The organism is Shinella sp. OV683 (assembly GCF_057787725.1).
This window is the reverse complement of the sequence record NZ_CM173543.1, coordinates 2,679,727-2,736,752: the sequence shown is the minus strand read 5'-3', so window position 1 is coordinate 2,736,752 and position 57,026 is coordinate 2,679,727. Positions and strand designations below refer to the sequence as shown.

General features: G+C 59.5%; 53 protein-coding genes and 1 riboswitch (2 of these 54 only partly in view). Of the genes, 40 read left to right on the top strand and 13 right to left on the bottom strand.

The window, feature by feature from the left end:
* The 6 genes from ACXHRN_RS13045 to ACXHRN_RS13020 all read left to right on the top strand — a co-directional run.
* Positions 1-615: the 3' portion of an ATP-dependent Clp protease proteolytic subunit gene (locus ACXHRN_RS13045; RefSeq protein ID WP_488641730.1), read on the top strand. It extends 18 nt beyond the left edge of the window; the window shows 615 of its 633 coding nt (coding positions 19-633); the start codon falls outside the window, past its left edge; its stop codon occupies positions 613-615.
* A gap of 298 nt (positions 616-913) precedes the next feature.
* The gene (gene clpX, locus ACXHRN_RS13040) at positions 914-2,191 is read left to right on the top strand and encodes an ATP-dependent Clp protease ATP-binding subunit ClpX (protein ID WP_488641729.1); all 1,278 of its coding nucleotides are present in this window, start codon (positions 914-916) and stop codon (positions 2,189-2,191) included.
* Positions 2,192-2,544: 353 nt separating this feature from the next.
* Positions 2,545-4,965 (top strand): endopeptidase La, encoded by a 2,421-nt coding sequence (gene lon / locus ACXHRN_RS13035; protein ID WP_488641728.1) that lies wholly within the window; start codon positions 2,545-2,547, stop codon positions 4,963-4,965.
* 196 nt (positions 4,966-5,161) lie between these two features.
* Entirely contained in the window at positions 5,162-5,437 is a 276-nt protein-coding gene (locus tag ACXHRN_RS13030) for an HU family DNA-binding protein (protein WP_488641727.1), read from the top strand.
* Between the two features lie 149 nt (positions 5,438-5,586).
* Positions 5,587-5,738, top strand: a riboswitch (FMN riboswitch).
* Between the two features lie 93 nt (positions 5,739-5,831).
* Positions 5,832-6,734 (top strand): DMT family transporter, encoded by a 903-nt coding sequence (locus ACXHRN_RS13025; protein ID WP_488641726.1) that lies wholly within the window; start codon positions 5,832-5,834, stop codon positions 6,732-6,734.
* Between the two features lie 110 nt (positions 6,735-6,844).
* The gene (locus ACXHRN_RS13020; protein ID WP_488641725.1) at positions 6,845-8,524 is read left to right on the top strand and encodes a Wzz/FepE/Etk N-terminal domain-containing protein; all 1,680 of its coding nucleotides are present in this window, start codon (positions 6,845-6,847) and stop codon (positions 8,522-8,524) included.
* A 3-nt stretch (positions 8,525-8,527) separates the two neighbouring features.
* Here the strand turns inward: ACXHRN_RS13020 and ACXHRN_RS13015 are convergent, their stop codons facing one another.
* The 6 genes from ACXHRN_RS13015 to ACXHRN_RS12990 all read right to left on the bottom strand — a co-directional run bounded on the left by ACXHRN_RS13015 (position 8,528) and on the right by ACXHRN_RS12990 (position 15,464).
* Complete coding sequence (locus ACXHRN_RS13015) at positions 8,528-9,088, bottom strand: LbetaH domain-containing protein (RefSeq protein ID WP_488641724.1); 561 nt, start codon at positions 9,086-9,088, stop codon at positions 8,528-8,530.
* Complete coding sequence (locus tag ACXHRN_RS13010) at positions 9,085-10,245, bottom strand: glycosyltransferase (RefSeq protein WP_488641723.1); 1,161 nt, start codon at positions 10,243-10,245, stop codon at positions 9,085-9,087. The genes ACXHRN_RS13015 and ACXHRN_RS13010 overlap by 4 nt, the downstream gene beginning before the upstream one ends.
* Positions 10,242-11,483 carry a polysaccharide pyruvyl transferase family protein gene (locus ACXHRN_RS13005; protein WP_488641722.1) on the bottom strand — a complete coding sequence of 414 codons (1,242 nt, stop codon included), beginning with the start codon at positions 11,481-11,483 and terminating at the stop codon, positions 10,242-10,244. Before ACXHRN_RS13005 ends, ACXHRN_RS13010 begins: the two co-directional genes overlap by 4 nt.
* A 101-nt stretch (positions 11,484-11,584) precedes the next feature.
* Positions 11,585-12,913, bottom strand: a complete 1,329-nt coding sequence (locus tag ACXHRN_RS13000; RefSeq protein WP_488641721.1) for a hypothetical protein — start codon at positions 12,911-12,913, stop codon at positions 11,585-11,587.
* Complete coding sequence (locus ACXHRN_RS12995; protein WP_488641720.1) at positions 12,894-14,171, bottom strand: hypothetical protein; 1,278 nt, start codon at positions 14,169-14,171, stop codon at positions 12,894-12,896. Before ACXHRN_RS12995 ends, ACXHRN_RS13000 begins: the two co-directional genes overlap by 20 nt.
* Before the next feature lie 18 nt (positions 14,172-14,189).
* Entirely contained in the window at positions 14,190-15,464 is a 1,275-nt protein-coding gene (locus tag ACXHRN_RS12990; protein WP_488641719.1) for a WcaI family glycosyltransferase, read from the bottom strand.
* A gap of 445 nt (positions 15,465-15,909) precedes the next feature.
* On the opposite strand from ACXHRN_RS12990, the gene ACXHRN_RS12985 reads away from it, so the two are divergent.
* From ACXHRN_RS12985 to ACXHRN_RS12970, 4 genes are all read left to right on the top strand, one after another.
* Complete coding sequence (locus tag ACXHRN_RS12985) at positions 15,910-16,158, top strand: hypothetical protein (protein WP_488641718.1); 249 nt, start codon at positions 15,910-15,912, stop codon at positions 16,156-16,158.
* Between the two features lie 190 nt (positions 16,159-16,348).
* Entirely contained in the window at positions 16,349-16,537 is a 189-nt protein-coding gene (locus ACXHRN_RS12980; RefSeq protein WP_488641717.1) for a hypothetical protein, read from the top strand.
* Positions 16,538-16,699: 162 nt separating this feature from the next.
* Positions 16,700-18,409 (top strand): PQQ-dependent sugar dehydrogenase, encoded by a 1,710-nt coding sequence (locus ACXHRN_RS12975; RefSeq protein ID WP_488641716.1) that lies wholly within the window; start codon positions 16,700-16,702, stop codon positions 18,407-18,409.
* A 245-nt stretch (positions 18,410-18,654) separates the two neighbouring features.
* Positions 18,655-20,139 carry an efflux transporter outer membrane subunit gene (locus ACXHRN_RS12970; RefSeq protein WP_488641715.1) on the top strand — a complete coding sequence of 495 codons (1,485 nt, stop codon included), beginning with the start codon at positions 18,655-18,657 and terminating at the stop codon, positions 20,137-20,139.
* Positions 20,140-20,180: 41 nt separating this feature from the next.
* On the opposite strand, the gene ACXHRN_RS12965 is transcribed toward ACXHRN_RS12970, so the two are convergent.
* A complete protein-coding gene (locus ACXHRN_RS12965; RefSeq protein WP_488641714.1) occupies positions 20,181-21,197 on the bottom strand; it encodes a LacI family DNA-binding transcriptional regulator in 1,017 nt (338 codons plus the stop codon).
* Positions 21,198-21,307: 110 nt separating this feature from the next.
* Between ACXHRN_RS12965 and ACXHRN_RS12960 the strand changes: the two genes are divergently transcribed.
* The 15 genes from ACXHRN_RS12960 to ACXHRN_RS12890 all read left to right on the top strand — a co-directional run bounded on the left by ACXHRN_RS12960 (position 21,308) and on the right by ACXHRN_RS12890 (position 36,381).
* The gene (locus ACXHRN_RS12960; protein WP_488641713.1) at positions 21,308-22,501 is read left to right on the top strand and encodes a phytanoyl-CoA dioxygenase family protein; all 1,194 of its coding nucleotides are present in this window, start codon (positions 21,308-21,310) and stop codon (positions 22,499-22,501) included.
* A 97-nt stretch (positions 22,502-22,598) separates the two neighbouring features.
* Positions 22,599-23,420: an SDR family oxidoreductase gene (locus ACXHRN_RS12955; RefSeq protein ID WP_488641712.1), complete on the top strand. Its 822-nt coding sequence runs from the start codon at positions 22,599-22,601 to the stop codon at positions 23,418-23,420.
* Positions 23,421-23,576: 156 nt separating this feature from the next.
* Positions 23,577-24,449 carry a VOC family protein gene (locus ACXHRN_RS12950; RefSeq protein ID WP_488641711.1) on the top strand — a complete coding sequence of 291 codons (873 nt, stop codon included), beginning with the start codon at positions 23,577-23,579 and terminating at the stop codon, positions 24,447-24,449.
* Between the two features lie 6 nt (positions 24,450-24,455).
* Positions 24,456-25,298: a 3-deoxy-8-phosphooctulonate synthase gene (kdsA, locus tag ACXHRN_RS12945; RefSeq protein ID WP_488641710.1), complete on the top strand. Its 843-nt coding sequence runs from the start codon at positions 24,456-24,458 to the stop codon at positions 25,296-25,298.
* Positions 25,299-25,394: 96 nt separating this feature from the next.
* On the top strand, positions 25,395-26,669 hold the full coding sequence (eno, locus tag ACXHRN_RS12940; protein WP_488641709.1) for a phosphopyruvate hydratase: 1,275 nt from the start codon (positions 25,395-25,397) through the stop codon (positions 26,667-26,669).
* A 155-nt stretch (positions 26,670-26,824) separates the two neighbouring features.
* Positions 26,825-27,133, top strand: coding sequence for an FtsB family cell division protein (locus ACXHRN_RS12935; RefSeq protein WP_488641708.1), 309 nt, complete (start codon positions 26,825-26,827; stop codon positions 27,131-27,133).
* A gap of 199 nt (positions 27,134-27,332) precedes the next feature.
* Positions 27,333-28,388 (top strand): pyruvate dehydrogenase (acetyl-transferring) E1 component subunit alpha, encoded by a 1,056-nt coding sequence (gene pdhA / locus ACXHRN_RS12930; RefSeq protein ID WP_488641707.1) that lies wholly within the window; start codon positions 27,333-27,335, stop codon positions 28,386-28,388.
* 2 nt (positions 28,389-28,390) lie between these two features.
* The gene (locus ACXHRN_RS12925; protein WP_488641706.1) at positions 28,391-28,630 is read left to right on the top strand and encodes a hypothetical protein; all 240 of its coding nucleotides are present in this window, start codon (positions 28,391-28,393) and stop codon (positions 28,628-28,630) included.
* The gene (locus ACXHRN_RS12920; RefSeq protein WP_488641705.1) at positions 28,630-30,012 is read left to right on the top strand and encodes a pyruvate dehydrogenase complex E1 component subunit beta; all 1,383 of its coding nucleotides are present in this window, start codon (positions 28,630-28,632) and stop codon (positions 30,010-30,012) included. The genes ACXHRN_RS12925 and ACXHRN_RS12920 overlap by 1 nt, the downstream gene beginning before the upstream one ends.
* Before the next feature lie 15 nt (positions 30,013-30,027).
* Positions 30,028-31,389: a pyruvate dehydrogenase complex dihydrolipoamide acetyltransferase gene (locus ACXHRN_RS12915; protein WP_488641704.1), complete on the top strand. Its 1,362-nt coding sequence runs from the start codon at positions 30,028-30,030 to the stop codon at positions 31,387-31,389.
* A gap of 15 nt (positions 31,390-31,404) precedes the next feature.
* Positions 31,405-32,043, top strand: coding sequence for an SGNH/GDSL hydrolase family protein (locus ACXHRN_RS12910; RefSeq protein WP_488641703.1), 639 nt, complete (start codon positions 31,405-31,407; stop codon positions 32,041-32,043).
* A 69-nt stretch (positions 32,044-32,112) separates the two neighbouring features.
* The gene (lpdA, locus tag ACXHRN_RS12905) at positions 32,113-33,558 is read left to right on the top strand and encodes a dihydrolipoyl dehydrogenase (protein ID WP_488641702.1); all 1,446 of its coding nucleotides are present in this window, start codon (positions 32,113-32,115) and stop codon (positions 33,556-33,558) included.
* 51 nt (positions 33,559-33,609) lie between these two features.
* Positions 33,610-33,858: a GlsB/YeaQ/YmgE family stress response membrane protein gene (locus ACXHRN_RS12900; protein ID WP_488641701.1), complete on the top strand. Its 249-nt coding sequence runs from the start codon at positions 33,610-33,612 to the stop codon at positions 33,856-33,858.
* A 35-nt stretch (positions 33,859-33,893) separates the two neighbouring features.
* Positions 33,894-34,862, top strand: a complete 969-nt coding sequence (gene lipA / locus ACXHRN_RS12895) for a lipoyl synthase (RefSeq protein ID WP_488641700.1) — start codon at positions 33,894-33,896, stop codon at positions 34,860-34,862.
* A 109-nt stretch (positions 34,863-34,971) separates the two neighbouring features.
* Complete coding sequence (locus ACXHRN_RS12890) at positions 34,972-36,381, top strand: pyridoxal phosphate-dependent decarboxylase family protein (protein WP_488641699.1); 1,410 nt, start codon at positions 34,972-34,974, stop codon at positions 36,379-36,381.
* 15 nt (positions 36,382-36,396) lie between these two features.
* On the opposite strand, the gene ACXHRN_RS12885 is transcribed toward ACXHRN_RS12890, so the two are convergent.
* Together ACXHRN_RS12885 and ACXHRN_RS12880 are read right to left on the bottom strand one after the other, a co-directional pair.
* Positions 36,397-36,678: a type II toxin-antitoxin system RelE/ParE family toxin gene (locus ACXHRN_RS12885; protein ID WP_488641698.1), complete on the bottom strand. Its 282-nt coding sequence runs from the start codon at positions 36,676-36,678 to the stop codon at positions 36,397-36,399.
* A gap of 5 nt (positions 36,679-36,683) precedes the next feature.
* On the bottom strand, positions 36,684-36,920 hold the full coding sequence (locus ACXHRN_RS12880) for a type II toxin-antitoxin system ParD family antitoxin (protein ID WP_488641697.1): 237 nt from the start codon (positions 36,918-36,920) through the stop codon (positions 36,684-36,686).
* Between the two features lie 135 nt (positions 36,921-37,055).
* Between ACXHRN_RS12880 and ACXHRN_RS12875 the strand changes: the two genes are divergently transcribed.
* Complete coding sequence (locus ACXHRN_RS12875; RefSeq protein WP_488641696.1) at positions 37,056-37,517, top strand: type II toxin-antitoxin system RatA family toxin; 462 nt, start codon at positions 37,056-37,058, stop codon at positions 37,515-37,517.
* A gap of 22 nt (positions 37,518-37,539) precedes the next feature.
* On the opposite strand, the gene ACXHRN_RS12870 is transcribed toward ACXHRN_RS12875, so the two are convergent.
* Together ACXHRN_RS12870 and ACXHRN_RS12865 are read right to left on the bottom strand one after the other, a co-directional pair.
* Positions 37,540-38,037 carry a CinA family protein gene (locus ACXHRN_RS12870; RefSeq protein ID WP_488641695.1) on the bottom strand — a complete coding sequence of 166 codons (498 nt, stop codon included), beginning with the start codon at positions 38,035-38,037 and terminating at the stop codon, positions 37,540-37,542.
* A 1-nt stretch (position 38,038) separates the two neighbouring features.
* Positions 38,039-39,244 carry a bifunctional 2-C-methyl-D-erythritol 4-phosphate cytidylyltransferase/2-C-methyl-D-erythritol 2,4-cyclodiphosphate synthase gene (locus tag ACXHRN_RS12865; protein ID WP_488641694.1) on the bottom strand — a complete coding sequence of 402 codons (1,206 nt, stop codon included), beginning with the start codon at positions 39,242-39,244 and terminating at the stop codon, positions 38,039-38,041.
* 160 nt (positions 39,245-39,404) lie between these two features.
* Here ACXHRN_RS12865 and dusB point away from each other — a divergent pair, with 160 nt between their 5' ends.
* The 9 genes from dusB (at position 39,405) to ACXHRN_RS12820 (ending at position 50,980) form a co-directional block, all read left to right on the top strand.
* Entirely contained in the window at positions 39,405-40,436 is a 1,032-nt protein-coding gene (gene dusB, locus ACXHRN_RS12860; RefSeq protein WP_488641693.1) for a tRNA dihydrouridine synthase DusB, read from the top strand.
* A complete protein-coding gene (locus ACXHRN_RS12855; RefSeq protein ID WP_488641692.1) occupies positions 40,433-41,584 on the top strand; it encodes a two-component system sensor histidine kinase NtrB in 1,152 nt (383 codons plus the stop codon). Before dusB ends, ACXHRN_RS12855 begins: the two co-directional genes overlap by 4 nt.
* A 1-nt stretch (position 41,585) precedes the next feature.
* Positions 41,586-43,040 carry a nitrogen regulation protein NR(I) gene (gene ntrC, locus ACXHRN_RS12850; protein WP_488641691.1) on the top strand — a complete coding sequence of 485 codons (1,455 nt, stop codon included), beginning with the start codon at positions 41,586-41,588 and terminating at the stop codon, positions 43,038-43,040.
* 204 nt (positions 43,041-43,244) lie between these two features.
* A complete protein-coding gene (locus ACXHRN_RS12845) occupies positions 43,245-45,491 on the top strand; it encodes a sensor histidine kinase NtrY-like (RefSeq protein WP_488641690.1) in 2,247 nt (748 codons plus the stop codon).
* Positions 45,481-46,845 carry a nitrogen assimilation response regulator NtrX gene (gene ntrX / locus ACXHRN_RS12840; protein ID WP_488641689.1) on the top strand — a complete coding sequence of 455 codons (1,365 nt, stop codon included), beginning with the start codon at positions 45,481-45,483 and terminating at the stop codon, positions 46,843-46,845. Before ACXHRN_RS12845 ends, ntrX begins: the two co-directional genes overlap by 11 nt.
* A gap of 24 nt (positions 46,846-46,869) precedes the next feature.
* Positions 46,870-47,733 (top strand): D-amino-acid transaminase, encoded by an 864-nt coding sequence (locus ACXHRN_RS12835; protein WP_488641688.1) that lies wholly within the window; start codon positions 46,870-46,872, stop codon positions 47,731-47,733.
* A gap of 105 nt (positions 47,734-47,838) precedes the next feature.
* Complete coding sequence (hfq, locus tag ACXHRN_RS12830; RefSeq protein WP_201661278.1) at positions 47,839-48,081, top strand: RNA chaperone Hfq; 243 nt, start codon at positions 47,839-47,841, stop codon at positions 48,079-48,081.
* A 156-nt stretch (positions 48,082-48,237) separates the two neighbouring features.
* Positions 48,238-49,551: a GTPase HflX gene (gene hflX / locus ACXHRN_RS12825; protein WP_488641687.1), complete on the top strand. Its 1,314-nt coding sequence runs from the start codon at positions 48,238-48,240 to the stop codon at positions 49,549-49,551.
* Positions 49,552-49,726: 175 nt separating this feature from the next.
* Positions 49,727-50,980 (top strand): GGDEF domain-containing protein, encoded by a 1,254-nt coding sequence (locus ACXHRN_RS12820; protein ID WP_488641686.1) that lies wholly within the window; start codon positions 49,727-49,729, stop codon positions 50,978-50,980.
* Here ACXHRN_RS12820 and mazG read toward each other — a convergent pair.
* Both mazG and ACXHRN_RS12810 read right to left on the bottom strand, forming a co-directional pair.
* Complete coding sequence (mazG, locus tag ACXHRN_RS12815; RefSeq protein ID WP_488641685.1) at positions 50,970-51,809, bottom strand: nucleoside triphosphate pyrophosphohydrolase; 840 nt, start codon at positions 51,807-51,809, stop codon at positions 50,970-50,972. The two genes, ACXHRN_RS12820 and mazG, sit on opposite strands and share 11 nt — an antisense overlap.
* 8 nt (positions 51,810-51,817) lie before the next feature.
* Positions 51,818-52,417 (bottom strand): deaminase, encoded by a 600-nt coding sequence (locus tag ACXHRN_RS12810; RefSeq protein ID WP_488641684.1) that lies wholly within the window; start codon positions 52,415-52,417, stop codon positions 51,818-51,820.
* A 256-nt stretch (positions 52,418-52,673) separates the two neighbouring features.
* On the opposite strand from ACXHRN_RS12810, the gene cysG reads away from it, so the two are divergent.
* From cysG to ACXHRN_RS12785, 5 genes are all read left to right on the top strand, one after another.
* Positions 52,674-54,113: a siroheme synthase CysG gene (gene cysG / locus ACXHRN_RS12805; protein ID WP_488641683.1), complete on the top strand. Its 1,440-nt coding sequence runs from the start codon at positions 52,674-52,676 to the stop codon at positions 54,111-54,113.
* 1 nt (position 54,114) lies between these two features.
* Positions 54,115-54,393 (top strand): DUF2849 domain-containing protein, encoded by a 279-nt coding sequence (locus tag ACXHRN_RS12800; RefSeq protein ID WP_488641682.1) that lies wholly within the window; start codon positions 54,115-54,117, stop codon positions 54,391-54,393.
* Between the two features lie 52 nt (positions 54,394-54,445).
* Positions 54,446-56,116, top strand: coding sequence for a nitrite/sulfite reductase (locus ACXHRN_RS12795; RefSeq protein WP_488641681.1), 1,671 nt, complete (start codon positions 54,446-54,448; stop codon positions 56,114-56,116).
* Between the two features lie 11 nt (positions 56,117-56,127).
* On the top strand, positions 56,128-56,625 hold the full coding sequence (locus tag ACXHRN_RS12790; RefSeq protein WP_488641680.1) for a DUF934 domain-containing protein: 498 nt from the start codon (positions 56,128-56,130) through the stop codon (positions 56,623-56,625).
* A gap of 217 nt (positions 56,626-56,842) precedes the next feature.
* Positions 56,843-57,026, top strand: partial view of a ferredoxin--NADP reductase gene (locus tag ACXHRN_RS12785; RefSeq protein ID WP_488641679.1) — the 5' end (the start) only. Its footprint extends 632 nt past the window's final position; only the first 184 of its 816 coding nucleotides appear in the window; its start codon is at positions 56,843-56,845; its stop codon lies off the right edge, out of view.

Below are 57,026 nucleotides of genomic sequence, written 5' to 3'. Positions count from 1 at the left end.
ACGGCCATGGCGATTGTACCGACGGTTATCGAACAGACCAATCGGGGCGAGCGCGGCTGGGATATCTTTTCCCGTCTCCTCAAGGAGCGGATCATTTTCGTGATCGGCCCGGTCGAGGACACGATGGCGGCGCTGGTCTGCGCTCAGCTTCTGTATCTCGAATCGGAAAATCCGAAGAAGGAAATTGCGCTCTATATCAATTCGCCAGGCGGCCTCGTGACGTCAGGCATGGCCATCTATGATACGATGCAGTTCATCCGTCCGGCAGTCTCGACACTCTGCGTCGGCCAGGCTGCTTCGATGGGTTCGCTGCTGCTGGCGGCCGGCCACAAGGATATGCGCTTCGCCACCCCGAATGCCCGCATCATGGTCCATCAGCCCTCTGGCGGCTTCCAGGGCCAGGCATCGGATATCGAGCGCCATGCCCGCGACATTCTCAAGATGAAGCGCCGGCTCAACGAAATCTACGTCAAGCATTGCGGCCGCACCTATGAGGAAGTGGAACATTCGCTCGATCGTGATAACTTCATGACGTCCGACGAGGCAAAGGACTGGGGACTGATCGACAGCGTCATCACCTCCCGCGTCGATGCCGAAGGTGGCGAAGAGGCTTAAGCGCAACATCTGCCTCCGCTTTGTCCCCTTTCTTGACAAGATTGTGATGGATAGGGACTTGCGGGGCAGGGCATGAGCGTTAAAGATAACCATTAAGCCTATGTTGAACTTTTATGACATAGGCTCCCTTGAGCAGGGGGGAATGATTTGCTGCTGTCGGGTTGATGTGTTTGAGTAGCCCATGGCGGAATTCCCCGAAGCCTCGTGTAACAGCGGATAAGCCGCTTCATGCCGGGGTGTCAGGTTTTGACCCCGCGTGGCTTTTCCCAGGCCGCGGGTGTGCTGGAAGGAAATTGAAATGAGCAAAGTCAGCGGAAGCAACGGCGGCGACTCCAAGAACACCCTCTATTGTTCTTTCTGCGGCAAGAGCCAGCATGAAGTGCGCAAGCTGATTGCTGGCCCCACGGTCTTCATCTGCGACGAGTGCGTCGAACTCTGCATGGACATCATCCGCGAGGAAAACAAATCCTCGATGGTCAAGTCCCGCGAGGGTGTGCCGACGCCGCAGGACATCATGAAGGTGCTGGATGAATATGTGATCGGCCAGAAGCAGGCCAAGCGTATCCTCGCCGTCGCCGTCCACAATCACTACAAGCGACTGGCGCATGCCACCAAGAACCAGGATCTGGAACTCGCAAAGTCCAACATCCTGCTCGTTGGCCCCACCGGTTGCGGCAAGACCTATCTTGCCCAGACGCTGGCGCGCATCATCGACGTGCCGTTCACCATGGCGGATGCCACGACGCTCACCGAAGCCGGCTATGTCGGTGAAGATGTCGAAAACATCATCTTGAAGCTGCTGCAGTCCGCTGACTACAATGTCGAGCGTGCCCAGCGCGGCATCGTCTATATCGACGAAGTCGACAAGATTAGCCGCAAGTCCGACAACCCGTCGATCACACGCGACGTGTCGGGCGAAGGCGTGCAGCAGGCACTTCTGAAGATCATGGAAGGCACGGTCGCCTCGGTTCCGCCGCAGGGCGGCCGCAAGCACCCACAGCAGGAATTCCTGCAGGTCGATACGACGAACATCCTGTTCATCTGCGGCGGCGCGTTTGCCGGCCTCGAAAAGGTGATCTCGGCGCGTTCGGAAAAGACCTCGATCGGCTTCGGCGCCAAGGTTGCCGCTCCCGATGAGCGCCGTGTCGGCCATGTGCTGCGCGACCTCGAGCCAGAAGATCTGGTGAAGTTCGGCCTGATCCCGGAATTCATCGGTCGTCTGCCTGTCATCGCGACGCTGGAAGACCTTGACGAAGATGCGTTGATCCAGATCCTCAGCGAGCCGAAAAACGCGCTCGTCAAGCAGTATCAGCGCCTGTTCGAGATGGAAGACGTGGAACTGACATTCCATGAGCTTGCACTGCGCGAGATTGCCCGCAAGGCCATCCAGCGCAAGACCGGCGCTCGTGGTCTGCGCTCGATCATGGAAAAGATCCTGCTCGACACCATGTTCGAACTTCCGGCCCTCGATGGCGTCCAGGAAGTCGTGATATCGGAAGAGGTTGCCAAGGGCAGTGCCCGGCCGCTTTACATCTATTCCGACCGCCACGAAGAGAAGGCACCGGCTTCGGCCTGACCGTTCCTCCGGCAGAACACTTTCGAAAGGCCCGGGCGACCGGGCCTTTTCCATTGCATGCGATGCAAATAATTCGATCTGTTCAACTAATTCGGTTGCGCCCGCTGGGCGTCGGCGCAACAATGCAACGATTCCGGAGGTGCGCGTTTGCCGACGGCTGGCGTAAGCCTCGCAAAATGTGGATAAATTAGCGTTGAGTGGGCAGATTGTGACAGCCAGTTGACAGACGGTGTGCCCCAGGTCGCAGACAGGCTTGAATTGAGCCGACCAGATATCCACCTGTAGTCCGAACAGGCGGGCTCTCGTCGACCACGTAGCCGACGGGCCAATGGCCTGGATTGAAAGGGAAAGAAATGACCAAAAAAACATTCCCGACGGAAGGAAGCCAGCAGAACTACCCGGTCCTGCCGCTTCGCGATATTGTTGTGTTTCCACACATGATCGTGCCGCTCTTCGTCGGTCGCGAAAAATCCATCCGCGCCCTCGAGGAAGTGATCGGCACCGATCGGCAGATCCTGCTTCTCACCCAGCGCAATGCCACTGATGATGATCCGCCGCCGTCTGCGATCTTCGAGGTCGGTACTGCTGCCAACGTCCTGCAATTGCTCAAGCTTCCAGATGGTACCGTGAAGGTGCTGGTCGAAGGCAAGAGCCGTGCGCGCGTCGATGAATATACCGATCGCGAAGACTTCTACGAAGCATCCGCCACCCTGCTCGACGAGCCTGAAGAGGACCCGGTCGAGATCGAGGCGATGTCCCGCTCGGTGGTTTCCGAGTTCGAAAACTACGTCAAGCTCAACAAGAAGATTTCGCCTGAAGTCGTCAGCGCCACCGGCCAGATCGAGGACTATTCCAAGCTCGCCGACACCGTTGCCTCGCACCTGTCGATCAAGCTGACCGACAAGCAGGAAATGCTCGAAACCGTCTCCGTCAAGGGCCGGTTGGAGAAGGCGCTCGGCTTCATGGAAGGCGAGATCTCGGTTCTTCAGGTCGAAAAGCGCATTCGCTCGCGCGTCAAGCGCCAGATGGAGAAGACCCAGCGCGAATACTACCTGAATGAGCAGATGAAGGCCATCCAGAAGGAACTGGGCGACGAGGAAGGCCGTGACGAAATGGCCGAGCTGGAAGCCCGGATCGCCAAGACCAAACTCTCCAAGGAAGCCCGTGAAAAGGCCGATGCCGAGTTCCGCAAGCTCAAGCAGATGAGCCCGATGTCGGCTGAATCGACCGTCGTGCGCAACTATCTCGATTGGCTGCTGGGTCTGCCCTGGGGCAAGTTCTCGCGCGTCAAGACCGACCTCGTTGCCGCCGAGAAGATCCTCGACGACGATCATTTCGGTCTCGACAAGGTCAAGGAACGCATCGTCGAATATCTCGCCGTCCAGGCGCGCTCGACCAAGATCAAGGGACCAATCCTTTGCCTGGTTGGCCCTCCGGGCGTTGGCAAGACATCGCTCGCAAAGTCCATCGCCAAGGCGACGGGTCGCGAATATGTCCGCATGGCGCTTGGCGGCGTGCGCGACGAGGCCGAGATCCGTGGTCACCGCAGGACCTATATCGGCTCCATGCCGGGCAAGGTCATCCAGTCGATGAAGAAGGCCAAGAAGGCAAATCCGCTCTTCCTGCTCGACGAAATCGACAAGATGGGCCAGGATTTCCGTGGCGATCCGTCGTCTGCATTGCTTGAAGTGCTGGATCCGGAACAGAACTCCACCTTCATGGATCACTACCTGGAAGTGGAATATGACCTCTCCAACGTGATGTTCATCACCACGGCGAATACGCTGAACATCCCGCCGCCGCTGATGGACCGCATGGAGATCATCCGGATCGCGGGCTACACCGAAGACGAGAAGCTGGAGATCGCCAAGCGGCATCTGCTCTCCAAGGCCACGCGCGACCATGCGCTGCAGCCGAAGGAGTTCTCGATCACCGACGAGGCGATGATGGAAATCATCCGCACCTACACGCGGGAAGCCGGCGTCCGTAACCTCGAGCGCGAACTGTCAAAGGTCGCCCGCAAGGCCGTGACCGAGATCCTGCGCAACAAGGTGCTGACGGTTGCCGTTACCAAGGACAATATCTCGGATTACCTTGGTGTTCCGCGGTTCCGCCATGACGAAGCCGACAAGGAAGATCAGGTCGGTGTCGTCAACGGTCTCGCCTGGACGGAAGTCGGCGGCGAATTGCTGATGATCGAAGGCCTGATGATGCCCGGCAAGGGTCGCATGACCGTTACCGGCAATCTGAAGGACGTGATGAAGGAATCGATTTCGGCAGCGGCATCCTATGTCCGCTCGCGGGCGATCGATTTCGGCATCGAGCCTCCGTTGTTCGAAAAGCGTGATATCCACGTCCACGTGCCGGATGGTGCGACCCCGAAGGACGGTCCGTCCGCAGGTGTCGGCATGGTCACGGCCATCGTCTCCGTCATGACCGGTATTCCGGTCAGGCACGATGTGGCGATGACCGGTGAGATCACCCTTCGCGGCCGTGTGTCGCCGATCGGTGGCCTGAAGGAAAAGCTGCTCGCGGCTCTGCGCGGCGGCATCAAGAAAGTGCTCATTCCGGAAGACAACGCCAAGGACCTGGCGGACATCCCGGCCAACGTGAAAAACAACATGGAAATCATCCCGGTTTCGCGGATGGGCGAAGTGCTTGAACACGCGCTGGTGCGTCAGCCGGTGGCGATCGAATGGAACGAATCTTTCGATACGGCGAGCGCCAAAGCTGCGGCCGCAGCCGAAGATCCAACGGTCGCGATCGCACATTGATGTGACCTTCGTGCCGAATTGGCTCAGAAAAACGAATAGCCGGTCGAAAGACCGGCTATTTCTTTATGGAAAAAGCCCGAAACAGACTGGATTTGCCGGGTTTTTGCTGTATCAGAGTTGCGGTCGGGCAGCCCATGACTATGCTGCCCACGAACTATCTGATTCGTTTCAAACCAACTAAGAAAGGGGTGGAAACATGAACAAAAGCGAACTCGTGGCGGCCGTTGCCGAAAAGTCCGGTCTCACCAAGACAGATGCAGCTTCGGCTGTGGATGCGGTGTTTGATTCCGTTCAGGACGAGCTTAAGAAGGGCGGCGATGTCCGTCTCGTCGGTTTCGGCAACTTTTCCGTTAGCCGTCGCGAGGCCTCTGTAGGCCGCAATGTTTCGACCGGTGAAAAGGTCAACATCCCGGCTCGCAACGTGCCGAAGTTCACGGCCGGCAAGGGCCTGAAGGAATCGGTCAACAGCTGATCCTATTTGCCAGTTTCTGGCGGCAAAGCCCGGACGCGAAAGCGGCCGGGCTTTTCTTGTTCGTTGACGGTCTGTTGGGTGGAAAGATGCGAGCGCACACTTGCATTTCTTTCGCGCTGCAATAGATTTGTGAAGCCGGGATATTCCGGCGACGTTCTCAGGGCGGGGTGCAAGTCCCCACCGGCGGTAATGGAGGCAACTCCGAAGCCCGCGAGCGGTCCATGGAGCCTTTCCGTGGATGTCAGCAGATCTGGTGCAATTCCAGGGCCGACGGTCATAGTCCGGATGAAAGAGAGCGGGTTTGAACAATGGCGGTATGGCTTTCAGGGCCAAAGCTCGCATTGCGCATGACTCGTGCGCCCTGATTCGTGTTGGTTTGCTGAAGGAGCAAGACATGAATCAGAGCCAGAAGACGCTCAACCTATCGCCCGCCTTCCAGGGCGCGGCCTATATGGTGCTTGCCGGGATCGGCTTCACTGCAATCAATGTCATCACCCAGCATGTGACGATGGGCCTCGGCCTGTCATCGACATCAGATGCCTTCTGGCAATATTTCATCGCCTTTCTCTTTTCTCTGCCGATGCTGGCGAAAGCGGGATGGCGGGCGATGCGGACGACCCACCCCGTGGCGCATCTGATACGGATCCTGCTCGCCGTTCTCGGCGTCCAGGCCTGGGTCTTTGGACTGTCGCACGGCGTGCCGATCTGGCAGGCAATCGCGCTGGTCATGACCTCGCCCTTCTTCGTCACGGTCGGTGCCGCCGCCTTCATGGGCGAGCGGGTCAGCACCGAGCGCTGGGCGGCGATCCTCACGGGCTTTGCTGGTGCGATGATCATTCTCGCGCCGTGGTCAGACGGTTTCTCGCTCTACAGCCTGCTGCCGGTGGCCGCCGCCGCACTTTGGGGCGCGTCCTCGCTGGTCACAAAGAGCCTGCTCAAGGACGAGCCGTCCTCGACGGTGACGATCTGGTTGCTCCTGCTTCTGTCACCCATCAATGCCGGCTTTGCGATTGCCTCGGGCTTCCAGTTTCCGGATCAGACCTTGGCTCCGTGGCTGATCGCTTCGGGCGCCATCATGGTGCTGTCGCAATACTTCCTGGCCCGCGCCTATGAGGTGGCGGACGCGACCTATGTTCAGCCGTTCGACGATCTCAAGCTGCCGCTCAATGTGCTGGCGGGCTGGGCGGTCTTTGGTTACGCCCCGGCTGGCTATCTCTGGCTTGGAGCCGCGATGATCCTTGGCGCCTCGATGTTCAACATAGCCATAGAACAGCGGCGAGGCAGGGTTGCCGCCTAACCACCGGCTTCTGCACGCCAATCTTGATTGCGCCCCACAGGCACTCTATACGGTGAGCAGCCGTCCGTCCGGGGCAGCACTTCCGATGACCAGAACTGCAGGGTGCATTCTTGAGCCAGTCAGCCGCGACCAATTCCGACGTCCATGTTCTCGAGCAATTGCTGGCAGTCCTGAGGCGGCGTTGGAAGACGCTGGCGCTGTTCATCGTTATCGGTCTCGTGCTGGGGCTGCTTTATGCCGAGAGCCAGCCGCCGCAATATGCGAGTTCCGCGACGGTCATCGTTCGCTCCGGCTTTGCCGCCGATCCGCTGCGCCAAGGCGTCGAGACGACGACGCCAGAGGAGGAGGGCCAGTTCCTCAGCCAGCTCGAACTGATCAAGTCGTCATCCGTCGCCAATGTGGTCGCTGGCAAGCTGGCGCTTGAGGAGGATGCGGCCTTCGCCAAGCCGGAACTCGCCGGCTGGCGCAGGCTGGTTGCCCGAGTCGAGGGGCTGGCCGGTCGCAAGACTGGCCTCAGCGCCTCCGCCAAGCCTGCGACGTTGACGCGCGATCAGGTCGTGTCGCGCCTGCAGGCCAATGTGAAGGCATTGCGCGCCGGTCGTACCTATGTTGCCGCGATCTCCTATACCCATTCGGACCCGGCGACCGCACAGAAAATAGCTCAGGCATTTGCGGAGGCCTTCCGGCAGAAGCTTGCCGAGGTCAGCGATCTCGCTACGTCGAGGGTCCGCGCCGCCTTGCAGGCTGAATTGGACCGCGCCACGCCGGAGCAGATCCCGGCGCTAAAGCAGAAATATACCGACCTCGTCGTCAATCGCGCTCTGCCCGGCATGGACGCCGCAATTATTTCCGATGCCAAGCTGCCGGGCGCGCCAATCGCCCCGCGCAAGGGCTTCCTGGTGGTCGTGGGCGCCATTCTAGGCGCCGCGATTGGCGCGCTGCTCGCCGGCTATCGGGAAATGTCCGATCGGGGTATCCGCGATGGCGACGAGCTGGCGCAGGCCCTGCGCAGCCGTTTTGCCGGCTATGTCGAACCGCTGAAGCTCGCCACTCGCGGCAAGGTCAACGGTTCGGTTGACGGCAAGTTCACGCTGCCCAATGATGCACGACTTTCGGTGACAGAGCCCTATGGCCGGCTCGGTGAGGCGGTTCGGAATGCCGCGGTTTCGGCGCTGGCCGGCCAGAAGGAGGGCCAGGCCCGCACGATCGGCGTTATCTCCATGCTGCCGGGTGAGGGCAAGACACTCGTCGCTGCCAATCTGGCGGCTCACCTCGGCAATCAGGGCCGGCGCGTGTTGCTGCTCGACGCCAATATCCGCAAGCCCGATCTCAGCGATTGGCTCGCAGGCTATGCCGAGCAGGGTATTGTCGATGTACTGCTGCAGAGCCGGCCGGTGGGCGAGGCGACGCTCTATGACGGCAAGGCCAATATCTCGTTCCTGCCAACCGCGCTCAATCAGCGCGCGGTCGATCCCGCCGGCCTGATGATGGGCCCGCAAATCCGCAGGTTCATTGAGGGCCAGCGCACGGAGCAGGATGCGATCATTTTCGACCTGCCAAGCCTGACCTCTGCCTCTGACGCCCGCGCTATCGAACCATTGGTCGATGCGTTCGTTCTTGTGGTGGAATGGGCCGGTCCGACCGAGACCTTGATCGGCGATGTCCTGGCTGGCGACAGCGAAATTGCGCGAAAGATCGCGGCGGTGATCATGACCAGGACGGACATCGCCAAGCTGCCGCTTTACGTTACGGCAGGATCACGCGGGTCGTTTCAGAAGCGGATCGGTTGATCGTCAGAACCGCTTGCGATCCCTGATCTTTCTTGCTGGATTGCCGGCATAGATCGCCCAGGGCTCGAGGTTCTTGACCGCGACGCCGCGGGCGCCAAGCACGGCCCCTTCACCCACCGTGACGCCAGGCCCGACGAAAGCTTCGGCCGCTACCCAGGCGTTGGCCTCGATGGTGATCGGCTTCGGCACCAGCTGGAAATGCGCATCATCCGGATCGTGCGTGCCGCCGCAGAGATGGGCGCGCTGCGAAACGATGGCGTATTCACCCAAACTGATCTTGTCCATGTTGTAGACGATGACGCCGGGACCGATAACGGAATGATCACCCATTTCGAGATTGGGCGGATACCAGATCGACGTCTTTGGATAGATGCGGGCCTTCGGCGACAGTTTGGCGCCAAAGGCGTTCAGCAGCAGGCGTCGCCAGGCATGCAGCGGCACCGGCGTCCAGTTGCCGAGAACGGCCCATGTGAAACCCCAGGCGGCACGAAACAGGCGATGCTTGAGCGAGAAGCTAGGGCCGCCCTCGCGCGGGTTGGATTTCTCAGCGTCGAGAGCACTCATCGCTTGGCCTTCCAGTCGGTTGCGGCTTGATAGAGATCGAGCAGGCCGTGGCGCACACTTTCCATGGAAAACTCCGCCGCCACAAGCGCGCGGGCCTTGTCCGACGCAGATCGCCATTCCTCCGGCGAAAGCGCATCAGCGGCCTTGAGCGCCGGATAGATGGTGTCTGGGGTGAACCCGGTTCGGAAGGCCGCGCCCCGCTCGAAGCCGATCGCCAGGTTGCATTCGGGTGTCAGGATGGCGGGCACGCCTGCAGCCCAAGCTTCGAGTACCGCCATCGGCAGGCCCTCGCTCTTGGACGGCAGCAGGAAATAGCGAGCAGCGCCGATCGAGCGCAGCTTGTCTTGGCCATATTGCGGCCCGGCGAACAGGACATTGCCGAATTCCTGGCCGAGTTGCTCAGCGTGCGCTTCAAAGCCGGCTATGCCATCGTTCCAGCCGCAGAAAACAAGAACGGATCGGTCGCGGAAGCCGGGATCGTCCGTCGACAGCCGCGCCCAGGCGTCCATCAGTTCCATGCAGCCCTTTTTCTCATGGATACGGCCGAGGAAGAGATAGACGTTGCGGCCCTCATATTCCGCCTTCCACCAGCCCGGCTTGACGCTGTCCGTGGCGAAGGCTTCGGCGTAGTTGCGGATGATCCGTGCGGGCTGGCCGGTCAGGAACTCGGCGACATCGGTGGTTTCCTTGTCGGTCAGCAGGTGAAAACCCGCGCATTTCTTGAGGAAACGGTCCTGATAGACGCTCGACACAGCCTTCTTGAGCCTCGCTGACCGCGCACGGATCCATGGCTCGAGCATGCCGTGCGGCGTGACGACATAGGGCTTGCCGGTCAACGCCGACCAGGCTTGCACGGCTGCACACTGGAACTGCCAGACACCGTGGACATGCACGAGGTCGGGCTTGGCGCGCATCAGCGAAAAGAACGCGCCGGGCGCAAAGCTGTAGCTCTTCGGCCCGTAGAACTTGTGCAGATATATCTTCGCGGCTTCCCACTGCTTAGGATCGACGCGCACCATCGAATCGTCGAGCGTATGCACCGAGATCTGTTCGATGCCGGCAGGCGCCAGCGCATTGAGATGCAGCCGCGCAGCTTCGGAGACGCCGCCGCCGAGAGGCGACAGCGTCGGCATGGCTAGCGCCAGCCGACGGATCATTTCTTCACCTCGATCATGCCGAGAATGTCCTGCAGGCGGGTGAAGTTCTGCTGGTAGACCTTTACGGCATTCTGGATCTCGGCTTCGGCCGCAGGCAGGTTCTCGAAGTCGGAGGAAAGCTGCTTGATCATGTAGTCGAAATCGATCGCGTCGATCGGCGTGTGACGATGAGTCAACTTCAAGTCATTCATGATATATTCGGTCTTCGGCAGATAGGCGATGGCGAACGTCGGGCGACCGGCCATCATCGCGAAGATGCAGGAATGAAAGCGTGTGCCGAGAAACACCTGGGAGCGCGTGATCAGCGCGCGCAGCACATCCGGCTCGCGGCTGGCGGCATCGATGAACACGGGATGCCTGGCCTTTTTCTGTACGGCATAGGCGGTCGGCAGGTCTTCCGAGACCTGGTTGAAAATCACGGGTGCCATGCCGTAGGTTTCGCTCATGTGATCGGCGGCGCGAGCCACTGCGTCCGTGTAGCGCTCATAGGCGGCTTGCGGTTCCCTGGACTTCGGAAACGACCAGCCGACGACGGTCATGCCGAAGACGGGCTTTTCCGGCGCAACACGCAGGCTGGCGTAGACGGCATCGACAAGCGCCTTGTTGTCCTCGACGCGATCGTTCCAGAACGCGCTGTCGCCCGTGCGGTAGACGTTCCTTTCCGGCAGCTTCAGCTCATGGGCAAGGAAGTCCCAGCTGTAGCTTTCGCGCGCGCAGAGAAACGGCACCTTGCCGAGCACATGGCGGGCGACGGCGCGCGAAATCGGCCGCTCGATGGGGCCGACGCTCTGTGGCGCCAGAATCACCGTCTTGCCGAGGATGGTGCCGAGATGAATGTGCAGCAGCGCGATGAAATAGGCGAAATTGGTGTCGTGGATATAGCCACCGGGGGCGGAGATCACCACGTCGCTCTCACGGATCGCTTTGAGCGTTGCGCGTTGGCGCGGCGGCAACAGGCGATCGAGTCCAAGGAACGGAATGTAGGCGCTGAGCCAGGCCGCAATCAGATAGACCAGCGACTTGATGCGATTGGCAGCGCCGCCGCCGCCGGTATTGCCGATCCGCTCCGACCAGGCGACCGAGGGATGCACCGTGCTCGCATCGCCGATGCCTTCAAAAACCGCGCCGGCAATCTGCGCATCAGGAAACTTGGCGCGGATCTCATGGATGCATTCGTCAAGCAGCACCGAATCCCCGCGGTTGGATCGGCCGAACGCGTTGACGATCATGAACTTCATATGAGGCGGTCTCCGGTGAGCATTTGAGCCGGGCTCTCAAACCCGGAAATTGTGCAGGAAATAAGGTGCAATTCGGACAACCCTCTGACAGAGCCGGGCTTTCAAGTCAAAGCGGGCTGGGCGTTGAGGTTAACGGCTTGCGGCGCCTTCCTGGTGGCCCGTAGCCAGCAGAGCATGCCAAGGAAGGCCGGCCAGAGGGGATTGGCAATCAGGAAGTTGGAGGCCGGGAAGGCAAAGACGAAGACGTAGAAGAGATAAAAGTAGAAGAACAGGGACGCCTCATCCAACTGCCCACGGCCAAGATCGACGGCAAACATCCAGAGCAATCCCCCGGCAAGGCAGATGACAACAGCCAGACCTGCGAGCCCGAACTTGTGAAACACAGCGAAATGCAGGAAATGCACGTTGTGGACCTGCAGCGCTCCCAGCAGCGCATGCTGGCCGGGCGTCTTGTCGGCAGCGCCCGTCATGTCGACCGTCCGGCCCAGCCCCTTGCCGAACAGCCATTCGGCATCGCTGGCAGTTTCATAATCCTCCATCACCTTCTGGCCCTCATAGACCCGCTGGTAGGAAGAGATGTGATTGTAGATGTCGTCACCCTTCATCAGGTAGATGGCTTCCTTGATGTTGCGCGGCAGGTTGTCGACAGTGTCGTCATCGAGCGAAACAGCATAGAGCAGCCCGCCGATCACGGCGAAGATCAGGAAAAACATCACCACGAGGTGACGGCGGTAGATGAGGTAGAGCAGGCCCACCGTGCCGACCGCAAGGATCGACGCCCGGTTGATCTCCACAGCAACGAAGCCTTCGTTCGAGCCGAGATGCAGCAGCAGATAGAGCAGCACCCCGAGGCCCTTTTCAAGGATGCTCCGGCGCACAAGGATCGCAAACAGCGCGATGACCTCGAACAGCATGTACTGGTAGTGGTTTTCCTTGTTGAATACCGACAGGAAGGCAAACACCAGCATCAGTAGGAAGAAGGGCAGGGAGAACAGCGTATCGACTGCTCCCTTGGCACTCATCTCGGTGCCTCGTGGGTTGCGGAAGAACTGGAAGGTCATGACGCCAGCCAGGATATAGAAGCTCCAGGCGACGATATATTGGCTCGCATTTTCATTGGCCACGCCGATGATGGCGGACATGAGCAGCACGGCCAGAACGCCGAGCCCGAACGGATGCGGCAGGAAGAAACGGAAACTGGCTTTGTCGAAGAGCAGGCCAAGGCCGATGAAACCGAGCGTGTAGACGTAGGAGACGCCATTGAGATAGGGCGTCTTGGCAAAGCCGACCACGCCGAGAATATGCTCGATGCCGAACGAGGTCGCGGCGTAGACCAGAATGAAGCCGGCCAGGAACAGGCCGAACGCATCCATTCGGGCAAGCCGGTCGAAAAGTCCGGTCGATCCTTGGCTACGCAGCGCGGCTGGCATCGGCGGAAGCGCTCCTTTTCAGCAGCCACAGTGACACCGAAATGACGATCGCATGCGAAACAAGATCCGACAGGATGAACACATGCGTGCCTGCCATATGAACAAAGGCGTTGGCGAATGCAATCGCGAAGACCACGGCAAGGATTCGGGCTACGGCCGCACCATGAAATCTGTTGCGGGCAAACAGCCCCTGAACCAGCGACTGTCCAACCGCCTCAGTCAGGATCGTCACTGAAAAAAGGGCGAGGAACGCCCAGGCCTGCGCGGCAAAGCCGTTCGAAATTGATATAATTACCAGGCTGGCTGCAACGATCGCCACCGCGGCAGCGACCGCAACAGCAAAGCTGATCTTCTGGATCAAGAGCAGCGGCATTGGCGAAATGGCGGGATTGGCGTGAACCGCCTGCACCATGCGCGGAAACTCGATCCGACGGGCAAAGCCCGCGACCTGACTGGCGGCGCCGATAATCTGCTTGGCATAGACCAGCATGGCGGTGGCTGTAGGTCCAAGGAATGCTGCGGCGATCGCTAACTGGACGCGAAAATACAACTGGCCGGGCAATAGGCCTGCCAGCATTGAGCTTTCCTCGACAAACGCCTTACGAATGCCGGCCGCCGTCGGTGTGGCGTAGCGCGGTCGCCAGCCGAGAATGGAGAGAGCGCCGAACTGGATAATCACTGTGAGTCCATAGCCAATGCTGAGCGCAGCGCCAGTCAGCAAACCGGCTTCCGCATCGGAGGCGCCGACTGCCATCACCAGACCTATGGCTGACGCGACATAGGCAATCGAGCCCGTCAGCCCGCTGATGCCGCTCTTCTGCAGCCCATCGAGGAATCCGGCGCCGTTAAGCGACCAGATCAGCAGCGCGGGCAGGGCGCCCAGCAGATAGTACTCGGAGAAGTCTGGCAGCGACACCACGCTGCGGAAGATCAGCAGGCCGATAACCAACAGCACAGCCACCGTGACACGGTAAGCCGTCGTTTCCCAATAGCTCTGCCAGAGCTTGTCGCGGCTGCCGCCGGATACCAGTAGGCGCGCGATCTGCGCCGACAGGATCGTCAACGATCCCGCCTCGACAGCGATGATGCCCAGCATCGCCACGGAGAAATGCGTGCCGAACAGCGCCAGAAGCTGGGTGCGGCCAGTCGCGACAAGATAGGTCTGTGCGAGGAAGATCGAACCCTGGCCAATGCCAAAGCCGCCAATCAGCATGCCCAAATTGACAAGGCGCCGAAAGGCGCCTTGCTTGCTGCTCATTGGAGACTGCATATGTCCTCAGCCTGTGACGGCATTGATGAACAAGGCACATCCATCTTGCTTGGAAAGCTTGCGCGACAAGTCGGCGCGGCGGTCCTTGAAGTCCTCGCGGTCGCCCTTGGAGGCATTCTGGATCGCCTTGGCAAGCGCTTCCGGATCGCCCGGAGGGGTGATTAAGGCGCTGTCGCCGAGGAAGTTGGCGAGTTCGGTGCCGAGATCGGCCGTAACCACGACCGGCACGCCCGAAGCCAGCATGCCGCCGAGCTTCGAGGGCAGCACGAGGTCGGCTGCGCCACGTTCCTGCGGCAGCGCATGCAGGCTGGCAAGGTTCATGAACTCGTTGAACTTGTCATAAGGCTGGAAGGGCAGGAAGTTGACATTGCTGAGGCGTGCATATTTCGCCACCAATGCCTTCTTGGCCGGGCCTTCGCCAGCAATCACGAACTTGATCTTCTTCTGGGTGTCTTCGAGACGCGAGGCTGCTTCCAGCAGTGTGTCTAGCCCCTGCTTGGCGCCGATATTGCCCGAATAGAGCACGATGAAATCATCGTCTGCATAGCCGAGTTCCTGGCGATAGGAAGATGTGCGGCCGAGCGGATAGATGTGCTCGAGATCGACCCAGTTGCGTACGATGGCGACCTGGGCCGGATTGCCGGTCTTCTCGGCAAGCTTGGCCGACATGCGCTCAGAAATGGTGATGATGCGGTCAAAACCCTTGAGCGTCACCTTCTCGAACAGGAAGGCGGCTTTCTTGAGGAATTCCAGCGACTTAATATGGCCAACGGCAAAGGCTGCATCGACTTCCAGGTCCTGGACGTGCAGCACGGTGCGGGCGCCGACAGCCTTGGCCGCGAGGATCGCCAGCGGTGCCGCAAACAGTGTCGGCTCGACGCAGATGACGATTTCAGGGCGCTTGCGCAGGATCTGCCACAGCACCACGGGCGCCGAGGTCGCAGCAAAGCTCATCGGTGCGAGAAGCCGCCAGATGCCGCCCATCCGCTCCTTGAGGAACAGCGGCACGCGGAAGATTTCCATGCCGTCCTTTACTTCGGAGGAATAGGTATTCTTGTAGCCGTCGCGGACCTGCCAGCCCGGATAATGGGCAGGCGTCGTCACGACGGTAACCTCGGCCTTCTGGCCGGTCAGGTATTCCGCAATCTCGCCGGTATATTTGCCGACACCAGCAATCTCGGGCGCAAAGTTCATGCCGTAGAGCACGACCTTCTTGCCGGCGATGCTACGCATGTCGTCGGAATGCTTGGAATTGTCGGCGTGGTTGAGGGGGGCGTTCATGTTCATTTCTCTAGAACCCGTATTATGCAGCGCAGGAAATCAGCAATGACGAAGGTTGGAAGGGACTTAAGGCCCGTATCGAGAGGAGGCGGTTTGATTTTGCGAGCATTAACGCACCAGTATGCAGTATGGTTCCAAGGACACCGGACTTTGTTTCGGAGCAAATGGAGCGCTGACTTGGATATTCAGCAGGACAAAACATGAGGCCATCCGTTTCAGTCAAGATTTCACGCGACTTTTCACATACTTTTTTCGTTTGTCCCCTGTGGTCTGGAGCTATTCAACGAAAACGTGCCTAAAATTAGGCCGCATATGATTTTTCCCGTTTTTCGACCTACCAGACAGTCATGCTGCAAGCACTTACCAATCCGGCGACGAATGAAGTTCCCCAAACGCCAAAACGCCAGCCTCAACCAACCGCAAGCGATTGAAATTCAGAAAAATAATGGCATCCGGAGTTCAGCCTCACAAATACGTGAAAACTATTTTTTGCGCAACGATGGGGCAAAAATATTTATTGATGCCAATTTCGGCAGCGACATTCCAGGAAATCGCCAAAAGTGAAATGAAATCAAATGCCTGGTTTTTGTCACAATTGATTTACGCAACCGCCATTGAATTGCCCTACTTACCCTACCATATTCCAGCCACCCGAGCGGTCGCCCGGGGTAACGAAAAGACGATCAACCAGTGAAAGGAGGATACTATATGCGACACCATAAGCGCGCGATTTCCTGTAAACTGTTTGGCCGGAGTATTGCGTTTTCCGGCCCATTCCTCAGCCGGTGCCTCTCCGGGCGAATGTAGCCCTCGTCTCGGACGTATAACCCAATCAGAGTTTTTATAGACTTTGCCCTGTGCGAGCGGGGCGTGAGGATTTTATCATGGACAAGCAAGTTATCGAGTACGCCGGCCAGCCGGTGGGGATCGCCGTCCCGGAAAACGGCAAGTTGAAGTTCGTCGCGGTGAAGTACGCGGTCATGGATCTGGACAATCGGTTCTATCCGTCGGTGGTCGAGGTGAAGCGCGCCATTCATTTGCATGTCGGCGGCAACACGATGCATGCCGCCTGAGAAATATGCGCCGGCTGATCAGGTTGTGTAAAATGTAAGCTCATTTGAAATCCGCCGGTCCAGCCGGCGGATTTTTGCGTATAAGCGGGGGGTCGCTAGCCGTTCACCGCCTGCCTTGAAGGCAGTGTGGAGTTTTCTAAACGCCAATAGGGAGGTTGGGCCGTGGTCAAGAAAAAAGCTGCGAATGCATCGGACAGTCTGAACAACAGTGAAGGCACCGAATTTCTCCTCACATTTGCCGGAACCCAAGGGGTGAGGGCATCGAGCGGCAATGACACGATTGCCGGCGGCGACGGCGGTGACACGATCCACGGCGGTGGTGGCAACGACGTCCTCTATGGTCACAGCAAGGCTGACCTTAACCAGAGAACCGGCTACATCAGGACCGAGACAATTGCCAATATCGGTGACGGTGCCGTGCAGGTCACGTCAGCCCCAGGAGATGCCGGCTCACTCTATGGGCTGGCGAAGGACACGGGCATCATCTGGCGCATTGATGAGGCGACCGGCCACAAGAGCCGGTTCCTCAACATTCCCGACTCAGATTTCAGTGCAGGCGGGGAACGGGGCGTTCTGGGTGTTGCCTTTGCCCCCAACTATGCCAGCAACGGCCGCTTCTTCGTCTACATGACCGCTCCCAATGGCGATATCGAGGTGAAGGAGTATCACCGTTCTTCCGGCAACCATGCCAAGGCGGACCCGGATCCGGTCAAGACCATCCTGACGATTCCGCATTCGCAACACGGCAATCACAACGGCGGCGCAATGGCGTTTGGCCCCGACGGCTATCTCTATATCGGCGTGGGAGATGGCGGCGGCCAAGGGGATCAGGATGGAAACGCCCAAAATCTCAACGTGCTTCTCGGCAAGATTCTCCGAATCGATGTTCGTGGCGACGACTTCCCCCAAAGCTCCACCAAAAACTACGCCATCCCCGGCGATAACCCCTATGTCGGCGCGCAAGGAAACGACGCGATCTGGGCCTCCGGCGTTCGTAACCCCTGGCGCTTTTCATTTGATTCGAAGACCGGTGATTTCTACATCGGCGACGTCGGCCAGGATGCCTGGGAAGAGGTGGACTACGTCAAGGCTGGCACCCAGGGTGGGCTGAATTTCGGCTGGAACTATCGCGAAGGCCGCCATCACTATACCGGGAGCCCGCCTGCCGGGACGCATTTTACCAATCCGGTGTTCGAGTATCCTCATGACGATCCGAACGGCGCTTCCATAACGGGTGGAGCAGTCTATCGCGGCCCCGGAAAGGGACTGCAGGGCGCCTATGTCTTCTCAGATTTCATCGACAACACGTTCTACACATTGCATGTCGTCGGCGGAAAGGCTGTCGATGCGACCGAGCGATCGAGCCAGTTGCGCGGCGATGCGCTGACCAACATCTCAGCCTACGGGACAGATGAGGCGGGCAGGCTATACGCACTCAGTCTCGATGGCCGGATAATATTGATCACACCCGGCGCCGCAGCCGGAGACGGTAATGATTCGCTGCATGGCGGGGCGGGTACCGACAGGATTTATGGTGGCGTCGGCAATGATCGTCTCTTCGGCGACGAAGGCAGCGACAAGCTTTGGGGCGGCATCGGCAATGATCGCCTGACCGGCGGCACCCAGTCCGACACCTTCATTTTCAAGAACGATTTTGGTCGCGATGTCATCAAGGATTTCAACGCGACAGGCACCGGTCACGATGTCATCGACCTCGCTGATGTCAGTGCAATTTCAGGGTTTTCTGATCTCAAGGCGCACCACATGTCTACGCATGGCGACGATGTCTGGATCGAGGCGGGCAGCAACCGCATTGTCCTTGAAAACGTCGACGAAGCGGACCTCAAAGCCCAAGATTTTGATTTTGCATGAAAACCACACTCCTGGGAAATTCGTTAACGCCGGCAGATTTGTTACCGATTTCTTATTGAATTCTTGAAACGCTACATATCTAAGTGAAGCACCGGGACGGCATAGGGTGAGTATGCCGCAGATTCGTATCGCGTTACTGGCCGGTGTGAAATGGGGCTTCATAGCACACGGATCATGCTGTGATGTTCATGATGTTTTATAATCCCGGGAGATGGGTGGCCCAGGATTGCGGAGTCGTTTCTCACATGAAAAAATATTTGCTGCTCATTGCCTTCGGGAGCCTCCTGACCGCCTGCAACGGCGAGAAGTACGTGGCCGGCCCGCAGATTTCTCTGACTCCAGCTTACAAGCAAGGCGTCACGCGTCGCGGCGAGACGATTGACCCGACCACGCAATGGTGGGCAAATTACGGCGATCCGACCCTCAACCGCCTGGTCGAAGAATCGCTTGCGCAAAATCTGTCGATCGAAGCGGCCCGCGAGCGGGTTCTGGCTGCACGGTATCAGTCGCAGATAGCCAACAACACTTATTTGCCGCAGGTCGACGCTTCGGGCGCAGCGGCGTTGTCGGGGGTTCACAACCACGGAGTCCTAACGACGGTCTTAGATCGTAAAGGTAACCCGGTTATAGATCCTGCAACAGGTAAGGCGAAGACGCACAGGATTAACACAACCACCAATACCTCGAGCCTAAATGCCGGCCTCAGCGGTTCCTGGCTGGTTGACTTCCTCGGTGCAAGGAGCACTGCCGAAGCACAACAGGCCAACATCGAACAGCAGAAGGAAGCGCTCAACGATGCGCGACTCGCTGTCATCGCCGCAATCACCAGGACCTATCTGAATATCCAGGGTCTCGGCCGCGAGATTGCCATCGCCCAGAAATCGCTGGCCGTTCAGAACGACACGGCGCGGATCACCACAGCCAAGCTCGATGCGGGTACCGCCAGTGCGCTGGATTCGACCCGGGCCAAGGGTGCCGCAGCTTTGACGGCTTCCGACATTCCGGTGCTGCAGCAGGCACGCGACACGGCGATCAACAATCTTGCTGTGCTGCTCGCCAAGCAGCCTGCCGAACTTGGCGGAGCCTTCACCAAACAACGTGGCATCAAACTTCCGCGCGTAAAATTCTCCGAGGGCATTCCGGCCGATCTGCTGCGCAACCGGCCCGACGTTCGTCAGGCGGAATGGGCGCTGAAACAGGCGGTTGCAGAGATCGGTATCGCCGAAGCAGATCTCTATCCGACCCTTGTGCTTTCGGGTAACCTGAACATTGGGACAGTAAAAAACAACAATATCTTGAGCACCCAGACCTGGGGTTTCGGACCGTCGATTAACATCCCGATCTTTAATCGCGGCGCCCTCAAGGCAAATGTCGACCTTTCGAAATCGGCTGCCCGTATCCAGTATCTGAACTATCGCCAGACCGTTCTGGATGCCGTGACGGATGTTGAGAACGCCATGATCGCTCTGAAGGCAGAGCAGCGCCGCTCTGCGCAGCTCGCCATTGCAGTGGATCAGTATGGCCAGGCCGAGGGTCTTGCGAGGCAGCTCAACGATGCCGGGACGACTGAATTCTCCGACGTGCTCGACGCCCAGTCTTCGCTCTATTCGGCGCAGCTTCAGTATGCGTCAAGCGCGCTGCTGGCCGCTGGAAATTACGCCACGTTCTGTGAGGCCCTTGGCGGCGGCTGGGCCGGCGACGAGCCGGTCATGCAAGAAAAGACAAATTGATCTCGGTCGCGCAAGCGATCTCGGTCATGCAGTGACCCCATTCACGCCGGCAGGTTGAACGGCGTGATGATCGATAAAACAGATAAGGCCGGGCCCGCGACAAGCGGCCCGGCCTTTTCTCGTAGTTTCAGGAATGTGCGGAAGACGGATACTGCATCGTCGTTGAGATCGTGGTGCAGCACATAACTCAGCTTCTCCTGCCGCAGAAGCTCGCGATTGTCCTGATCGAGATCGTGCGCGACAAAGCATGAGATCTCGCGGCCGGTATCAGCAAATGCCTCGACCACGGCGCGATTTCCCCCACCGATCGAATAGATAGCTGCGATTTGCGAGTCACGTGCCAGCGCGTCGCGCACCTGCTGGCCCGTGGCGCTGTCCTTCCCATAGCCTTCGCTGATCTCGATGATATCAAGCGCTGGCCAGCGTGCGCGCAGCAATCGCCGAAAGGCGATTTCCCGCTCCTCTTCGCCACGGAACCGGCTGGAGGAAAGGGTCACCAGAACGGTGCCCCGCGCCATTTTCGAGCCGATCAGATAGGCGGCGGTTTCGCCTGCGGCGCGATTGTCGGAGCCGGCATAGCCGACGCGCCGTGAATTGGGCAGGTCGGTCACCAATGTGATCACCGGAATGCCTGCATCATGCAGGAGGTTGACGGCCTCGTTGACGACAGGCGTATCGGCCGCCTTCAGCACCACGCCGTGGCTGCCGCGGTGCCTCACCTGGGTGAGCAGTTGCACCATGTTCTGTTCTTTGATCTGTTCGCTGAAATGAAAGCGGGAGCGGATCACCGTCGGCAGGAATGCCGCCGCCTCGCTCTCGAATGCGGCGCGGACCGCGTTCGAAAAGCGATCCGGCGTTTCCATGATGATGTCAAAGACGTAGGTGCGGCCGGACAGCGCCGCCGTGTTCTCTTGCTGGCGAAGCTCGCCGATCGCAGCCTCGACCCGCTGCACCGTTTGCCGCCGCACGCCGCCACGACCGTTTATAACGCGATCGACCGTGGCTGGGCTCAGGCCCGCCTGGAAGGCGATATCCTTGATCAGATATTCATGCGCCATAGAGCCGGCCCGTCGTTCATTCTGATGGATTTTTGATGGGTTTTCGATCTGTTCCTATCATCAGCGGCTCCTATACTCCAGCCCACAATGACAAACCACGGGAGGTTTCAATGAAGACTGACAATCCAGCGGCCGCACGATCCAATCGTGTCTGGTACACCGAGGCCGATTGCGATCTCGATGACTTTTCCAATCTCGTCTCGCAGAAAACCTCACTCGCGGACTATCCGCATGCAACTGCGGTTGAAAAGAACGTCGTCATCTATGACAGCGCCAAAGTCGTCGCGGCGACAAAAACAGCAGAGGGTCGCAAAGCCCTGCTGGCCGAAATCTGTGATGCGTTTTCGTCCGGTCCGGGCGTCGCCGTGTTCAAGGGTGCCTATCGCGATCTCGCGGTGATCGACCGGGCCACCGAGGTGTTCGCCGGTATCATCGAAGAACAGCACCGCGAAAACACCGGCGGCGGCGACCATTTCGCCAAGCCGGGCGCCAATGACCGGATCTGGAATTCGCTGGAAAAGCATTGCCTCGTCGATCCCGAGAATTTCGCGCGTTACTACGCTAATGAGATCGTCGCGCTTGTTTCAGAGGCCTGGCTCGGCCCGCATTACCAGATGACCGCGCAGGTCAACCGCGTCAATCCGGGCGGTGCCGCGCAGAAATCACACCGCGATTATCACCTGGGCTTCCAGTCCGTCGCCGAGATCGAACGCTTTCCCTCCCATGTCCATCATCTGTCGCCTGTGCTGACCTTGCAGGGTGCGGTTGCCCATTGCGACATGCCGCTTGAAAGCGGCCCGACCCTGTTTCTGCCATTCAGCCAGCAATATGCCCTGGGCTATCTCGTTTCCGGCCGGCAGGAATTCCAGGACTTCTTCAACGAGCACCATATCCAGCTACCGTTGGAAAAGGGCGACGTGGTGTTTTTTAACCCGGCGCTGATCCACGGCGCCGGCACCAACCGCTCCAGGGACATCTTGCGCACCGCCAACCTGCTGCAAGTATCCTCGGCTTTTGGTCGTGCAATGGAAACCGTCAATCGCGAGCGGATGAGCGCCAAGCTTTATCCGGTGCTCAAGGCCATGCTCGCCGACCGGCGGATCGACCAGCATTCCGCAGACAATGCGATTGCCTCGACCGCCGAGGGTTATTCCTTCCCGACCAATCTCGACCGCGACCCGCCGATGGGCGGCCTGGCCCCCAAGACCCAGGCCGCCCTGTTCAAGGAGGCACTGGCGGCAGGCTGGAGCGGCGAGGAATTCGATATGGCGCTGTCGGTCCAGGCGCAGAAGAAACTGACCTGATTTTTCAAAATCACAGCCACTGACCCCGGTTCTCTCCGCTTTGGTGGCGAGAGGGCCGGGGTGAGCGCATTCAATTTGATTCAATGGAGGAGAACGTATGTCTGAAAATGTATCCAGCCTGAAGGGCAAGATCGCCGTCGTCACGGGTGGAACGCAAGGGCTGGGCGCCACGGTTGCCCGGCTTTTTGCCGAGCGCGGCGCCGAGGGGATCGTCATCTGCGGCCGCAACCGCGACAAGGGTGAGGCCAAGGCCCAGGAAATCAGCGCTGCCACCGGCGCCAAGGTCGTCTACCAGCAGGCCGATCTCGAAAAGGTCGACAATTGCCGCGCCGTCGTTGCCCGCGCCGACCAGGAATTCGGCCGCGTCGATGCCTTGGTCAATGCCGCAGCACTCACCGATCGCGGCACCATTCTGGACACATCACCGGAACTCTTCGACCGCATGTTCGCCGCCAATGTGCGGGCGCCGTTTTTCCTGATGCAGGAGGCGGTCAAGCTCATGCGCCGCCAGCATATCGAGGGTACGATCGTCAATATCGGCTCTATGTCGGGAATGGCCGGCCAACCGTTCATCGCGGCTTACTGTGCGTCAAAAGGCGCGCTTGAGACACTGACCAAGAACACCGCCTATGCGCTGCTCCGCAACCGCATCCGCGTCAATGGCCTCAATATCGGCTGGATGTCCTCCGAAGGCGAGGACCGTATCCAGCGCGAATATCATGGTGCGTCCGCAGACTGGCTTGAAAAGGCAGCCGCCGCCCAACCCTTTGGTCGGCTGGTCGATCCGGCAGAGGTTGCGCGCGCCTGCGCTTACCTTTCGTCTTCGGAATCGGGCCTGATGACCGGTTCGGTCATCTGCTTCGACCAGTCGATCTGGGGCGCCTATGACAGTTCTCCGCATCCGGTAGCGGCGATGTAACCGCTGAACTTCTCATATTCAGCGAGCTAAGCTTGTCGGGGGTTCGAATTCAGCGCCGAGGTGCTTGAATTCGGACCCCTAAACATGCGAAAGGGCGGCGTCGAATTCCGACAGGCCAGGATGTTCCCAAAGGCCTGAAGTTCCGAAGGAGTGCCCATGTCTCCCCGACCGCTCGACCACCTCGTCATGCCGGTTGCCGACATCAAGACGGCGCGAGCCCGCATGACGGCGCTCGGTTTCACGGTTGCCGCCGATGCGCGCCATCCGTTCGGCACAGAAAATGCCTGCGTTTTCTTCAAGGACAAGAGCTATCTCGAGCCGCTTGGCGTTGCCAGTATCGAGGAGTCACGGTTGACGGCAAAGGCCGGAAACCAGTTCACCGCCCGCAACAATGCCTTCCGCTTTCGCGTCGGCCCCGAAGGCCTGTCGGCAATCGTAATGGGTTCCTTTGACGCGGACGGTGACGATAGGACATTTCGCGAGGAGGGCATCTCGGGTGGTTATGTGCTGCAATTCTCCCGCCAGATGAAGTTGCCGGACGGGTCGGAAATCACAGCATCCTTCAAGCTCGCCTTCGCAGCGGACCTCCGTTCGCCGGATTTTCATGGCATTACCTGTCAACGTATCAATGTGCCGCCGGCCGATCGTTCCGCGCTTGAAAAGCACGCCAACGGCGTTGTCGGCATCAAGTCGGTGATCCTCACCGAAGCTTATCCCAGGGATTTCGAAGACTTCCTCAAGACGGTCATCGGCCAGCAGGCGATCTCCTGGAGCAATGACGGCATGACGATCGGTTCGGCCAACGCCGATATCGAAGTGCTGAATGTCGATGGCGCACGTGATTTCTTCGGCCTCGAGATTGCACAGGAGCGGGGCCTGAGGGGTTCCGCCATCGTCTTCAAGGTTGATGACATCACCGTCCTTGAAAACCATCTCGGTGCCAGCGGCATCGCCTTCACCAATCACAACCGGATGACCTTGGTTGGCCACGCGGCCGGCCAGGGCGTTCTTTTCGCATTCTCGGAGTAACAGACGATGAGCAAGAACAATGCAGCGGTTATCGCCGGCGATGGCGCCCGCAAGGTCACTTTTTCAAACACCGCGCGGTTTTCGCTGATCGCCGGTCCTTGCCAGATGGAAAGCCGTGACCACGCTTTCATGATTGCCGGCGAACTGGTCGAGATGTGCGACAAGCTCGGCATCGGCCTAGTCTACAAGTCCTCCTTCGACAAGGCCAACCGTACTTCGCTTTCAGCGCAGCGCGGCATCGGGCTTGAGAAGGCAATGGAAGTGTTTGCCGACCTCAAGAAGGAATATGGTTTTCCGGTCCTCACCGACATCCATACCGAAGAGCAATGCGCGCTCGTGTCACCGACCGTTGACGTGCTGCAGATCCCGGCGTTCCTGTCACGCCAGACCGACCTGCTGGTTGCCGCGGCCAAGACGGGCCGCGTGATCAACGTCAAGAAAGGCCAGTTCCTGGCGCCCTGGGACATGAAGAACGTGCTCGCCAAGCTCAATGACACCGGCAACGCCAATGTGATGCTGTGCGAGCGCGGCGCCTCCTTCGGCTATAACACGCTGGTCTCCGACATGCGTTCGCTGCCGATCATGGCGGCTATGGGTGCACCGGTGATTTTCGATGCCACGCATTCGGTGCAACAGCCGGGCGGGCAGGGCGGCTCCTCGGGTGGCGACCGCACCATGGTGCCGGTGCTGGCGCGTGCGGCCATCGCGGTCGGCGTCGCCGGCGTCTTCATGGAAACCCACCAGGATCCGGACAACGCGCCGTCCGACGGCCCGAACATGGTCTACCTCAAGGACATGCCGGCGCTGCTCGAAAAGCTGCTGGCTTTCGATACGCTCGCCAAGGCTTGAGACCAGCGCTTCGACCGCCATTGAAATTTTACACAGACGGGATATGGGAGTGTGCAATGCACACAGAAACCCGTCAAATCAGCAAGGGATAGGAACATGACCGCAATCGTCGACATCTTGGGCAGGGAAATTCTCGACAGCCGTGGCAATCCGACCGTCGAGGTCGATGTCCTCCTGGAAGACGGCAGCCTCGGCCGCGCCGCCGTTCCGTCAGGTGCCTCGACCGGCGCGCATGAAGCCGTCGAACTGCGCGATGGCGGCAAGCGCTACCTTGGTAAGGGTGTCGAAAAGGCGGTCGATGCTGTTAACACGGAAATCTTCGAAGCGATCGCCGGCATGGACGCCGAAGACCAGCTCGACATCGATGCGGCCATGATCGAACTCGACGGCACCGAAAACAAGGGTCGCCTCGGAGCCAACGCCATCCTCGGCGTCTCGCTCGCCATTGCCAAGGCCGCTGCAATCGCCTCTGGCCTGCCGCTCTACCGCTATGTCGGCGGCGTCAATTCCCGCACGCTGCCGGTGCCGATGATGAACATCATCAATGGTGGCGCCCATGCCGACAATCCGATCGACTTCCAGGAATTCATGATCATGCCGGTCGGCGCCGAAACGCTCCGCGACGCCGTGCGCATGGGCTCGGAAATTTTCCATACGCTGAAGAAAGAACTGTCTTCCAAGGGCCACAACACCAATGTCGGCGATGAAGGCGGCTTTGCTCCCAACCTCGAGAGCGCCCCTGCCGCGCTCGATTTCGTCATGAAGTCGATCGAGAAGGCTGGCTACAAGCCGGGCGAAGACGTGTTCCTGGCTATGGACTGCGCTGCCACCGAATTCTTCAAGGACGGCAAGTACAACATGGAAGGCGAGGGCAAGATCCGCGAACCCGGCGAAATGGCCCAGTACCTCGCCGATCTCGTCAACAAGTATCCGATCATCTCCGTTGAAGATGGCATGGCCGAAGACGATTGGGACGGCTGGAAGATGCTGACCGACCTCATCGGCTCCAAGTGCCAGATCGTCGGCGACGACCTGTTCGTCACCAACACGACCCGCCTGCGCGAAGGCATCAAGAAGAAGATCGCTAACTCGATCCTCGTCAAGGTCAACCAGATCGGTTCGCTGTCCGAGACCCTCGATGCAGTCGAGACCGCCCACAAGGCCGGCTACACCGCCGTCATGTCGCACCGTTCGGGCGAAACCGAGGATTCGACCATTGCTGATCTCGCGGTTGCCACCAACTGCGGCCAGATCAAGACCGGCTCGCTGGCCCGTTCGGATCGCACCGCCAAGTACAACCAGCTGATCCGCATCGAGCAGGAACTCGGCTCGGCCGCTTTCTATGCCGGCCGCTCGATCCTCAAGGGCTGATCGATACCAAATTTTGAAACTGAAATGGCCGGCTTTGCCGGCCATTTTTGTATCGACTCACAGGAGAATTTTAGCGGACTCGAACAGAGTCAACGGTCGGTTAAGCATTTTGATTCATTTTGATTTTAACGTATTGCGTAAGACCAAGGCATATCATGTGGACCAAACAGCATAAGAAGCGTCACTGGGGGCGGTTGGTAACGCCCCTTCTATCAGCGGCATTCTTCACCTATTTCGGCTATCATTCGATCCATGGCGACCTCGGCCTCAACGCGACCAAGGCGTTCGAACAGCGTCGTGTTGAGCGCGAAGCGGAGCTTTCGGCCCTCGTCAAGGTCCGCAAGGAATATGAACGCAAGGTTCAGCTGATGAGCGTCGGATCGCTCGAAAAAGACATGCTGGACGAGAAGGCGCGTTACTATTTGAACGTTTCGCGCAGCGACGAGATCGTGATTTTCAACTGATTGCGGGCAATCCATTGCGCAGCGCAGCATTATCTTGCGTCGCAATATAGTCATATTAACCGGAATTTAGTTAATAACTAAAATATCGTTATAAATCAACGCCATGCACAGAATGTAAGCTATGCAATAATGGCATTGCTGTGGCGACGATAATCCCCTATTCTCCCCCGGAATTCTAGAAGCCGAAAGGGAGGATTGGATGGCAACGCGCAAGACCGCGGCACTTCCGACTCGCAAAGCAGCGAGCACCAAATCACCGAAGAGCGAATCCAAGGGCGGCGCCATCGCCGAATTCGATCGGGATGCCGAGCTGAAGGCCTATCGCGAAATGCTGCTGATCCGGCGCTTCGAGGAAAAGGCGGGCCAGCTCTACGGCATGGGCTTCATCGGTGGTTTCTGTCACCTCTATATCGGCCAGGAAGCTGTCGTCGTCGGCATGCAGATGTCGTTGATTGAAGGCGACCAAATGATTACCGGTTACCGTGACCACGGCCACATGCTGGCCATGGGCCTCAGCGCGCGTGGCGTCATGGCCGAACTGACCGGCCGTCGTGGCGGCCTTTCCAGGGGGAAGGGCGGTTCGATGCACATGTTCTCCAAGGAAAAGCATTTCTACGGCGGCCACGGCATCGTCGGCGGCCAGGTGTCGCTCGGCACCGGCCTTGGCTTTGCCAACGCCTATCGCAGCAACGGCAATATCTCCTGCGCCTTCTTCGGCGACGGCGCTGCCAACCAGGGCCAGGTCTACGAGAGCTTCAATATGGCCGCCCTCTGGAAGCTGCCGGTGGTCTATGTGGTTGAAAACAACCGCTATGCCATGGGCACCTCGGTCAATCGCGCTTCGGCCCAGACCGATTTCTCCCAGCGCGGCGCATCGTTCAATATTCCCGGTATCCAGGTCGACGGCATGGATGTCCGCGCCGTCAAGGCTGCGACCGACGAAGCGGCCGAACACGCCCGCTCCGGCAAGGGGCCGATCATCATGGAAATGCTGACCTATCGCTATCGCGGTCACTCCATGTCGGACCCGGCAAAGTACCGCTCCAAGGACGAAGTGCAGAAGATGCGTTCCGAGCACGACCCGATCGAACAGGTGCGACTGCGCCTTCTCGAAAACAAGTGGGCCTCCGAGGACGATCTCAAGGCGATCGACAAGGATGTCCGTGACATCGTCGCCGACGCTGCCGATTTCGCCCAGGCGGACAAGGAGCCGGATCCCTCCGAACTCTACACCGATATCCTGATCGAGGCATAAACATGATCCGAGATGATCTCGATGATGTTGTATTTGATGCTGTGACTGCCTCTGGTGGGTCAGCAACGCTGAACGAGGTCGCTCGCTGGATTTGGGCCAATCACGAAGTTGATTTGCGTGCGAGTGGCGACCTCTTCTACTCGTGGCAATACGATATGCGGTGGTCTGCTCAGCGCCTACGTGACAGTGGAAAATTCAAAGATACGAAAACCGCGACCAAAGGTCGTTGGGAGGTAAAATAATGCCGATAGAGATTCTCATGCCAGCGCTTTCGCCGACCATGGAAGAGGGAACCCTCTCCAAGTGGGTGAAGAACGAAGGCGACACCGTGAAATCCGGTGACGTGATTGCCGAAATCGAAACCGACAAGGCGACGATGGAAGTCGAAGCCGTCGATGAAGGCGTTCTCGGCAAGCAACTGGTTGCCGCCGGCACCGAGGGCGTCAAGGTCAACGCGCCGATCGCCTTGCTGCTGCAGGATGGTGAAAGCGCCTCTGATGCCAAGGCGCCCACGCCGAAGGCTGAAGCGGCTCCGGCTGCCGCGCCTGCGGAAGCGCCGGCACCTGTCGCTGCTGCCGCGCCCGTTCCTGCGGCTCCCGTCGCCAAGGCACTCGCCGATCCGTCTATCCCGGCCGGCACCGAAATGGTTTCGACCACCGTCCGCGAAGCCCTGCGCGATGCGATGGCCGAGGAAATGCGTGCCAATCCCGACGTTTTCGTCATGGGCGAGGAAGTCGCGGAATATCAGGGCGCCTACAAGGTCACCCAGGGCCTGCTGCAGGAATTCGGCGCCAAGCGCGTCGTTGACACCCCGATCACCGAGCACGGCTTTGCCGGCATGGCGGTCGGTGCGGCAATGACCGGACTTCGCCCGATCGTCGAATTCATGACCTTCAACTTCGCCATGCAGGCAATCGACCAGATCATCAATTCCGCCGCCAAGACGCTCTACATGTCCGGCGGCCAGATGGGTGCGCCGATGGTGTTCCGTGGCCCGAATGGCGCTGCTGCTCGCGTGGGCGCCCAGCATTCGCAATGTTACGCTGCCTGGTACAGCCATATTCCGGGCCTCAAGGTCGTGATGCCTTACACGGCAGCCGACGCCAAGGGCCTGCTCAAGGCGGCGATCCGCGATCCGAACCCGGTGATCTTCCTCGAAAACGAAATCCTCTACGGCCAGTCCTTCGACGTGCCGAAGATGGATGATTTCGTCCTGCCGATCGGCAAAGCCCGTATCCACAAGGCAGGCAAGGACGTCACCATGGTGTCGTTCGGTATCGGCATGACTTACGCGCTGAAGGCAATCGCAGAACTCGAAAAGCTCGGCATCGACGTCGAACTGATCGACCTGCGTACCATCCGCCCGATGGACCTGCCCACTGTCATCGAGTCCGTCAAGAAGACCGGCCGCCTGGTCGTGGTCGAGGAAGGCTATCCGCAGAACTCTGTGGGTGACTTCATCGCCAACCGCGTCAACCGCGAAGCCTTCGATTATCTCGACGCGCCGATCCTGACGATCGCCGGTAAGGATGTGCCGATGCCTTATGCGGCCAATCTCGAAAAGCTGGCTCTGCCAAATGTCGGCGAAGTCATCGATGCCGTCAAAGCCGTCTGCTACAAGTAAGAGGGAGGCAAGGTCATGCCCATCAACATCACCATGCCTGCGCTCTCGCCAACCATGGAAGAGGGCAACCTCGCAAAATGGCTGGTCAAGGAAGGCGATACGGTCAAGTCAGGCGATGTGATCGCCGAGATCGAAACCGACAAGGCGACGATGGAAGTCGAAGCCGTTGACGAAGGCGTTGTCGCCAAGCTGGTCGTTCCGGCCGGGACTGAAGGCGTCAAGGTCAATGCCGTGATCGCCATCCTCGCCGTCGAAGGCGAAGATGTGAAGGCCGCAGCTGCTGGCGGCGGTGCAGCCCCAGCCGCGGCGCCCAAAGCTGAAGCCGCGCCTGCCGCAACGCCTGCTCCAGCTGTCGCCGTCGCTCCTGCACCGGCCGCTACTCCGGCGCCTGCCGCAGCGTCCGCACCTGCTGCCGGATCCTCGTCCAGTGGTTCGCGCCCGTTCTCGTCGCCGCTCGCACGTCGTCTGGCCAAGGACGCCGGCCTCGACATATCTGCGATTGCTGGCTCCGGGCCGCATGGCCGCGTGGTGAAATCAGATGTCGAAAAGGCCGTGACCTCCGGCACTGGCAAGGCAGCTCCGGCTGCGGCCCCTGCCGTCGGGGCCGCTCCAGCTGCCGCTGCGCCGCTCGCTAAGGGCATGCCGGAAGATGCCGTGCTCAAGTTGTTTGAAGCTGGTTCCTACGAACTCGTGCCGCATGACGGCATGCGCAAGATCATTGCCAAGCGCCTCACCGAATCCAAGCAGACGATCCCGCATTTCTACGTGTCGGTCGACTGCGAGCTCGATGCGCTTCTGGCACTGCGGGCACAGCTCAACGACGCCGCGCCGCGCAAGGACGATCGTCCGGCCTACAAGCTCTCGGTCAACGACATGGTGATCAAGGCCATGGCGCTCGCGCTTCGCGACGTGCCGGACGCCAATGTCTCCTGGACCGACACCAACATGGTCAAGCACAAGCACAGCGATGTCGGCGTCGCCGTCTCGATCCCTGGTGGCCTGATCACTCCCATCGTGCGTCATGCCGAGCTGAAGAGCCTGTCCGCCATCTCCAACGAGATGAAGGATCTCGGCAAGCGCGCCAAGGAACGCAAGCTGAAGCCCGAAGAGTTCCAGGGTGGCACCACATCGGTGTCCAACATGGGCATGATGGGCGTTTCGAACTTCGCCGCGGTCATCAACCCTCCGCATGCAACCATCCTCGCGATCGGTGCAGGCCAGGAGCGGGTGATCGTTAAGAACAAGCAGATGGTCATTGCCCAGGTGATGACGGTCACGCTTTCGACCGATCACCGCGCCGTCGATGGCGCGCTGGGTGCCGAGCTGCTCGGTGCCTTCAAGCGCTACATCGAAAATCCGATGGGCATGCTGGTCTGATAGGCGGGAACGCGCATGAAAACCGTTCTCTGCTTTGGCGACAGCCTGACCTGGGGCTACGATGCGACAACCGACGCGCGGCATGCCTATGAGGATCGCTGGCCATCGGTGCTGCAGAAAGGTCTCGGGCATGGCGTGCGCGTCATCCCCGAGGGCTTGAATGGCCGCACGACCGTCTATAGCGATTATACGGCGGATTGCGATCGCAACGGCGCCCGTATGCTGCCGACGGTCCTGCATACGCATGCGCCGCTCGATCTGGTCATTATCCTGCTCGGCACCAATGACCTGAAGCCGGTTTATGCCAACAATGCTGTTATCGTCGGCCATGGCATCAAACGCTTGGTGGAGCTCATCCGCCACCACGCTTGGCCGGTCGAGACTGAGGGGCCGGAAATCCTGATCGTCGCGCCGCCGGTGCTCAGCGAAACCGAGCACGCGCTGCTTGGCCCTATGTTTGCCGGCCGGATCGAGGAGAGCCAGTCGCTCGCCTCGGTCTACGCCGATCTGGCAGACGAACTCGAATGCGCCTTCTTCGATGCCGGATCGGTGGCCAGGACAACGCCGATCGATGGCGTGCATATGGATGCGGAAAATACGCGCGCAGTGGGCAAGGGGCTGGAGCCTGTTGTTCGAATGCTGCTCGGAATTTAGCAGGCCGAAAGGCCGGTAAAGCAGCCGCGTGAGGCTGCAACAGAAATTTGCCAGGAAGTGGAAACACCCATGTCGAACGCATATGACGTCATCATCATCGGCTCCGGCCCCGGCGGCTACATTGCTGCGATCCGTGCGGCCCAGCTCGGGCTGAAGACGGCGATCGTCGAGCGCGAGCATCTCGCCGGCATCTGCTCCAACTGGGGCTGCATCCCGACAAAGGCGCTGCTGCGCTCCGCCGAAATCCTCCACTACGCCCAGCATCCCGGCGATTATGGCGTCAAGATCGAGGGCACCGTGTCGCCGGATCTCAAGGCGATCGTCGCCCGTTCGCGCGGCATTGCCCAGCGCATGAATGGCGGCGTCGGATTCCTGATGAAGAAGAACAAAGTCGACGTGATCTGGGGCGAGGCGAAGCTCACCAAGCCCGGCGAAATTCTGGTCTCCAAAACCACCAAGAAGCCGATGGAACCGCAGGCGCCGCTGCCCAAGAACACATTGGGCGAGGGCATCTACACCGCCAAGCATATCGTCATCGCCACCGGCGCCCGGCCGCGCGCTTTGCCCGGCATCGAGCCGGACGGCAAGCTGATCTGGACCTATTTCGAGGCGATGAAGCCCGAGGAAATGCCCAAATCGCTGCTGGTCATGGGCTCCGGCGCCATCGGCATCGAATTCGCCAGCTTCTACCGCACCATGGGCGTTGATGTCACGGTGGTCGAGATCATGAGCCAGGTGATGCCGGTCGAGGACACGGAAATCTCGGCGCTGGCCAAAAAGCAGTTCGAAAAACAGGGCATGAAGATCCTGCTCGACGCCAAGGTCGCCAAGGTGGAGAAGTCAGCCAATTCCGTTACCGCGACGATCGAGCTCAAGGACGGCAAGACTCAGACCATCACCGCCGACCGGATGATCTCGGCGGTCGGTGTGCAGGCCAATGTCGAGAATATCGGCCTTGAAACGCTCGGCATCAAGACCGATCGCGGCTTCATCGCCATCGATGGCTACGGCAAGACCAACGTGCCGGGCATCTATGCGATCGGTGATGTCGCCGGCCCGCCGATGCTGGCCCACAAGGCCGAGCATGAGGCGGTGATCTGCATCGAAAAGCTCGCCGGCCTGCCGAATGTGCATCCGATGGACAAGCTGAAGATCCCGGGCTGCACCTATTGCCATCCGCAGGTCGCCTCGGTTGGCCTGACCGAAGCAAAGGCGAAAGAACTCGGCCGCGACATCCGCGTTGGCCGCTTCCCGTTCGTGGCCAACGGCAAGGCCATCGCACTCGGCGAAGACCAGGGCATGGTCAAGACGATCTTCGACAAAAAGACCGGTGAGCTGCTCGGCGCCCATATGGTCGGCGCCGAAGTCACCGAACTGATCCAGGGCTTTGTCGTGGCGATGAATCTCGAAACGACCGAAGAAGAGCTGATGCACACGATCTTCCCGCATCCGACCATTTCGGAAACGCTGAAAGAAAGCGTGCTCGACGCTTATGGACGGGCGCTCAACGCTTGATCGATCGGTCCGAGCGGCTTTTTGCAGGCACAACGTGAAAGGAATTTTGGCATGATCGAAATCGGCTGGATTGGCGCAATTCTGATGGGCGGCCTTGCAGGTTGGCTTGCCGGCAAGTTCATGGACGCCCGCCACGGCATCTTCATGAATATCCTTCTCGGGATCATCGGCTCGGTCGTCGCCAATGCAATTCTGCGGCAATTCCAGATATTTGTAACCGGCGGCTGGCTCGCCTATCTTATTACCGGCTTCATCGGCGCATGCGTGCTGCTGTTCGTCGTAAAGCTGATAAGGAAATAGCGCCGACACGATCGGCGCAGGACGCGGAAAACATCATGGTCACCATCCTTGACACTTTGAGCCCCGAAAAGCGGGTCCGGCATCCGGAAAAGGCGCATCGCCCCGACAACGAGGTGATGCGCAAGCCGGACTGGATTCGCGTGCGCGCGCCGGTCTCCAAGGGTTACCAGGAAACCCGCGAAATCGTAAAATCGCATAATCTGGTGACCGTCTGCGAAGAAGCGGGTTGCCCGAATATCGGCGAGTGCTGGGACAAGAAGCACGCCACCTTCATGATCATGGGCGAGATCTGTACGCGCGCCTGCGCGTTCTGCAACGTCGCGACCGGCCGGCCGCTGGCGCTGGATCGTGAAGAGCCCGCCAACGTCGCCAAGGCGGTGAAGAAGATGGGCCTCAGCCACGTCGTCATCACCTCCGTCGACCGCGACGATCTCGATGATGGTGGTGCGCAGCATTTCGAGGAAGTCATCTGGGCGATCCGTGAGGCCTCGCCGCTGACCACCATCGAAATCCTGACGCCGGATTTCCTGCGCAAGCCCGGCGCGCTCGAGCGTGTCGTCAGGGCAAAACCGGATGTGTTCAATCACAATCTCGAAACCGTGCCGTCGAACTATCTGACGGTTCGTCCGGGCGCTCGCTATTTCCATTCGATCCGCTTGTTGCAGCAGGTCAAGGAACTCGATCCGACAATGTTCACTAAGTCGGGCATCATGGTCGGCCTGGGCGAACAGCGCAACGAAGTGCTGCAGCTGATGGATGACCTGCGCGTCGCCGATGTCGACTTCCTCACCATTGGCCAATATTTGCAGCCGACCCGCAAGCATCACCGGGTGGTGAGTTTCGTCACGCCAGAGGAGTTCAAGTCCTACGAGACGGTCGCCTATACCAAGGGCTTCCTGATGGTCGCCTCGAGCCCGCTGACCCGCTCCTCGCATCACGCTGGCGACGACTTTGCCAGGTTGCGCGCGGCGCGCGAAAAGATGCTGTCCAAGATCTCGGCATAAAGCCCGAGTTTTTCGGGTTGCATTTTATAAAACCTCACTGAAGAGTCAGAAGCCCGCGCTCCGTCAGCGCGGGCTTCTGTGCATTCCACGGCACTGTCGGGAGGTGGAAATGGATATTTCGACATTGTTTGCCAAGGCAGCCCAGCATGCTGCGCGTTATCGTCAGGGATCAACCGAGCGATTGCATCGTCCTGAGAGAGACTATGCCGCATCAGTTGCTGCACTCTCCGAGGATCTGCCGATCCACGCCATGTCACCGCAAAAGGTCATCGATGAGTTGGTGAGCCGGGTCGAGCCCGGCCTGCACGCAATGACCTCACCACGCTTCCATGGTTGGGTAATTGGCGGCTCGCATCCGGTTGGAGTGGCGGCTGATATGCTGACGTCCGCCTGGGGTCAGAACGCCGGCAACCATATTGCAACCCCGTCCGCCGCCGCCGCCGAACTGATCGCCGGGCGCTGGATCATCGAAATGCTCGGCCTGCCCGAAAGCGCGTCGGTCGGCTTCGTCACCGGCGCGACCATGGCCAACTTCACCAGCCTTGCAGCCGCCCGTAGCGCGGTTCTCGCAAAAGTCGGCTGGGATGCCGATCGACAGGGCTTGTTTGGTGCGCCGCCGATTACGGTTATCATCGGCGATGATGCCCACACGACAGTGTTTTCCGCACTCCAGTTTCTCGGGCTCGGCCATGACCGGGTGCTGCGCGTGCCGACCGACGGGGAGGGGCGGATGGCGGTTTCGGAGTTCGGGCGCATCATCGGAACGGTCGACGGACCCACAATCGTGATTCTGCAAGCCGGGCAGATCAACTCAGGTGCTTTCGATGATTTCGCCTCGATCATCCCGCTTGCAAAACAAAAGGGCGCCTGGGTCCATGTCGATGGCGCATTCGGCCTTTGGGCGCAGGTCTTGCCCGCAAAGCGGCACCTGACGAAAGGCATCGATCTTGCCGACAGCTGGGCAACCGATGGCCACAAATGGCTGCAAACGCCCTATGATTGCGGCTACGCCATCGTCCGCGACGAAGCAGCTCATCGCCGCGCCATGACCATTGCTGCGAGCTACCTTCCTGCGGCAAGTGACGATGAACGCGACCCCTCGCACTACGTTCCAGAACTTTCGCGTCGCGCGCGCGGTTTTGCCACCTGGGCGATGATCAAGCATCTTGGCCGCGAGGGTATCGCCGACCTCATCGCCCGCAATTGCAATGCGGCTGCGCGGATGGCCGAGAAACTGGCGGCGGAGCAAGGCATTGCTGTTCTCAACGACGTCAATCTCAACCAGGTGATCGTACGCTTCGGGGCGGACCGCAGCGATGCCGATGGTGACCAGGTGACGACGGACGTAATCGCCGCGCTGCAAGCCGATGGCACGCTCTTCGCCGGCGGCGCGAAGTGGCGTGACGGGCAGGTGATGAGGATTTCGGTGTCGAACTATCAGAGCGACGAGAAGGAGGCGGATATAGTGGTGGAGGCTATCTTGGCTGTCTATCGACGAGTGGTTTACAAGAACGCGTGAAGGTAAAGCTTAGTTCTAGGAAGCCCAGTCTTCGCGATGGTGGCGGACACGGATAATCAGAATGTCAGTGTTCGATTTGACGTAAATGACCAGATGAGACCCGCAGGGGTGAATTCTTACCGGCGGAGAAATCTCTGTTCGCTCTCTGGCAAGTTCGGGATTGTCCGACAGAATGTTGAAAACCGCCTGTAGATAGAGATGGTATTTGTTTGCCTGTCTGACGCCGAAAAGGCGCTTGCCTTCGGAATGAATGTGGCGGAGGTCCTCGGCTGCTTTTCTTGTAAGCCGATACGTCACGCGTACTATTCCGCTGCGCTTTGCATCGAACGAAGAATATCGGCCATCGTCTCATCGCCGACCCCGCTTGCGAGGCCTTCATCGACCAAGCGCTGCATAGCCGCGATCTTGCCAAGACGCTGTTGATCTTGGCGTATCAGGTCGCGAATGTAATCGCTGGCATCGGAGTATCTGCCGGAACTCGCTTGGCCTTCTACCCACTGCTGCATGGGCTCGGGCAGCGAGATGTTCACACTGGCCATTTGGGTCTCTCCTTTCGTTGAATTATCGCATTGCTGCGTAGAAATTGTCAAAGGGAGTCACTTGTTAATGGCGCAACTCGGCCTTAAGTCGTGAAACACTAGAGTTCCTCTTAAGCACGACGTTTTGCCCGCACCATGCCACAGTTCGAGACCACCCGCATCGCCAATCACTCCGCAGAGCAGATGTATGCCCTGGTCGCGGATATCGAAAAATATCCGGAGTTCCTGCCGCTCTGCGAGGCGCTGCATGTGCAGAACCGCAAGGAGCGGGATGGCAAGACGTTGCTGATTGCCGATATGAGCGTCGGCTACAAGGCGATCCGGGAGACCTTCACCACACAGGTGCTGCTGAAGCCCGACGAGAAAATCATCGAGGTCAAATACATCGATGGCCCGTTCAAATACCTCACCAACACCTGGCGCTTTCTAGATGTCGAAGGCGGGCGCTCCGAGGTGCATTTCTACATCGACTACGAATTCAAGAGCCGCATTCTCGGCGCTCTGATGGGCTCGATGTTCGACCGAGCCTTCCGCATGTTCACGGACGCCTTCGAGAAGCGCGCCGACAAGATTTATGCGGTCAATCTGCCCGGCTGAAGTTATTCGGCCCGGCTGAACCTCAGCCCAGCTTCGCCAATTCGATAATCATCTCAAGCGCAACTTCGACCGACGCCATTCGTACTTCGTCGCGCCCAATGTCGCCGAACTTCATTTCGCGGTGGATCATCGCGCCCTTGTAATGCCGGCCGCCGAAGTGCACGAGGCCGACCGGCTTGCCGGTTGAACCGCCGCTTGGTCCGGCAATGCCGGTAATGGAAACGGAGATTCCGGCTTCCGAGCGGGCGAGGGCGCCATGTGCCATTTCCAGCGATGTGTCCTTGGACACAGCACCGTATTGCTTGAGCGTGATCGGCATGACGCCGAGCATTTCGGTCTTGGCCTGATCCGAATAGGTGATGAAACCGCGCTCCAGCACCTGCGACGAACCGGGGATTTCGGTGATCGCGCCTGCAACCAGTCCGCCGGTGCAGGACTCGGCTGTCGCCACCATCACGTTCTTCTCGGTGCAGAGCGTGACCACTTCCTGGGCGAGCGCCAATATGTGTTTATCAAACATCTCAAATTCCCCCATAGACGACTGTGGCGGTTGCTATGGCTGCAATCCCTTCGCCACGGCCGATAAAGCCGATCTTTTCATTTGTCGTTGCCTTCACCGAGCACCGCTGAAGATCGATTCCCAGAATATCGGCCATCGCCTTTCGCATATCTTGCCTGTGCGGGCCTATCTTCGGTTCCTCGGCGATCAGCGAGACGTCGGCATTCATGATCGTACCGCCATGCTCGCGAACGATCTTTGCCGCATGCGCCAGGAAAATCTTCGATGGCGCGCCCTTCCATTGCGGATCGGAAGGCGGGAAGTGATCGCCGATATCGCCGGCGCCGCAAGTAGCGAGCAAGGCGTCGGTCAGCGCATGCAGCGCCACGTCGGCATCGGAGTGGCCCTTCAGCTTGTGATCATGCGGAATGAACACGCCGCAAAGCGTCACGCCATCGCCCGGTTCGAGCTGGTGGACGTCATAGCCGTTGCCGGTGCGTACATCGGGAATCTGTCGTTTCATCAGTTTTTCGTGCGCCAGTTCGATATCGCGTGCAAGTGTGAGCTTCACGTTTTCCCGGTCTCCGTCGACCAGCTTCACGGGGATACCAGCCCATTCTGCGATCGAAGCGTCGTCGGTGAAATCGGATAGGCCGGATTTCGCCGCCGCGCGATGGGCGGCCAGAATCGGCTCGAAGGCAAACGATTGCGGCGTCTGAGCGGCATAAAGGCCGGCGCGTTCGACGGTCTCGATGGAAAAGCCATCCTTCGAACCGCGCTTCAAAGTGTCGGCGACGGCCGTCGCCGGTAGCACGGCCTCGGCGCCCTCTGCGAGCGCGCTATGCACGCGGTCGAGCAAGGTGTCCGAAACGAAGGGCCGAACGGCATCCTGGATCATCACATGGCTGACGCCGGTTCCGGCCATTGCCTCGAGACCGTTGAGCACTGACGCCTGACGGGTGGCGCCGCCATAAACGGACCGTATTTCCGTAGAATGGGAGAGGCCTGCGATCGACTGGTCAAACAGCGCCTGGTCATCGGGATGGATGACGACGACAACAGGCCCGCTCTGCGGCCAGGAGAGGAATCGCGAAAGCGTCTCTGAAATCACTGGCCGCTGGCCGATCATGCGATATTGCTTGGGGCCGTCCGAAGCGCTGCCGGCGCGCTCGCCGCGCCCGGCCGCAACGATCAGGATGCCAATGGAGGATGGTTCATTTCGGTTCATATTGTTCGAAAAATCGCCTGCTAAGATGTGCTCAAGCCGGTTTATAGACAGCGCTTCGGCTTGACCAGTGCGCTTCACGGTAGAGCGCGCTTGTTTTTTAGGCTGGCATGCGAATTCACTTGGCAAGCTCTTCCAATCTGTCTAAAAATAATGCACAACAATGCAGTGCCTGAAAGATGAGCAGTTGAATTCTGAGATTTTGAAATCACCCTTGCAGATCGGGCCGGTGGCGTTTCGCAACCGTGTTGCTCTTGCGCCGATGTCGGGCGTGACGGATCTGCCGTTCCGGCAGCTTGCGTTCGAGTTCGGCGCGGGCTTCGTCGTTACCGAGATGGTCGCCAGCCGCGAACTGGTCGGCAATTCGGCTGAATCGTGGTCCCGACTGCAGAATTCGGGGATCAACCCGCATATCGTCCAGCTTGCTGGTCGCGACGCCCACTATATGGCGGAAGGCGCGCGCATCGCCGAAGCCAATGGCGCTGACATCATCGACATCAATATGGGTTGCCCGGCCAAGAAGGTCATCGGCGGACTTTCGGGTTCGGCTTTGATGCGCGAGCCCGAACTGGCGATTTCCCTCATCGAAGCGACGGTCAAGGCCGTCAAGGTGCCCGTGACCGTCAAGATGCGGCTCGGCTGGGACGACAGTTCGCTCAACGCACCGGAGCTGGCGCATGCCGCAGAGGATCTCGGCGCGCAGATGATCACTGTTCATGGCCGCACCCGCATGCAGTTCTACGAGGGCAGGGCGGATTGGTCTAAGATCGCTGCCGTACGCGAGGCGATCTCGATTCCCCTGATTGCCAATGGCGACATCGAGACCACGGAAGATGTCGAAGCGATCCTTGAACTCTCCGGTGCCGATGGTGTCATGCTGGGCCGTGGCGCGCAGGGCCGGCCTTGGCATGCTGGAGTCCTATCCGGCATGCGGACTGCGCCCGGTCGCGAGGAGATCGCAGCAATCTTTGAGCGGCATTACCGCATGACGCTTGACTTCTACGGCGGACTGCCGGGCTTGCGCCATGCCCGCAAGCATGTCGGCTGGACGCTCGACCGTTTCGCCGGTGCGCTTTCTGCGGAGCGGCGCACCGCAATTCTGACATCCCACGACCCGGAGGCCGTGATCAGCAATATGCATGACATCATTCTCAACCCGGCGGTTTCTGCTTCCTCCCAGGAAGAAGCCGCATGAACGGTGATCCCTTGAAACGCAAAACCCAGAATTCGGTGAATGAACTTGCCATGGGTGTGCTCAATGCCATCCAGAATGCAGTTATTCTGGTGGACGAAGACGGCTATATCGCCTTCGCCAACTGGGAAGCGGAAGCTTTCTTCGGTGCCAGCGCCAGCCATCTCTCCCGCCATACGATCTATGCCTATATCCCGTTCGGCAGCCCCATGCTGACGCTGATCGACCAGGTCCGTGAGCGCAAGGCGCCGGTCAATGAATATCGTGTCGACCTAAGCTCGCCGCGCCTCGGCGCCGACAAGCTGGTCGACATCTATGTGGCGCCGGTGCTGACCAATCCGGGCTCGGTGGTCGTCGTCTTCCAGGAGCGCTCGATGGCCGACAAGATCGACCGGCAGCTGACACATCGCGCCGCAGCGCGTTCGGTGACCGGCCTTGCTTCGATGCTGGCCCACGAGATCAAGAACCCGCTGTCCGGCATCCGTGGTGCAGCCCAGTTGCTGGAGACCCAGGTCAGCGACGAGGACCGGGCGCTGACCCAGTTGATCTGCGAGGAAACCGACCGCATCGTCTCGCTGGTTGACCGGATGGAGGTGTTTTCCGACGAGCGGCCGGTCGACCGTGCGCCGTGCAACATTCACTCGATCCTCGATCACGTAAAAGCCGTCGCCAAGGCGGGCTTTGCCCGTAACATCAAGATCACCGAAAACTATGATCCGTCGCTGCCGGCCGTGCATGCCAATCGCGACCAGATGATCCAGGTCTTCCTCAACCTGATCAAGAATGCGTCAGAAGCCGTGGCGGACCGCCCCGATGCGGAAGTAATGTTGACCACGGCCTATCGCCCGGGCATCCGTATCTCGGTGGCTGGCAGCCGTGAGAAAGTCTCGCTGCCGCTCGAATTCTGCGTCATCGACAATGGTCCCGGCGTGCCGGACGACCTGGTGCCGCATCTCTTCGATCCGTTCATCACCACCAAGACCAATGGTTCGGGGCTGGGACTGGCGCTGGTCGCCAAGATCATCGGCGGCCACGGCGGCATCGTCGAATGCGATCGCCAGAACAACAAGACGATCTTCCGCGTCCTCATGCCGGCATCGCGCAACGCACCGGCCGAGGACATGGTCGACAACAACAATCAGGGAAACTGAGATGAGTGCCGCTACTATTCTCGTCGCAGACGATGACGCCGCAATCCGCACGGTTCTGAACCAGGCCCTCAGCCGCGCCGGCTACGATGTCCGCATCACCTCCAATGCCGCAACCCTCTGGCGCTGGATCTCGGCAGGCGAGGGTGATCTCGTCATCACTGACGTGGTGATGCCGGATGAAAACGCCTTCGATCTTTTGCCGCGCATCAAGCGCCTTCGCCCGGAACTGCCGGTTCTGGTGATGAGCGCGCAAAACACCTTCATGACCGCGATCAAGGCGTCGGAAAAGGGCGCCTATGACTACCTGCCCAAGCCTTTCGACCTCACGGAACTGATCGGCATCGTCGGCCGCGCGCTCTCGGAGCCCAAGCGCAAGACACCGCGCCAGGAGGATGACGGCCAGGATGGTATGCCGCTCGTCGGCCGCTCAGCAGCGATGCAGGAAATCTACCGCGTCCTCGCCCGGCTGATGCAGACGGACCTGACGCTGATGATCACCGGCGAATCCGGCACCGGCAAGGAACTGGTGGCGCGTGCGCTGCATGATTACGGCAAGCGCCGCAACGGCCCCTTCGTTGCCATCAACATGGCGGCGATCCCGCGCGATCTCATCGAATCGGAACTGTTTGGCCATGAGAAGGGGGCGTTTACCGGTGCCCAGGCGCGCTCGACCGGCCGCTTCGAACAGGCCGAGGGCGGCACGCTCTTCCTCGATGAAATCGGCGATATGCCGATGGATGCGCAGACAAGGCTGCTGCGTGTTCTGCAACAGGGGGAATACACCACGGTTGGCGGCCGTACGCCGATCCGCACCGATGTCCGCATTGTGGCTGCGACCAACAAGGATCTGAAACAAGCGATCAATCAGGGACTGTTTCGCGAAGACCTCTATTATCGCCTCAATGTCGTGCCGCTGCGGTTGCCGCCGCTTCGCGAGCGTGCGGAAGACATCACCGATCTCGTCCGGCATTTCGTGCAGATGACCGAAAAGGAAGGCATGGCGCCGAAGCGCTTCGACAATGAAGCGCTTGAGGTGATGAAATCCTATGGCTGGCCCGGTAATGTCCGTGAGTTGGAGAACTTCGTCCGCCGACTGACCGCGCTCTATCCGCAGGACGTCATCACCCGCGAGATCGCTGACGCCGAGCTCAAGCCCGATTCGGCCGCCAGCCCCGCCGAGAAGGCCGACGCCCGCTCCGGCTCGGTTTCGATTTCACAGGCGGTGGAAGAGAACATGCGCAGCTATTTCGCAGAGTTCGGCGACAACCTGCCGCCGCCCGGCCTTTACGACCGCGTGCTGGCCGAAATGGAGTATCCGCTCATCCTCGCGGCTCTGACGGCAACACGCGGCAACCAGATCAAGGCAGCGGATCTGCTCGGATTGAACCGCAATACGCTCAGAAAAAAGATCCGCGAATTGGGGGTTACCGTCTATCGCAGTGCCCGAATGGCTTGACCTCCAACCAATTTACGTTGCATTTTCGCCACAATGCGTTGCTCTATAGCAACGCATTGTTCGTTTGGGCGCTCGATTCGAGCCGTCCGGGTGAAAAGACCTTTTCGCTTTGAAGCCCTTTCTCGCCACGGCGGGAGGCGGCTTTGGCGGCCATCAAAACTGCAACAGCCGGCATTTTGCCGGAATTTACGGGAAAGCTGCGCGATGCCCGACGAGGGTAACGAAAACACAGTGACCAAGTTCGACCGGCGAGGCATCTCCACCTCGACCGGCATCGCGGTTGCCGGCGGTGCGTTGCTGGCGGCACTTGCCACCCTCGCAGTGTTGCTCGGCTTCACGCCGATCGAGCCCGTAGCCAATGTGGTTGTGGCCTCGGTCGTCATCAACGCGCTCTTCGTAGCAGCACTTATGGCACTCGTCGGCTACGAACTCTATCGGCTGGTCAAGGCACGCCGCCGTGGCCGGGCCGCTGCTCGACTGCATATCCGCATCGTGACGCTGTTCTCGGTTGTCGCGATCGCGCCGGCGATCCTGGTTGCCATCATCGCCTCGCTGACCCTGAATGCCGGCCTCGATCGCTGGTTCAGCGCGCGCACGCAGGAAATCGTCAGCTCGTCGATCAACGTCGCCCAGGCCTATGTGAAGGAAAACGCGAGCTACCTTCAAGGGCAGACGGTTTCGATGGCCAATGACCTTGACCGCAACCGCCAGCTTTTCGCGCTCGATCGTTCCGGCTTCACCGATCTGTTGACCCGTCAGACCAAGGGCCGGGGACTTCTTGGCGCCTTCCTGATCAACAGCGATGGCTCTGCCATTCTCAAGGCCGACGTCCAATCCGACCAGCCGATACCGGAAATTCCGCGCGATGCACTGGCTGCGGCCGTGTCGGGCAAGCCGACGCTGATCCCGCCCGGAACCACCAATCTCGTCGGCGCCGTCATCAATCTCGATCAGATCGACGGCTATCTCTACACGATCCGCGCTGTCGATCCCGATGTGATGAAGGCGCTGCACCTGATGGAGCAGAATGCCGCTGAATATAAGGACATGGACAAAGGCAAGATCTCGACGCAGATCGCCTTTGGCATCATCTATGTCGGCTTTGCTCTCATCGTGCTGCTTGCGGCGATCTGGGCGGCGATCGCGGTCGCCGACCGTATCGTCCGGCCGATCCGCTTGCTGATCGGTGCAGCAGACAGCGTCGCCGGCGGCAATCTCAATGTGGTCGTGCCGGTTCGCGCCATCGATGGCGACGTCGGCAGCCTGTCGCGCACCTTCAACAAGATGATTTCGGAAATCCGCACCCAGCGCGACGAAATCCTCGTTGCCAAGGATGAGGTGGACGATCGCCGCCGCTTCATCGAAGCCGTGCTGTCGGGTGTGACCGCCGCCGTTATCGGCGTCGAGGACGACCGGACCATCACCATTGCCAATCCCTCGACAGCGATCCTGCTGGGCCGCGCGCCCGACGAGTTGATCGGCGAGAAGCTTGCCGATGTCGCGCCGGAAATCGATGCTGCGCTCTCGGAAGCCGCGACCCGCCACCGCGCCGAATTCCGCCGGCAAATCAATCTGATCCGTGGTGGCAAGGAACGCACGCTCAACCTCCAGGTCACCCGCGAAGAATCGCACGCGGGCAAGGAATCCTACGTCATCACTATCGACGATATCAGTGATCTCGTTGTGGCGCAGCGTTCGACCGCCTGGGCCGATGTCGCCCGCCGCATCGCCCATGAAATCAAGAATCCGCTGACGCCGATCCAGCTGTCGGCCGAGCGTCTCAAGCGTCGCTATGGCAAGCAGATCGCCGAGGACGACAGGGCGGTCTTTGACCAGTGCACCGATACGATCGTCCGCCAGGTCGAGGATATCGGCCGCATGGTCGACGAATTCTCGTCCTTCGCCCGCATGCCAAAACCGTCGAAGGAGAGCGTCGATCTCCGCACAATCCTCAAGGACACGGTCTTCCTGCGCGAGATGGGCAACAGCCACGTCAATTTCATCCAGGAATGGGGCGATGAGCCGCTGATCGGCGAATTCGACTCGCGCATGCTCGGCCAGGCTTTCGGCAATCTGGTGAAGAATGCCGTGGAATCGGTCGAATCCCTGGCCGAGGACCAGACGCGCGATGAGCTCAAGGTGATGATACGGGCAAAGCAGGAAGCCAATGGCGAGCGCATTGTTGTTGATATCATCGACAACGGCAAAGGCCTGCCACAGGAAAACCGTCATCTGATCCTCGAACCCTACATCACCATGCGTGACAAGGGCACCGGTCTCGGTCTGCCGATCGTCAAGAAGATCATCGAGGAGCATGGCGGGCATCTGGAATTGCACGATGCGCCACCGGATTTCGATCACGGCAACGGGGCGATGTTCCGCGTGGTCCTGCCGCGGGTTGGCGAAGTTTCGAACGAATTGGACAAGAAGGTAATGGGTCATGGCGTCTGATATTCTGGTAGTCGATGACGAGCAGGACATCCGGGACATCGTCTCGGGTATCTTGTCGGATGAAGGTCATGAAACGCGCACCGCGCATGACAGCGACAGCGCGCTCGCGGCCATTTCTGAACGTATTCCGCGGTTGATCTTCCTCGATGTGTGGATGCAGGGCAGCCGCCTCGACGGACTCGGCCTGCTTGATGAGATCAAGACCCGCTATCCCGAACTCCCCGTAGTGATGATCTCGGGTCACGGCAATATTGAAATGGCGGTCAACGCCATTCGCCGCGGCGCCTATGATTTCATCGAAAAGCCGTTCAAGGCCGATCGCCTGATTCTGATTGCCGAGCGCGCGCTCGAAACTTCGCAGCTGAAGCGCGAAGTGCGCGACCTCAAGAAGCGTTCTGGCGATTCCGTCGAGCTGATCGGCACGTCTGTGGCGGTTTCGCAGCTTCGCCAGACCATCGACAAGGTCGCGCCGACCAACAGCCGCGTGATGATCCTTGGTCCATCCGGTTCCGGCAAGGAGCTTGTAGCACGCCTGATCCACCGCAAGTCCGCTCGCGCCGACGGTCCATTTGTGGCGCTGAATGCGGCCACCATCACGCCTGAACGCATGGAAATTGCGCTGTTCGGCACCGAAGGTGCGCCGGGCCAGCCGCGCCGAACAGGTGCGCTCGAAGAGGCGCACCGGGGTATCCTCTATCTCGATGAAATCGGCGAAATGCCGCGTGAAACGCAGAGCAAGATCCTGCGCGTGCTGGTCGACCAGCAGTTCGAGCGGGTCGGCGGCAACAAGCGGGTCAAGGTGGATGTACGCATCATTTCCTCCACCGCCTATGATCTCGAATACATGATCTCCGAGGGCAGGTTCCGCGAAGATCTCTATCACCGTCTGTCGGTCGTGCCGGTGCGCGTGCCACCGCTATCGGATCGTCGCGAGGATATTCCGTTCCTGGTCGATATCTTCATGCGGCAGATCTGCGAGCAGGCCGGCATCAAGGCCCGCAAGATCGGCGACGATGCACTGGCAATCCTGCAGGCCCATGATTGGCCGGGCAACCTCCGCCAGTTGCGCAACAATATCGAACGGCTTTTGATCCTCGCACAGTCCGACGGACCTGATCGCGCGGTCACGGCCGAGATGTTGCCGGCCGATGTGCTCGACGCGATGCCCAAGGTGTCATCGACCGGTGACCAGCACATCATGACGCTGCCGCTGCGTGACGCTCGCGAAATGTTCGAACGGGACTATCTCATCGCCCAGATCAACCGCTTCGGGGGCAATATCTCCCGCACGGCGGAATTCGTGGGCATGGAGCGTTCGGCGCTGCATCGCAAGCTTAAGACGCTCGGCGTCTGATCGAATTCATTTCAGGGAATTTCCATGTCGAGAATCGCTTACGTCAATGGTGCCTATGTCCCGCATTCGCAGGCTATGGTGCATGTGGAAGATCGCGGCTACCAGTTCGCCGATGGCGTCTATGAGGTCTGTGAAATCCGCCACGGCATGATCGTCGATCTGACCCGCCATCTCGACCGCCTCGATCGCTCGCTCGGCGAGTTGCGCATCGACTGGCCGATGAGCCGCAGGGCGCTGGTGCATGTCATCCGTCAGGTGCTGCGCAAGAACCATGTCCGCAACGGACTGTTCTATCTTCAGGCAACGCGCGGCGTCGCCAAGCGCGACCATGTCTTCCCAGTGGCTGGCACGAAGCCGTCGCTGGTCATCACAGCCAAGAACACCAATCCAGCCATCATAGCAGCCAAGAATGCCAATGGCATCAAAGTGATAACGGTACCGGAAAATCGCTGGGATCGCGTCGATATCAAGACGGTCGGATTGCTGCCAAACGCGCTTGCCAGGCAGGCTGCCAAGGAGCAGGGCGCGCAGGAAGCGATCTTCATCGATCATGATGGGACTGTAAAGGAAGGCGCCGCGACCAATGTCTGGATGGTGGATGAGGACGGCGCGCTGCTGACCCGTCCGGCCGAACACGGCATCCTCCGCGGCATCACTCGTACCACCTTGATGGACATCGCCAAGCAGGTCGGACTGACCATTCGCGAGGAAGCATTCTCGGTCGAGAAGATGAAAGCTGCCCGTGAAGTCTTCATTACGGCGGCAACGTCGATATGTTTTCCCGTCGTCGCAATCGACGGCCAGCCGGTCGCAAACGGCCATCCCGGCAGCGTGTCGCAAAAGATAAGGGAGTCGTTTTTCGACATTGCGGAAAAGACGCCGATTTGATAGCTGTCTATATAAGGGCAGGCGCATCGAGGGAGCGTCGGCGGGAGGCATCAACAATAATCCGGCAAAATGAGCCGGCAAAAAATGGAAGAAACGGCGGGCGCAATGGCTGAACGTTCTCAAAATCTGCAGGATCTTTTTCTCAATACTGTACGCAAGCAGAAGATTTCTCTGACGATTTTTCTTATCAACGGTGTCAAGCTGACAGGCGTTGTAACCTCTTTTGACAATTTCTGTGTCCTGCTTCGTCGTGACGGGCATTCCCAGCTTGTCTACAAGCACGCTATTTCGACCATCATGCCGGGTTCGCCCGTGCAGATGTTTGAAGGCGAAGAGAATATCGGCTAACATTGCTGATCGAGCCAAGTGAGCGCTCGTATAGCCCGGCCAGCAGGCCGGGCCAAATTGCGTTTTTGAAACGCGATACCAGGAGATATCGACATTAACGAACGCGATACGAGCCAGGAATCACTCATTCCTGAAGGCCAGAAGCTTCGCAACGATATGTGTGCGGTCATTGTCGTGCCTGTGCTGAAATCGGCGCAGAGCTCAGATGGCAAAGCCACGCGGAGCAACGAAAGCCGGCTTGAGGAGGCTATGGGGCTCGCCCGGGCCATCGATCTCGAAATCGCCAACGGCATCATTGTCCAGGTCAGCCAGCCCAAGCCGGCGACCCTCATCGGGTCCGGCAAGATCGAAGAGATCGAGGGTATGCTGGAGGCGGGCAATGCGGGTCTGGTCATCGTCGATCATCCGCTGACGCCGATCCAGCAGCGCAATCTCGAAAAGGCCTGGAACGCCAAGGTCATCGACCGCACCGGGCTGATTCTTGAGATCTTCGGTCGCCGCGCCTCCACCAAGGAGGGCACATTGCAGGTGGATCTTGCCCATCTCAACTACCAGAAAGGCCGGCTGGTTCGCAGCTGGACCCACCTTGAGCGCCAGCGCGGCGGCGCAGGTTTCCTCGGCGGTCCCGGCGAAACCCAGATCGAAGCCGACCGCCGGCAATTGCAGGACAAGATCATCAAGCTCGAGCGCGAGCTTGAACAGGTCCGCCGGACGCGCCAGCTGCATCGTGCAAAGCGCAAGAAGGTACCGCATCCGATCGTAGCACTCGCAGGCTATACCAATGCCGGCAAATCGACGCTCTTCAACCGGCTGACGGGCGCAGGCGTGCTCGCTGAGAACATGCTGTTTGCCACGCTGGATCCGACGCTCAGGCGCATCCGCCTGCCGCAGGGCCGGATGGTGATCATGTCGGACACCGTCGGCTTCATCTCCGATCTGCCCACCCATCTCGTCGCCGCTTTCCGGGCAACGCTCGAAGAGGTGCTGGAAGCCGATCTGATCCTGCATATCAGGGATATGTCGGACCCCGACAATGCAGCGCAGGCTGCAGATGTCATGCGCATTCTCGGCGAACTGGGCATCGAGGAAAGCGAGCACGAGGCACGAATCATCGAGGTCTGGAACAAGATCGACCTTCTGGAGCCTGAGGCGCGCGAAGCGCTGGTTGCAAAGGCAGCGACAACGCCCAATACGATGGCGGTGTCCGCAATTACCTCTGAAGGCGTCGACGAACTACTTGCCGAAATCAGCAGGCGACTGTCCGGCGTGATGACCGAAGTGACGATCGTTCTGCCGCTCGACAAGCTGTCGATGCTGCCGTGGTTCTATCAGAACGCCATCGTCGACGGGCGTGAAGATCTCGAGGACGGCACGGTGAGCCTCGACATCAGGCTATCTGAAAAACAGGCCGAGGAGATGGAGCAGCGGCTCGGCATCCGTAACCATGTCCCGGAAGATCCCTTCGCCTGAAGCGCATGGGCTGGCCGGCGTTACGGCCATGCTCCTGGCCAATCGTTCAAATCTTCTCGATTCACGAGCAAACAAACAATTTCAACGCGTTCCGCCGCATTCCGCGTATTGACGCTTTGAAAGGCAGCAGGCACAACAGGTGCATAATCGCGGGTGGGGTCGGCGGGCGTGCTGCATGGAATATTTTAATCTCGGACTTCTGGCGCTCGAAGCAGTCCTCTATTTCATTGTCCTGATTACCTTGCTGCACTATCGCCAGCACATCGGTATCGGCGTGTTCATCGCCGTCCTCGGCACGCTGCACTTCCTCGAAACCTATCTGGCAGCAAAATTCTACGTCGCAGTGCCGTTTGGAGTCGTATCGCCCGGCTCGGTGATGATGTTCAGCGGCAAGCTGATAATGACCCTGCTGCTCTACACCAAGGAAGATGCGGCAACCGTCAGGCAATTGATCTACGGCCTACTGATCGGCAACTTCATCTGCCTTTTCTTCGGCTACGTGCTCAACCTGCATCTTGGCGACGGTTCTGGCGGAGCCGTTCTCACCGACGACACATTTATGCGCGAGATGGGGGTTCTGATGATATGGGGCTCGACGCTGCTCTATGTTGACTCGATCGCCATCATCCTGATTTATGAACGGCTCGGTCACTGGATCGGTAGAAGTGTGGTGCCCAGGCTGTTCATAGCTTCTGCATTGACGCTCGTTTTCGACCAGATCGGCTTTTACGGCGTCCTGCATTTCTATAACGGCGCGCCTGCAACTGTTTTCTGGAGCGGCCTGATCGGCAAGGTCGGCATGGCGGCCCTCTATTCTCTGATGGTCGGTGCCTATCTGATTATTGCCAACCAACAGCTGAAGACGCCGCTTCGCCCGATCGGCGATCTCTACCATGACCTGACCTATCGCGAAAAATACGATGAATTGCTGTCACGCACGGGCGTTGACGCTCTGACCGGCCTTCAGGACCGCGGCAGGCTCGAGCAGGATGGCGCAGACATGTTGCGGGCCGCGCTGAGCAGCGGCAAGGAGTTCAGCCTGATGGTCGCCGATGCCGACCACTTCAAGAATGTCAATGATCGCTTCGGCCATCTTGAAGGCGACAAGGTGCTGAAGCGGATAGCCAAGTGCCTGAGCAACAGCATTCGTTCAGGCGACCGGGTCTACAGGTTCGGCGGCGAAGAGTTCATCGTGCTGGCCACCCGCGCCGACCACGCCGAGGCTCTCGAAGCCGCAGAACGTATCCGCTCAATTGTCGCGGAGTTCGTCAAGGCGTCTGACCACCTGCCGGTGACCATCAGCATCGGTGTCGCAACCGCGCGCCATCACGGCAAGAGCCTTGTCGAGTTGATTTCAGCCGCAGACAACGCGCTCTATCTCGCCAAGGCCGCCGGCAGGAACCGCGTGCAGGGCGCGCCTATTCCTTAGACCCCAGGCGTTCGGCCCGCTTGGCGTCTTGCCACAGCGCTTCCATCTGGTCGAGTGTCGCATCTTCCAGGCTCTCGCCGGCGTCGTTGAGGCTCGATTCGATATGCGAGAACCGGCGGCGGAACTTGGTGTTGGTGCCGCGCAGCGCCATTTCGGGGTCTGCGCCAACATGCCGGCCGATATTGACGGCCGCGAAGATCAGGTCGCCGAGTTCGTCCGCGATCTTGACCTTGTCGCCGCTGGCAAGCGCCGCGCGGAACTCGGCAATCTCCTCCTCGATCTTGTCGAGGATCGGCTCGGGTTCCGACCAGTCGAAGCCGACCTTCGCAGCCTGCTCCTGCAGCTTCAATGCTTCCATCAGCGCCGGCTGGGCGCGATGCACGGCACCAAGATGGCTGGCTTTGAAATCCTCGGAGATGCCGCGCTTGGCACGCCGTTCGGCGCGTTCGCGCTTTTCCTCGGCCTTGATCTCGTTCCACTGCTTCTTGACCTTGGCCGGGTCGTCGGCTTCCGAAACCGCGAAGACATGCGGATGCCGGCGGATCATCTTCGATGTTATGGCCTCAACGACCTCGCCGAAACCGAACTCGCCTTGTTCCTCGGCCATTTCAGCGTGAAAGACCACCTGCAGCAGGAGATCGCCCAATTCGTCGCGCAGATCATCCAGATCGCCGCGCTCGATTGCGTCGGCGACTTCATAAGCCTCTTCGATCGTATAGGGTTTGATGGTCTCGAAGGTCTGCTCGAGATCCCAGGGGCAGCCGGTAACGGGTGTCCGCAGCGCCGTCATGATTTCAAGCAGCCGGCTGATGTCCTTGGATGGTGTCATGTCAAAACTCAATTCAGCGGTATTGCGTTGTCGTCCTTGGACGCCTGGTAGACGTTGGACAATTCGCCATAGCTCGCCTTAATGGCCTCGATGCGGCTGGCAAACTCGGTCTTGTGGCCGGGCGTCGCGCCGGCAGCGAGATCGGCGATCCAGAAACTGTTCCAGAAGGCGTTGCTGCGACGATAGCCACCCGGTTCCAGCCCGAACACTTCCTTGAGGATTTTCAGATCGTGCGGGATCGCGAAGGCATCGCGGCTGTCTTCATGGCTGAAGAAATAGACGAAATTGTCGAAGCCCGCCCAGGTAATCGCCGACATGCACATCGTGCAGGGCTCGTGCGTCGACAGGAAGATCAGGTCCTTGGTATCCGGCTTCTCGCCGAGTTCGTAGAAGCGCTTCAACGTATGGATTTCGCCGTGCCAGAGCGGGTTCTCGGTTTCGTTGTTGGTCTCCGCGACCACAAGCGACAGGTCCGACTTGCGCAGAATGGCCGCGCCAAACACCTTGTTGCCTTCGGCGACACCCCGGCTGGTCAAGGGAATGATGTCATTCTCCATCACCGACAGCAGACGGGAGACAAGACTATCGGTGTTATGGTTGAACAGCATGGACGCGCTCCGCGGGAATTGAAAAGACATTAGCGGCAGAGCGGAGATATTGGGAAGTGCCGCATCAGCGAAACGAACAATTTATTCCGGACCGGCACTCATGAAATGGCTGGGAGCCGAGGCATACGACACATATTGCTCAATAAGGCCAAAAACCGAGGAAAAGAATATACTTGACCCGACAATGCCGGATTCCTGTTTCTTCACCATTGCCGACTAAAAGGCCATATTGCAGCATCTCGAATAGGGTTTTGCGATGTTCGAACGTGACGATCAGCTCAGCGTCTTTCCGGCCTTTTTCCGCGTCGAGGGGAAAAATGTTGCCGTGATCGGCAATGGAGACGAAGCACTGGCCAAGGCCAGGCTGCTGCTGAACACGCGTGCCAACATTACGCTGATCGCAGAGGCGCCGAATGCCGCCCTGATGGCGCTGATCATCCAGAACGACATCCATCATATTGCGCAGGCATTCGAGCCGTCACTGATCGCCAGCATGACGCTGGTTTTTGCAGCGACGGGCGATGCAGCCGAGGACCGCAGGATCGCTGCCGCCGCCCGCGAACTCAAGATCCCGGCCAATGCCGTCGATCAGCCGGAGCAATGCGATTTCCTGACGCCGGCAATCATCAACCGTGCACCGGTCGCCGTCGCTATCGGCACCGAAGGCGCTGGCCCCGTCCTGGCACAAATGATCCGCGCCCAGATCGATCAGATACTGTCACCGTCGCTGGGTCGACTGGCGCGGCTTGCCAATCTCTACCGCGATGCCGTCGAACATATGCTGCCCAAGGGCGTGGCGCGTCGCGTATTCTGGCGCCGGTTCTTCTCGGGTGATGTCGCCCAGTCGGTTTATAGCGGCAAGTTTGCCGACGCTGAGCGCGAGGCGACGCGTCTTCTCAACACGCTGGGCGAGGTCAAGGGCCATGTCTGGCTGGTCGGTGCCGGCCCCGGTGCCGAAGACCTGCTGACGCTACGTGCGCAGCGGGTGATGATGGAAGCCGATGTGCTCGTTTATGACGCGCTGGTGCCACAGGCGATTGTCGATATGGGCCGCCGCGATGCCGAGCGGATTTCCGTCGGCAAGCGCAAGGGCTGCCATTCGAAGTCCCAGGAAGAAATCAACGACCTGCTCGTCGAGCTTGGCCACGCCGGCAAGCGCGTCGCACGGCTGAAGTCCGGTGATCCGCTGGTCTACGGCCGCGCCGCCGAGGAAATGCAGGCACTTCGCACCGCAGGTATCTCTTATGAGATCGTACCCGGCATTACCTCCGCCTTTGCCGCCGCCGCCGATTTCGAGCTGCCGTTGACGTTACGTGGCGTTGCCTCGTCGCTGATCTTCACCACCGGCCATGACCTGACCGGCGATGTGTTGCCCGATTGGGCAAGCCTTGCCATCTCGGGTGCCACCATCGCGGTCTATATGGGCCGCAGCGTTGCGGCCTCCGTCGCCGAACGCCTTATCGCTGCGGGCCTGCCCGAGGAAACCACGGTCGCTGTCATCGAAAATGCAAGCCGTCGCGACAAGCGCATGCTGCATGGCGTGCTTGCGGATCTCCCCGGCCTAGAAAACCGCAACGATCTCGGCGGTCCGGTGATGGTGATCATCGGCGATGCGGTCGCCGGCGCTAATCTTGACAATTCAGAGCCTTTGCTTTCCAGAGAAACGCGAAGAGCAGACTACACCACCGGAGCATGACATGGCCTTGCAGATTTTGACCGCCAACCGGCTTTCGGACGGTATTTCCGTCTGGTACGATGTCGACGGTCGATGGAACGAAAGCATCGCGCGCGCCGAAATCGCCCGCACCACGGAAGACGAGGCGCGGCTTGAGGCAATCGGCAAAAAAGCCTTCGCTGACAATCTCGTGCTCGATGTCAATCTGATCGACATCGAGGAGACCAACGGCTTTATCCGTCCGTTGCGCCTTCGCGAGCGCATCCGCGCCGAGGGCCCGACGATCGACTACGTGATCTGATGGCGCGTGACCGGCGCCACCTGCTGAAATACCTGGGTTGAGGAAGAGTAATATGTACCGTTACGATGAATTCGATCATGCCTTCGTGGCCGACCGTGTGGCGCAGTTTCGCGACCAGGTCGAGCGGCGGCTGTCCGGCGAGATCGCTGAGGATGCCTTCCGTCCGCTGCGGCTGATGAACGGCGTCTATCTCCAGCTTCACGCCTACATGCTGCGCGTCGCGATCCCCTATGGCACGCTCAATTCCAAGCAGATGCGCATGCTTGCCCACATCGCTCGCAAGTACGACCGCGGCTACGGCCATTTCACCACCCGCCAGAACATCCAGTATAACTGGCCGCGTCTTGAAGACACGCCGGATATCCTGGCTGATCTCGCCAGCGTCGAGATGCATGCCATCCAGACGTCGGGCAATTGCATCCGCAATGTCACCGCCGATCATTTCGCCGGTGCTGCTGCCGATGAAGCCGCCGATCCGCGCCCCTATGCCGAAATCCTCCGCCAGTGGTCGTCGGTGCATCCGGAATTCACCTTCCTGCCGCGCAAGTTCAAGATTGCCGTGACCGGCGCCGACACCGACCGTGCCGCGATCCAGGTGCACGATATCGGCCTGCATCTCAAGAAGAACGAAAAGGGCGAGATCGGCTTCGACGTTTACGTCGGTGGTGGTCAGGGTCGCACACCGATGGTGGGCAAGAAGATCCGCGAATTCCTGCCGGAAGAAGACCTGCTCTCCTATACGACCGCAATCATGCGTGTGTACAATCTCTATGGCCGCCGCGACAACAAGTACAAGGCACGCATCAAGATTCTCGTCCATGAAACAGGCGTGGAAAAACTGTCGGCCGAGATCGAAGCCGAGTTCAACGAATTGAAGAACGGCGAACTCAAGCTGCCGGAAAAGGACATCGAGGCAATTCAGGGCTACTTCGCACTGCCCGACCTCAAGGATCGCCCCGAAGGCTGGGCAAGCCTGGCTGCCTGGAAGAAGGCCGATGCCGATTTTGCACGCTGGGTGGACCAGAACGTTAAGCCGCACAAGCACCCCGACTACGGCATGGTAACGATTTCGCTGAAGCCGATCGGCGGCATTCCAGGCGACGCGAGCGATGCGCAGATGGACCTGATCGCCGACCTCGCCGAAGAGTACGGGCTTGACGAAATCCGTATCAGCCATGAGCAGAACGTGATTTTCCCGCATGTCGCCCTTGCCGACCTCGAGGCGCTTTACCGTGCGTTGAAGCCCGCCAATCTTGCCACGGCAAATTCGAACCTGATCACGGATATCATTGCCTGTCCCGGCTTGGACTATTGCGCGCTGGCAAACGCGCGCTCCATCCCGGTCGCGCAGGAGATTTCCGAACGCTTTGGTTCGCCCGAACGGCAGGCAGAAATCGGTGAGCTGAAGATCAAGATCTCCGGCTGCATCAACGCCTGCGGCCATCACCATGTCGGCCATATCGGCCTGCTGGGCGTGGAAAAGAAGGGCGCCGAACTCTACCAGATCACTCTCGGCGGCTCCGCTGACAACAACACGTCGGTCGGCGATATCATCGGGCGCGGTTTCGAGCCGGAAAAGGTCACCGACGCCATCGAAACGGTGGTCGACACCTATCTCGGCCTGCGCCTTTCGCCACAGGAAACCTTCCTCGAAGCCTATCGCCGCGTGGGGCAGCAGCCTTTCAAGCTGGCGCTGTATGGCAACGCCGCCGAAGCCGCATAAAGAGAGCCGATATGACAAGAATTTGGAACGAAACCGGCTTTCAGAGCGACGATCCGTGGGTGATCGAGACCGAGGAAACCAAGGCCGGCAACAATGAAAAGCCGATCCTGCCGCTCGCGAGCTTCATCGAAAAGGCGCAAGCCGGCGAGACAAATCTCGGCGTGCTGATCTTGCCTGCCGACAATGTCAGGGATCTCGCGCCCTATCTCGACAACATCGCTTTGGTGGCGGTGTCATTCCCGGCTTTCAACGATGGCCGGGCCTTCAGCCACGCCTCGCTGCTGCGCGAGCGGTTGGGCTACAAGGGCGAATTGCGCGCTGTCGGCGACGTTCTGATCGATCCGATCCCGCTGATGTTGCGCTGTGGCATCAACAGTTTCGCCGTCACCAACGCCACCGCGCTGAAGCGGCTGGAAGAGGGCAGGTTGCCTGGCATTCAAAACCACTACCAGCCGACAGCTCGCCCCTCAGAGGATCCCAAGTCCTATAGCTGGCGTCGGGTTTCCTGAAAATTCAGCGGGATAGGTGAAATTCATTCGTACACTAACAATTTTCTGGCTTTTGCCGGCGTTTTGGAGTATGAATGGTGTGCGGATCGATGCGATTTTCAAAAGCATATTCCGCTTTGCATTTCGGCATTGGAAACCGGTGCCTTCTAAATCGGCTGGATCTGTAATATTTGCCTAGCCCTGCATTGAGCTTGACGATTCCGAGGATCACCACTTCATGAACGCGCCCGTACTGAACACCGACACAGCATCCGCAATTCCGGCAGGGGTCTATGCCGAAACGGTGACCGCCGTTCAGCATTACACAGACCGGCTGTTTCGGTTCCGGATGACGCGTCCCGTCGACTTCCGCTTCCGCTCCGGCGAGTTTGCGATGATCGGGCTGGTGATCGACGGCAAGC

Excerpts from the sequence above, each read along its gene's own strand:
- clpX (WP_488641729.1), top strand. The coding sequence starts at position 914 with ATGAGCAAAGTCAGCGGAAGCAACGGCGGCGACTCCAAGAACACCCTC.
- lon (WP_488641728.1), top strand. The coding sequence starts at position 2,545 with ATGACCAAAAAAACATTCCCGACGGAAGGAAGCCAGCAGAACTACCCG.
- ACXHRN_RS13030 (WP_488641727.1), top strand. The coding sequence starts at position 5,162 with ATGAACAAAAGCGAACTCGTGGCGGCCGTTGCCGAAAAGTCCGGTCTC.
- ACXHRN_RS13025 (WP_488641726.1), top strand. The coding sequence starts at position 5,832 with ATGAATCAGAGCCAGAAGACGCTCAACCTATCGCCCGCCTTCCAGGGC.
- ACXHRN_RS13015 (WP_488641724.1), bottom strand. The coding sequence starts at position 9,088 with ATGAGTGCTCTCGACGCTGAGAAATCCAACCCGCGCGAGGGCGGCCCT.
- ACXHRN_RS13010 (WP_488641723.1), bottom strand. The coding sequence starts at position 10,245 with ATGATCCGTCGGCTGGCGCTAGCCATGCCGACGCTGTCGCCTCTCGGC.
- ACXHRN_RS13005 (WP_488641722.1), bottom strand. The coding sequence starts at position 11,483 with ATGAAGTTCATGATCGTCAACGCGTTCGGCCGATCCAACCGCGGGGAT.
- ACXHRN_RS13000 (WP_488641721.1), bottom strand. The coding sequence starts at position 12,913 with ATGCCAGCCGCGCTGCGTAGCCAAGGATCGACCGGACTTTTCGACCGG.
- ACXHRN_RS12995 (WP_488641720.1), bottom strand. The coding sequence starts at position 14,171 with ATGAGCAGCAAGCAAGGCGCCTTTCGGCGCCTTGTCAATTTGGGCATG.
- ACXHRN_RS12990 (WP_488641719.1), bottom strand. The coding sequence starts at position 15,464 with ATGAACGCCCCCCTCAACCACGCCGACAATTCCAAGCATTCCGACGAC.
- ACXHRN_RS12985 (WP_488641718.1), top strand. The coding sequence starts at position 15,910 with ATGGCATCCGGAGTTCAGCCTCACAAATACGTGAAAACTATTTTTTGC.
- ACXHRN_RS12980 (WP_488641717.1), top strand. The coding sequence starts at position 16,349 with ATGGACAAGCAAGTTATCGAGTACGCCGGCCAGCCGGTGGGGATCGCC.
- ACXHRN_RS12970 (WP_488641715.1), top strand. The coding sequence starts at position 18,655 with ATGAAAAAATATTTGCTGCTCATTGCCTTCGGGAGCCTCCTGACCGCC.
- ACXHRN_RS12965 (WP_488641714.1), bottom strand. The coding sequence starts at position 21,197 with ATGGCGCATGAATATCTGATCAAGGATATCGCCTTCCAGGCGGGCCTG.
- ACXHRN_RS12960 (WP_488641713.1), top strand. The coding sequence starts at position 21,308 with ATGAAGACTGACAATCCAGCGGCCGCACGATCCAATCGTGTCTGGTAC.
- ACXHRN_RS12955 (WP_488641712.1), top strand. The coding sequence starts at position 22,599 with ATGTCTGAAAATGTATCCAGCCTGAAGGGCAAGATCGCCGTCGTCACG.
- ACXHRN_RS12950 (WP_488641711.1), top strand. The coding sequence starts at position 23,577 with ATGTCTCCCCGACCGCTCGACCACCTCGTCATGCCGGTTGCCGACATC.
- kdsA (WP_488641710.1), top strand. The coding sequence starts at position 24,456 with ATGAGCAAGAACAATGCAGCGGTTATCGCCGGCGATGGCGCCCGCAAG.
- eno (WP_488641709.1), top strand. The coding sequence starts at position 25,395 with ATGACCGCAATCGTCGACATCTTGGGCAGGGAAATTCTCGACAGCCGT.
- ACXHRN_RS12935 (WP_488641708.1), top strand. The coding sequence starts at position 26,825 with ATGTGGACCAAACAGCATAAGAAGCGTCACTGGGGGCGGTTGGTAACG.
- pdhA (WP_488641707.1), top strand. The coding sequence starts at position 27,333 with ATGGCAACGCGCAAGACCGCGGCACTTCCGACTCGCAAAGCAGCGAGC.
- ACXHRN_RS12925 (WP_488641706.1), top strand. The coding sequence starts at position 28,391 with ATGATCCGAGATGATCTCGATGATGTTGTATTTGATGCTGTGACTGCC.
- ACXHRN_RS12920 (WP_488641705.1), top strand. The coding sequence starts at position 28,630 with ATGCCGATAGAGATTCTCATGCCAGCGCTTTCGCCGACCATGGAAGAG.
- ACXHRN_RS12915 (WP_488641704.1), top strand. The coding sequence starts at position 30,028 with ATGCCCATCAACATCACCATGCCTGCGCTCTCGCCAACCATGGAAGAG.
- ACXHRN_RS12910 (WP_488641703.1), top strand. The coding sequence starts at position 31,405 with ATGAAAACCGTTCTCTGCTTTGGCGACAGCCTGACCTGGGGCTACGAT.
- lpdA (WP_488641702.1), top strand. The coding sequence starts at position 32,113 with ATGTCGAACGCATATGACGTCATCATCATCGGCTCCGGCCCCGGCGGC.
- ACXHRN_RS12900 (WP_488641701.1), top strand. The coding sequence starts at position 33,610 with ATGATCGAAATCGGCTGGATTGGCGCAATTCTGATGGGCGGCCTTGCA.
- lipA (WP_488641700.1), top strand. The coding sequence starts at position 33,894 with ATGGTCACCATCCTTGACACTTTGAGCCCCGAAAAGCGGGTCCGGCAT.
- ACXHRN_RS12890 (WP_488641699.1), top strand. The coding sequence starts at position 34,972 with ATGGATATTTCGACATTGTTTGCCAAGGCAGCCCAGCATGCTGCGCGT.
- ACXHRN_RS12880 (WP_488641697.1), bottom strand. The coding sequence starts at position 36,920 with ATGGCCAGTGTGAACATCTCGCTGCCCGAGCCCATGCAGCAGTGGGTA.
- ACXHRN_RS12875 (WP_488641696.1), top strand. The coding sequence starts at position 37,056 with ATGCCACAGTTCGAGACCACCCGCATCGCCAATCACTCCGCAGAGCAG.
- ACXHRN_RS12870 (WP_488641695.1), bottom strand. The coding sequence starts at position 38,037 with ATGTTTGATAAACACATATTGGCGCTCGCCCAGGAAGTGGTCACGCTC.
- ACXHRN_RS12865 (WP_488641694.1), bottom strand. The coding sequence starts at position 39,244 with ATGAACCGAAATGAACCATCCTCCATTGGCATCCTGATCGTTGCGGCC.
- dusB (WP_488641693.1), top strand. The coding sequence starts at position 39,405 with ATGCAGTGCCTGAAAGATGAGCAGTTGAATTCTGAGATTTTGAAATCA.
- ACXHRN_RS12855 (WP_488641692.1), top strand. The coding sequence starts at position 40,433 with ATGAACGGTGATCCCTTGAAACGCAAAACCCAGAATTCGGTGAATGAA.
- ntrC (WP_488641691.1), top strand. The coding sequence starts at position 41,586 with ATGAGTGCCGCTACTATTCTCGTCGCAGACGATGACGCCGCAATCCGC.
- ACXHRN_RS12845 (WP_488641690.1), top strand. The coding sequence starts at position 43,245 with ATGCCCGACGAGGGTAACGAAAACACAGTGACCAAGTTCGACCGGCGA.
- ntrX (WP_488641689.1), top strand. The coding sequence starts at position 45,481 with ATGGCGTCTGATATTCTGGTAGTCGATGACGAGCAGGACATCCGGGAC.
- ACXHRN_RS12835 (WP_488641688.1), top strand. The coding sequence starts at position 46,870 with ATGTCGAGAATCGCTTACGTCAATGGTGCCTATGTCCCGCATTCGCAG.
- hfq (WP_201661278.1), top strand. The coding sequence starts at position 47,839 with ATGGCTGAACGTTCTCAAAATCTGCAGGATCTTTTTCTCAATACTGTA.
- hflX (WP_488641687.1), top strand. The coding sequence starts at position 48,238 with ATGTGTGCGGTCATTGTCGTGCCTGTGCTGAAATCGGCGCAGAGCTCA.
- ACXHRN_RS12820 (WP_488641686.1), top strand. The coding sequence starts at position 49,727 with ATGGAATATTTTAATCTCGGACTTCTGGCGCTCGAAGCAGTCCTCTAT.
- mazG (WP_488641685.1), bottom strand. The coding sequence starts at position 51,809 with ATGACACCATCCAAGGACATCAGCCGGCTGCTTGAAATCATGACGGCG.
- ACXHRN_RS12810 (WP_488641684.1), bottom strand. The coding sequence starts at position 52,417 with ATGCTGTTCAACCATAACACCGATAGTCTTGTCTCCCGTCTGCTGTCG.
- cysG (WP_488641683.1), top strand. The coding sequence starts at position 52,674 with ATGTTCGAACGTGACGATCAGCTCAGCGTCTTTCCGGCCTTTTTCCGC.
- ACXHRN_RS12800 (WP_488641682.1), top strand. The coding sequence starts at position 54,115 with ATGGCCTTGCAGATTTTGACCGCCAACCGGCTTTCGGACGGTATTTCC.
- ACXHRN_RS12795 (WP_488641681.1), top strand. The coding sequence starts at position 54,446 with ATGTACCGTTACGATGAATTCGATCATGCCTTCGTGGCCGACCGTGTG.
- ACXHRN_RS12790 (WP_488641680.1), top strand. The coding sequence starts at position 56,128 with ATGACAAGAATTTGGAACGAAACCGGCTTTCAGAGCGACGATCCGTGG.